The following is a 56,959-nucleotide window of genomic DNA, read 5'->3' on the forward strand; positions in this document are numbered from 1 at the left end:
ACGACGACGGCGACATCACCTGCGTGGAGGTGAGTGCCACCACCTCGACCTGCACGGGCACGCTGACCTTCGACCCGCAGGCGGCCACGGGCTTCGTGGACAACAACGCGGCGGCCACCTGGAACCTCCGCACGCTGGTCTCCGCCAATGACTTCGACTACATCCACCGGGACGCGGCCACCACGTTCAAGGTGCAGCGCGCCTCGAAGCTGACGGTCAACGCCTCCCCGGAGCCGGTGCGGAAGGGCAAGACCCTCACGGTCACCGGCAAGCTCTCCCGGGCCAACTGGGAGGACAACCTGTACCACGGCTACGCGAACCAGCCGGTGAAGCTGCAGTTCCGCAAGAAGGGCAGCAGCACCTACACCACGGTGAAGACGATCAGGACCAACTCGACGGGCGCCCTCAAGACGACCGTCACCGCCGCCACCGACGGCTACTTCCGCTACAGCTTCGCGGGCACGGCGACCACTCCGGCGGTCAGCGCGGCCGGGGACTACGTGGACGTCCAGTAGGCACCTGTGGCCATGTACTGAAAAGGGCTCCCGGCAGTGCGCCGGGAGCCCTTTGTGCCGTACGGGGGCCTGTCGGAACAGGTCAGAACGTGCCCAGCTTCACGATCGACAGCAGGGCGATCAGCTGGATCGCCGAGGCGCCCAGGGCCTTCGGCCAGGGCAGGTCGTGGGAGCGGCTGACCATCATCGTCAGCAGCGCGCCCGCCGCGACCCAGGTCGCCCAGCCCAGGGCCTGGACGAAGGTCGCGTTGCCGCCGAAGAACACGGCGAACACCAGACGCGGCGCGTCCGTCAGGGACATGATCAGCATGGAGAGGCCGACCGTGGGCTGCCAGGCGCCGTCACCGCCGAGCTGGCGGGCCAGGGTGTGGGTGACCACGCCCAGGATGAAGGACGACAGGACCAGTGCGACGGCCGTGATCAGGACGATGGGCACCGCGTTCGCCAGGGTGGCGTTGATCGCGTCCGAGCGGGCGCCGTCGAAGCCGAAGACCGCGAGCAGGCCGTAGAGGAAGGTCACGATGAGGGCCGGGCCCCACATCGTGTAGTCCCGCATCTGGAGGAAGGTCTGGGTGGGCGAGAGGACGATGCCCCTCAGCAGGTCCTTCCAGTGCAGGCGGGGGCCCGCGGGGGCCGCCGGGGCCGAGCCCGCGCGGTAGGTGCCGCCCTGGTTGTACGGGTCCTCGCCGACCGTGAACGCCTGGGTGTGGCCCGGGTTGTTGGCCGCGTACGGGTCCGGGTTGCCCTGCGGTGCGTAGGCGCCGCCGTCACCGAAGTACTCCGGCTCGCCGTACCCGCCGCCGTTGCCCTGCGGCCATGGGCCGCCGCCGTTCCCGTACTGCTGCTGCCCGGGGTGGGGCTGCGGCGCCGGGGGCCTGCCGTACGACGGGCGGCCGTGCGGCGCCTGCTGTCCGTACGGGGGTTGTTGCGGTCGCGTTTGCGGAGCGCCGTTGTTCCGGGCGCCGCGTCCGATCCTGAATCCAGCCACGCCTTCGAACGTACCTGGTCCCGGAGAGTGACGTGGCGGGCCCGGCGTCTGGGCCCGGCTTTGCTGCCGAGCTGTGACATCCCTTAAGGGGACGGTAAAGGAACCCCTAGGGAAGCCCTGCGGGGCGGCCGGTCCCGCCGCGCGGAAAGGAGCCGGGCCCGAGGGTGAGGGCCCGGCTCCGGTACGGGCGGGTCAGTCCGCGAAGTTGGCGCCGAAGGCCGGCGTTCCCGTCGTCGAGACGCCCGAGGTGCTCGGCGAGATCGCGCGCGAGCCGGTCGTGGTGATCACGGTGCCGTCGGAGGGCAGGTAGGTCACCGCGCCGTTGCCCGCGTTCTCGTACGAGCCCACGACCAGGTCGGCCTTGCCGTCGCCGGTGACGTCGTCCAGCTTGACGTCGAGGCCGAACTCGTCGTCGTCCTCGTCGTTGCCGGGCACGCCCGGGGTGCTCTGGGCGAAGGACTGGGCACCGGAGGTGGTGTTCAGGCCGGTCGAGGTGCCGTAGAGGACGGTGACCGCGCCGGTGTTGGCGGCGCTGCCGAAGTCCTCGCCGGCTACGCCGATCGCGAGGTCGAGGAAGCCGTCGCCGTTGATGTCGCCGAGGTCGAGCTCGGAGCCGAACCAGTCCTTGTTCTCGGCGCCTCCGGGGACGTTGCCGGTGTCCTGGGTGATGCCGGTGGAGTTGCCGGGACCGCCGCCGGAGCCGTAGGTGACCCAGACCTTGCCGCCCTTGCCGGAGTCCGGGATCGTCGTGCCGTCGCTGGTGGTGGTGTCCCAGTAGGCGCCGCTGACGATGTCGCCGTAGCCGTCGGCGTTGATGTCGCCGATCGCGGTGATCACACCGGGCTTGAGGGCCTGGGCGGAGGCGACGCTCAGGCCGCTCGCGGTGCCGGGAATGTAGTAGTTGCGGTTCCAGCCGTAGTCGGTCTGGGTCTCGTAGCCGTCGACGACCAGGTCCGTGCGCTGGTCGCCGTTGACGTCACCGGCGGTGAGGTTGAGCGGGCCGTTCGCGTCGCCGCCCGACTGGATGGGCGGCTTGATGGTGTAGCGGCCGCCCGGGGTGCCGGAGGTGGTGAAGCCGCCCTTGTAGACGTAGAGGGTGGAGGCGGAGCTGCCGACGGCCAGATCGGCCTTGCCGTCGCCGTCGAAGTCGCCGGCGGCGAGGTTCTTGCCCCAGTAGTCGTGGCTGGAGGGGGCCGGGTCGGCGATGCCGGTGCCCTTGCCGGTGATGCCCGAGGCCGAGCCCCACAGGATCACCAGGCCGCCGCCGTCGGTGTCGCTGCCGACGTCCTCGCCGGGCGAGCCGACCGCGAGGTCGTCGTAGCCGTCGCCGTTGAAGTCGGCGTACGCGGTCTCCGAGCCGAAGGCGTCGCCGGCCTCGGCGGTGCCGGGGTTGCCCGTGGTGTTCTGGCTGATCGTGGAGCGCTTGGCGGAGGAGACGCCGGTGGCGGTGCCGTAGAGGACGACCACCTGTCCGGCGGTCTTGTGCCCGCTGACGTAGGCGCCGGCGGCCGAGAAGGCCACGTCGCCGATCCCGTCGCCGTTGAAGTCGGCCTGCGGGACGTGGGTGGAGTCCGCGGCCGTGGCGTTCACGGCCGAGAACGTGAGCAGACCGCCCGTGAGAGCGACGGCGGTGGCCGTCGCGAGGGCGAGTCGCAGAGGCTTGTGCATGCGGGTCTTCTCCTGCGGCATGCGGGGATGCCTGGCGGGCATCCGCAGTCGGTGGGGTGCGCCGGCCCGTGTTCGCCGGGAGTTGTCCTCGCGTTCATGGGCCGGTCGGCGATCAGGAGACCCGCATCGGGCCGTAAGGGTTGTACGTGTGTTCGGTAAATTTTTGAGGCTGCTGTGATCGGTGTGGTTCGGGGGCTGAACGAGGGCGGTCAGTCGGCGAGTACGGCCCCGAAGTACCCGCGTGAGCCCAGGCCCAGGCCGCTCACGGTGAGCGTGGTCGAGCCCGTGCCCGTCGGGCCGGACGAGGTGCCGGGGAAGAAGTGCAGACGGCCGATCTCCGGTGCGGCGGCGACCAGTTCGGGGCGGCCGTCGCGGTTGTAGTCGCGCAGCAGCACCGAGGCGCCGAACCAGGAGTCGCTCTCGTCGGCCGGGCGCTGGAAGCCGGACGTCGTGTAGTCGATCTGGCGGGAGTTCGCGCCGGTGAGACCGGAGGCGCCGCCGCGCAGGACGGTGACGGCACCGGAGCGCCAGACCTCGCGGCCGAGCGTCTCGTTCGGGACGCCCACCGCGAGGTCCGGGTAGCCGTCGCCGTCGGTGTCGCCGGCCGAGACGTCGTAGCCGAAGTAGTCCCCGGACTCGCGGACGCCGGGCACGCCCGCGGTGTCCTGGCTGAGCGACTTCACGGCGCCGAAGCCGGTGGCGGTGCCCTTGAGGACGTGGACTGCGCCGCCCTTGCCGGACCGGGAGACACCGAGCGCCAGGTCGCCGTAGCCGTCCTTGTCGAAGTCGGCGATCACCGCGCTGGAACCGACGAGCTCGGAGGAGGCGGGCAGGCCGTACTTCTTGGGCGGCCTGACCGGGCCGCTCGTGCCGCCGCGGTAGAACCAGACGCGGTTGCTGTCGGTGTCCGCGTCGTAGCCGACGACCGCGAAGTCGGCCGTGCCGTCCTTGGTGACCTTGCCGGAGACGACCAGCTCGGGGTTGATGTCCTCGCCGTCGATCGGGTCGAGGTTGGTGGCGGTGCCGCGCGAGCCGGACTCGGTGAACGGGCCGCGCAGGTACCAGACGTACTCGTCCCCGGCCGCGACCACGTCCGGCTTGCCGTCGGCGTTGAAGTCGCCGACCGCGACGTCCTTGGCGAACAGGTCGTCGCCGCCCGGCGCGGTGTAGGAAGTCCCCTTCGTCAGGCCGGCCCCGGAGCCCCACAGCACGGTGAACATGCCGTAGCGGGAGCCCGCCTTCTCACCGGGTGCGGTGGCGATGACGTCCGCGTACCCGTCCTTGTTGAGATCGGCCGTGGTGACCTTCGCGCCGAAGAAGTCCCTGGCCTCCGCGGCGCCCTCGACGCCCGGGCTGTTCTGCGTGACGACCGTGCGCCTGGTGAGGTCCAGCCCCTTCGAGGTGCCCCACACGACGACGACCGCGCCCGCCTCCGACTTTCCGCCCACGGTGGCGGTGCGGTCGCCGAGGACGAGGTCGCGATAACCGTCGCCGTTGAAGTCGTCCGCGTACTTCGCGGCCGCGGCGCCGGCGGGGGCGGCCAGGGCGAGGGGGGTCAGACCGCCGGCGAGCAGGGCGGCGGCCAGGAGGGCGACGTGGGTACGGCGGCTCAAGGGGGCTCCAAGGGTCGTGGCGATCCCGGAATCGCATGGGGTCGCGATGAGGAGACTCCCGGCAAGGGCGCTGAGTTGTAGGGGAGTTCGGTGAACTTCCGGTGCCGCTGTGACGTCAGTTGTCCGCCAGGAACTCCGAGGTCGAGAAGGTGACCGTGGGCTTCGCCGTCACGAGCCCCTTCTTCACGCCGGGATGGACGGCGACGGTGTCCTTCGTCTCGCCCAGGTACGTCCGCAGCGCGAGGTCCGCCCGCCCGTCGCCGTCGAAGTCGCCCACCGCCAGGACCCCTGTCGTCCCCCGGGCCGATGGCTCCACGGTCACCGTGCCTGCCGTGGACAAGCCCGTCGTACGGCCTCGGAACACCCGGACCCCCGACCCGCTGGAGACGAGGTCGCTCAGGCCGTCGCCGTCGAAGTCGGCGGCGTCGAGCAGGGAGCCGGGGGAGTGGAGGACGGCGCGGGTGGCGGTCGGGAGGTCGTAGCGCAGCAACGTTTCGTCCAGGGTGCCGACCGCCGCGTCGAGGGCGGCGCCCCTGCCGAAGCGGCCGAGCGCGACATCGAGGCCCTCGGGCAGGACGGTGCCGGTGCGGGTGGGGCCGGCGGGACCGCCGAGGACGACGGACGCCTTGCTCTCGCCCTCCGCCGCACGGACCACCAGGTCGTCGTAGCCGTCGCGGTTGACGTCGGCCGCGGGGCCCGTGGGGACCTCGCCCGGTGACGGGACGGGGGCGCCGGCCGCGCGCGGGGTGCCCTTGCGGGTGAACGGGCCGCGCAGATAGCTCAGTTGCTCCCCGGACGCGTGCAGGACCAGGTCCTGGGCGCCGTCGCCGTCGAAGTCGCCGCACACCGGCTGGTCGGGCCAGTCGTTGCCGAAGCGGGCGGCGGCGGGGACGGTGAGCTTGACGGCGCGGGTCAGGCCGCCGGGGGCGCCGAAGAGGACCTGGAGGGGGACCGGGGGGCGGCCCTGGCCGTCGTAGGGCGGGTCGGTCGAGACGATCAGGTCGGTGAAGCCGTCCTTGTCGAGGTCGCAGCTCGCCTCCGCGTCGAAGACCGCGGGGAGCCGGCCTTTCGTACGGGCCGCGTACCTGGCGGGGCTGAGCAACTGCCGTGCCCCCGGGGTGAGTCCGCGCGCGCTGCCGTAGACGACGCCGATGCCCGCGTCGTCGGCGTGGCTGTGGGCCTTGACGAGCGTGTCGAGGACGAGGTCACGGTGGCCGTCGCCGTTGAAGTCGTCGGGGGTCCTGCTGCCCTTGCCGCGGGGTATCGGCAGCTTGGCCGGGGCGTCCGCGACCCGGACGGGGGTGGGGCGGGCGGCTCCGGCGTCCCCGCCGGGGCCGCAGGCGGCGAGCAGAAGGCTGCCGCAGAGGGCCGCCGCCGTACACATTCCGCCTCTGGGCACGCGCACCGTCCACCTCGTCAGCACCGTCGACAACGCCTCGGTAATGATGCACATGTTCGGGGTGGGGCGACAGTCGCGCGGAGCGGGTCGGGGTTCAAGATGGAGGCATGAGCGTAGTCAAGATCAATGTACTGACCGTGCCCGCCGAGCAGCGCGAGGTGCTGGAGAAGCGGTTCGCCTCGCGGGCCCACGCCGTGGAGAACTCGGACGGGTTCGAGTGGTTCGAGCTGCTGCGGCCGGTCGAGGGGACCGACCAGTACCTCGTGTACACGCGGTGGCGTGACGAGGCGTCCTTCCAGGCGTGGATGGAGGGGCCGATGAAGTCCGCCCACCAGGGCGGCGGCGAGGGGGCCGAGCGCCCGAAGCCGGCGGCCTCCGGCTCGACCCTGTGGTCCTTCGACGTCGTGCAGTCGGCGGGGCCCAAGGGGGCGTAGGCGTTCCGCTGTGGCAGACACGACGGCGCCCCCTGTCCTTGTGCGGACAGGGGGCGCCGTCGTGTCGCCTGGCGGACTACTTCACCGGCTCCGGCTCCGGAGCGGTTTCCGTCTCCTCCTCGCCGGCCGGGTCGACCGGGGTCTTGACGGACTCCAGGAGCAGCTGGGCGACGTCGACCACCTGGATCGACTCCTTCGCCTTGCCGTCGTTCTTCTTGCCGTTCACCGAGTCCGTGAGCATGACCAGGCAGAACGGGCAGGCCGTCGAGACGATGTCCGGGTTGAGCGAGAGAGCTTCGTCGACGCGCTCGTTGTTGATGCGCTTGCCGATCCGCTCCTCCATCCACATCCGCGCGCCACCGGCGCCGCAGCAGAAGCCGCGCTCCTTGTGGCGGTGCATCTCCTCGTTCCTGAGGCCCGGGACGTTGGCGATGATCTCGCGCGGGGGCGTGTAGATCTTGTTGTGGCGGCCCAGGTAGCAGGGGTCGTGGTAGGTGATGATGCCCTCGACCGGGGTGACCGGGACCAGCTTGCCCTCGTCGACGAGGTGCTGGAGCAGCTGGGTGTGGTGGATGACCTCGTAGTCGCCGCCGAGCTGCGGGTACTCGTTGCCGATGGTGTTGAGGCAGTGCGGGCAGGTGGCGACGATCTTCTTGGCCGACCTGGGCTTGGCGGACTCGGGGACCACCTTGCCGTCGTCGTCGAGCTCCTCGCCGAACGCCATGTTCAGGGCCATGACGTTCTCCATGCCGAGCTCCTGGAACAGGGGCTCGTTGCCCAGGCGGCGGGCGGAGTCGCCGGTGCACTTCTCGTCGCCGCCCATGATCGCGAACTTGACGCCCGCGATGTGGAGGAGTTCGGCGAAGGCCTTGGTGGTCTTCTTCGCGCGGTCTTCCAGGGAGCCCGCGCAGCCGACCCAGTACAGGTACTCGACCTCGGTGAGGTCCTCGATGTCCTGGCCGACGACCGGGACCTCGAACTCGACCTCCTTGAGCCACTCCAGGCGCTGCTTCTTGGCCAGGCCCCAGGGGTTGCCCTTCTTCTCCAGGTTCTTGAGCATCGTGCCCGCCTCGGACGGGAACGCGGACTCGATCATCACCTGGTAGCGGCGCATGTCGACGATGTGGTCGATGTGCTCGATGTCCACCGGGCACTGCTCGACGCAGGCGCCGCAGGTGGTGCAGGACCACAGGACGTCCGGGTCGATGACGCCGTTCTCCTCGGCGGTGCCGATCAGCGGGCGCTCGGCCTCCGCGAGCGCGGCGGCCGGGACGTCCTTGAGCTGCTCCTCGGAGGCCTTCTCCTCGCCCTCCATGCTCTTGCCGCCGCCGGCCAGCAGGTAGGGCGCCTTGGCGTGCGCGTGGTCGCGCAGCGACATGATCAGCAGCTTGGGGGAGAGGGGCTTGCCCGTGTTCCAGGCGGGGCACTGCGACTGGCAGCGGCCGCACTCGGTGCAGGTGGAGAAGTCCAGCAGGCCCTTCCAGGAGAACTGCTCGACCTGGGAGACGCCGAAGACGTCGTCGTCACCGGGGTCGGTGAAGTCGATCGGCTTGCCGCCCGAGGTCATCGGCTGCAGGGCGCCGAGCGCGGTGGAGCCGTCGGCGTTGCGCTTGAACCAGATGTTCGGGAAGGCCAGGAAGCGGTGCCAGGCCACACCCATGTTGGTGTTCAGCGAGACCACGATCATCCAGATGAACGAGGTGCTGATCTTGATCATCGCGACCAGGTAGACCAGGTTCTGCAGCGTGCTGACGCCCAGCCCCTTGAAGGCCACCACCAGCGGGTACGACGCGAAGTACGACGCCTCGTAGCCGTCCACGTGGTGGATCGCGCCCTCCAGGCCGCGCAGCACGTAGATGGCGAGACCGATGGTGAGGATGACGTACTCGACGAAGTACGCCTGGCCCGACTTGGAGCCCGCGAAGCGGGACTTGCGGCCGGGGCGGGAGGGCAGGTTCGACAGGCGGATCGCGATCAGTACGAGGATGCCGAGGACCGTCATCACGCCGATGAACTCGGTGTACATCTCCAGCGGCAGCCAGTCGCCGACGACCGGCAGCGTCCAGTCGGCCTGGAAGAGCTGCCCGAAGGCCTGCGCCAGGGTCGGCGGCAGGGTCAGGAAGCCGACCGCCACGAACCAGTGGGCGAAGCCCACGATGCCCCAGCGGTTCATCCGCGTGTGGCCGAGGAACTCCCTGACAAGAGTCACGCTGCGCGCGTACGGGTTGTCGGTCCGGGTGCCGACGGGCACCGGCTGGCCCAGTTTGAAGTACCGGACGAACTGACCGATGGCGCGGGCGAGCAGCGCAACGCCGACCACGGTCAGGACCAGCGACACGATGATCGCGGCGAGTTGCATTTGGGGGCTCCTCGGGACTGCGAGGGTCATTACTAAGCGGTAACTTATGTAGTCCGCTTGAGAGTACCCCCATCATCCGTCGCACTGTAGTCGGGCGTGCGGTGATCTGCGTCGCTGAGGGTTGCCTTAAGGGTCCGCGAACAGGCCTGCTGCCGGGCTTGTGACGATGCGATCGTGTTATTCATGCCAAATTGGTACATTTGCGCCTAACTTAGACCCGTGCTATACGGGATCGCCGCCGCCACCACCGCCCTGCTGCTCGCCGCCGTGCTCACCGCACTGCTGCGGGTGCCCGCGCTGCGCCTCGGGATCGTCGAGCGGAGACGGCAGCGGCAGCGGCCCGTGCCGCTGCTCGGCGGTACGGCCGTGGTGCTCGCCACCTGCGCGGTGGCGGTGGCCATGGACCGCACCGGCGTCGCGCCCCTGGGTGCCGGGGTGGGGCGGCTGCTGGTCGCGGGCGGTGCCGTCGCCCTGCTCGGGCTCGTCGCGGACATCGGGCGGGTCAAGGCGCGGGTCCTCGTGGCCGGTACGGCCGTGGCCGCGGCCGGTGTCGTGCCGTACGAGGAGACCGGGGTGCCGGTCGGGCTGCTCGCCGTCGCGTGGATCGTCTTCGTCGCCGTCGGGTTCAAGGCGCTCGACCATGCGGACGCGCTCGCGGGGACCGTCGGGGTGCTCACCGCCTTCGGGGTGGGGGCCTGTGCGGCGGCCGAGCTGATGGACGGGCTCGCGGTGCTGCTGAGCGTGCTGGCCGCCGCGCTGACCGGGTTCCTCATGCACAACTGGCCGCCCGCGCGCGTGGGGCTCGGCGCCTGCGGTTCGCTGTTCACGGGGTTCCTGCTCGCCGCGTCGGCGGTGTTCACCCGGGCGGGCTACGGGCTCGCCCCCAGTGCGGGAGTGCTGTTCTCGCTCACCGCCCTGGCGAGCGCCGACGTGCTCCTCGTGGTCCTGTCCCGGCGGCTGGCCGGGCGGCCGCTGCTGCGCGGCGGACCCGACCATGTCGCCCACCGGCTGCGGCGGTTGGGGCTGACCCCGCAGGGGGCGACCGTGCTGCCCGGAATCGGGGCCTTCGCCGGGGTGTTCGTCGGGGTGCTCATGCACATCGGGTGGACCGCGCTGTCCGCCGTCTACTGGGTGGGGGCGGTGGCGCTCGTCGTCGTCCTCATGCTCCTTCGGGTGCCTGTGTACGGGCTCCGACGGCCCGTGCCCACGCAAGCGACGCAGGTCAGCGGCCCGTTGCGTGTAAGGAACGGATAAGAGTTGAGTCGGGCCGACTCAGGTCTGTTGACCCATCGCCGGGTGTCGTGCACACTTGAGTCCGTTCCACTCAAGTCAGCTGGAGGAATTCACCATGGCACGTGCGGTCGGCATCGACCTGGGCACGACTAACTCCGTCGTCAGCGTTCTGGAGGGCGGCGAGCCCACCGTCATCACCAACGCCGAGGGTGCCAGGACCACGCCGTCCGTCGTCGCCTTCGCGAAGAACGGTGAGGTGCTCGTCGGCGAGGTCGCCAAGCGCCAGGCGGTCACGAACGTGGACCGGACCATCCGTTCCGTGAAGCGCCACATGGGCACGGACTGGAAGATCGAGCTCGACGGGAAGCCCTTCAACCCGCAGCAGATCTCCGCGTTCATCCTGCAGAAGCTGAAGCGGGACGCCGAGGCCTACCTGGGCGAGAAGGTGACCGACGCGGTCATCACCGTCCCGGCCTACTTCAACGACTCCGAGCGCCAGGCGACGAAGGAGGCCGGCGAGATCGCCGGTCTGAACGTCCTGCGCATCGTGAACGAGCCGACCGCGGCCGCGCTCGCGTACGGCCTCGACAAGGACGACCAGACGATCCTCGTCTTCGACCTCGGTGGCGGCACCTTCGACGTGTCCCTCCTGGAGATCGGTGACGGCGTCGTCGAGGTGAAGGCCACCAACGGCGACAACCACCTCGGTGGTGACGACTGGGACCAGCGCATCGTCGACTACCTGGTCAAGCAGTTCGCCGGCGGTCACGGCGTGGACCTCGGCAAGGACAAGATGGCCCTGCAGCGTCTGCGCGAGGCTGCCGAGAAGGCCAAGATCGAGCTGTCCTCGTCCACCGAGACCTCGATCAACCTGCCCTACATCACGGCGTCCGCCGAGGGCCCGCTGCACCTGGACGAGAAGCTCACCCGGGCCCAGTTCCAGCAGCTGACGGCCGACCTGCTGGAGCGCTGCAAGACGCCGTTCCACAACGTCATCAAGGACGCCGGCATCTCCATCAACGAGATCGACCACGTCGTCCTCGTCGGTGGCTCCACCCGTATGCCCGCCGTCGCCGAGCTCGTCCGCGAGCTGACCAGCGGCAAGGACGCCAACAAGGGCGTCAACCCGGACGAGGTCGTCGCCATCGGCGCCGCCCTGCAGGCCGGTGTCCTCAAGGGTGAGGTCAAGGACGTCCTGCTCCTCGACGTGACCCCGCTGTCCCTCGGCATCGAGACCAAGGGCGGCATCATGACGAAGCTCATCGAGCGGAACACGACGATCCCGACCAAGCGGTCCGAGATCTTCACCACCGCCGAGGACAACCAGCCCTCCGTGCAGATCCAGGTCTACCAGGGCGAGCGCGAGATCGCGGCGTACAACAAGAAGCTCGGGATGTTCGAGCTGACCGGTCTGCCGCCGGCCCCGCGCGGTGTCCCGCAGATCGAGGTCGCCTTCGACATCGACGCCAACGGCATCATGCACGTGACCGCGAAGGACCTGGGCACGGGCAAGGAGCAGAAGATGACCGTCACCGGCGGCTCCTCGCTGCCGAAGGACGAGGTCGACCGGATGCGCCAGGAGGCCGAGAAGTACGCGGAGGAGGACCACGCCCGCCGCGAGGCCGCCGAGACCCGCAACCAGGGCGAGCAGCTCGTCTACCAGACGGAGAAGTTCCTCAAGGACAACGAGGACAAGGTCCCCGGCGAGATCAAGACCGAGGTCGAGGCCTCCGTCGAGGAGCTGAAGACCGCGCTCAAGGGCGAGGACACCGCCGAGATCCGCACCGCCACCGAGAAGGTCGCGGCCGTCTCGCAGAAGCTGGGCCAGGCCATGTACGCCGACGCCCAGGCCTCGCAGGCCGCCGGCGGTGCCGCGGGCGCCGAGGCCCCGAAGGCCGACGACGACGTGGTGGACGCCGAGATCGTGGACGACGAGCGCAAGGACGGTGCCGCGTGACGGAGGAGACCCCGGGCTTCGACGAGAAGCCCGACGTCCCCTCCGGCGCCACCCCCGACGACGCCGAGCCGCAGGCCGCCTCCCCCTCCTCGGGGGAGGGGGCGGCCCCGGCCGGGGACGCAAGTGCACAGATCGCCGGTCTGACGGCCCAGCTGGACCAGGTGCGCAAGGCGCTCGAAGAGCGCACCACCGACCTCCAGCGGCTCCAGGCCGAGTTCCAGAACTACCGCCGCCGGGTCGAGCGGGACCGGATCACGGTCAAGGAGATCGCCGTCGCGAACCTCCTGACCGAGCTCCTGCCCGTGATCGACGACATCGGCCGCGCGCGGGACCACGGCGAACTCGTCGGCGGATTCAAGTCCGTCGCGGAGTCGCTGGAGACCGTGGCGGCGAAGATGGGACTGCAGGCGTTCGGCAAGGAGGGCGAGCCCTTCGACCCGACGATCCACGAGGCCCTGATGCACTCGTACGCGCCGGACGTCACGGAGACGACCTGCGTGGCGATTCTGCAGCCCGGGTATCGCATCGGCGAGCGCACCATCCGCCCCGCGCGGGTGGCCGTCGCCGAACCGCAGCCCGGCGCCCAGACCGTCAAGGCCGAAGAAGCGACCGAGGCGGCCGACGACAAGGAGAGCGGTGGCCCGGACGAGGGCTGAGCTTGAACCGATGAGAAAGGAGGGGCGTCGAGGATGAGCACCAAGGACTTCATCGAGAAGGACTACTACAAGGTCCTCGGCGTCCCCAAGGACGCCACCGAGGCCGAGATCAAGAAGGCCTACCGGAAGCTGGCCCGCGAGAACCACCCGGACGCCAACAAGGGCAACGCCAAGGCCGAGGAGCGCTTCAAGGAGATCTCCGAGGCCAACGACATACTCGGCGACCCCAAGAAGCGCAAGGAGTACGACGAGGCACGCGCCCTCTTCGGCAACGGCGCCCTCTTTGATAGGGGGGGTCGCCCCGGGCCGGGCGGCGCAGGCGGCTCCTTCAACTTCGACCTGGGCGACCTCTTCGGAGGCGGCGCCCAGGGCGGGGGTTCCGGAGGCTTCGGCGGCGGAATCGGTGACGTCTTCGGGGGCCTGTTCAACCGGGGCAGCTCCGGTACGACCCGGGTGCAGCCCAGGCGCGGCCAGGACATCGACACCGAGGTCAGCCTCAGCTTCACCGAGGCGATCGAGGGGGCGACGGTCCCGCTGCGCATGTCCTCGCAGGCGCCCTGCAAGGCCTGCTCGGGCACCGGCGACGCCAACGGCAACCCGCGGGTGTGCCCGACGTGCGTCGGCACCGGCCAGGTCGCGCGGGGTTCCGGCGGCGGCTTCTCGCTCACCGACCCCTGCCCGGACTGCAAGGGCCGCGGCCTGATCGCGGAGAACCCCTGCGAGGTCTGCAAGGGCTCGGGGCGTGCCAAGTCCTCGCGCACCATGCAGGTCCGCATCCCGGCCGGGGTGTCGGACGGCCAGCGCATCCGGCTGCGCGGCAAGGGCGCACCGGGCGAGCGCGGCGGCCCCGCGGGCGACCTGTACGTCACGGTGCATGTCGACGCGCACCCCGTGTTCGGCCGCAAGGACGACAATCTCACCGTCACCGTCCCCGTGACGTTCGCGGAGGCGGCGCTCGGCGGCGAGGTCAGGGTCCCCACCCTGGGCGGCCCGCCCGTCACCCTGAAGCTGCCGCCCGGCACGCCCAACGGCCGCACCATGCGCGCCCGCGGCAAGGGCGCGGTCCGCAAGGACGGCACCCGCGGCGACCTCCTGGTCACCGTCGAGGTGAGTGTCCCGGCGGACCTGACGGGGAAGGCTCGTGACGCACTCGAGGCGTATCGCGAGGCGACCGCGGGCGAGGACCCGCGGGCGGAGCTGTTCAAGGCCGCGAAGGGAGCATGACCAAGATGGACGGCCGTCGACGCAACCCGTACGAGCTGACCGAGGAAACCCCGGTCTACGTCATCTCGGTGGCGGCCCAGCTCTCCGGCCTGCACCCGCAGACCCTGCGCCAGTACGACCGCCTCGGCCTGGTCTCGCCCGACCGCACCCCCGGCCGCGGCCGCCGCTACTCGGCCCGTGACATCGAACTGCTGCGCACCGTCCAGCAGTTGTCGCAGGACGAGGGCATCAACCTGGCGGGCATCAAGCGCATCATCGAACTGGAGAACCAGGTCGCCGCGCTCCAGCAGCGGGTCGCCGAACTCCAGGCGGCGGTCGAGGGCGCCGCCGCGGCCATGCAGCAGCGCGAGGCGGCGGTGCACGCGTCGTACCGCCGCGATCTGGTCCCGTACCAGGAGGTCCAGCAGACCAGCGCGCTGGTGGTGTGGCGGCCGAAGGGGCGCCAGGACTGAGCAGATGAGAAGGGGCCCGGAGGTTCGCTGAGAACCTCCGGGCCCCTTCTCATGTCACGGTCCGGGCGGGCAGGGTCAGTTCTCCCAGATGCCGTACGCGGCCGACCGTGTGTCCGCCTCCGCGCCCGAGGCGTCCAGACGGATCACGCGGTAGTAGTACAGGCTCAGCGCGTCCTCGTGGACCGTGGTGTCCATGTAGAACGTGGCGTCGCCCGTCGTGCCCTCGGACAGGGTGACATAGGCGGACGTGGCCGGGTCCCAGCGCTCCACGCGGTAGGAGGCGTACTGGGAGCAGTCACCGAGGCCGTTGCTCTCGTTGCAGCCGACGTACAGCTCCGGGTAGTTGTCCCCACGGACCTCCGTGCCCGTCCAGCCCGGCGGCCGGGTGTCGGGCAGGGTGACCGTGATGTCGGCCGTGTGCCAGAAGTCCGGCCCCTCGTCCCAGAGGGCGTCCACGGCGGCCACCCGGTAGACGTGCGCCGCGCCGTCCGGCACGGTCGGGCAGAGGATCTCGGTCTCGGCGAGCGACTGCCCCCTCCAGCAGTTCCGCTTCCAGACGGTCTCGCCGGTCTCCGGGTCGGTGGTGCCCTGCCACACGTAGTACGTGAAGACGTCGTCGTCGGCGGGCGGGGTCCAGGACAGGCGTACGCCGAGCGGGACCTGTTCGGCGGTCAGGTTCTGCACCGGGTCAGGACGCTTGGTGTCCGGGGTCGTCTCGGTGGCCGCCGGACCGGGCCGGGAGGCGTGTCCGTACGGGTCGACGGTGACGACCCGGTACTCGTACCTCGTTTCGGAGGCGCCGGAGACGTCCTCGCAGCTGCCGCGCAGCACCTGGCGGCCGGCGTAGGACGGGGCGTCGTCGCTCGCCCACCACCAGCTCACCGAGGGAACCGTGCCGTCGGGCCCGCACCTGTCCACGACGGTCGTCTCGCCGGTCACCGGGTCGGTCCGCTCGATCCGGTAGGTGAGCAGCGGGGCGGTGTCGTGGGTCCACGGGTCGGCGCTCGCCCAGGAGACGTACACGCCCTTGGCGGAGCGGGTCGCGGTGGTCTGGTACGGGGCGATCGCCTCCGGCCGGTCCGCCATGCGCAGGGCGACCTCCACCGGTGCGGAGGCGTTGCCCTTGGCGTCCTGGGTGCGGACCGCGTACCGGTAGGAGTCGGCGGCGGCGAGCAGCTGGCGCGGCACGACATCGGTCACCGTGGTGGTGCCCGAGGCGCCGGGCAGCGCGTCGCGCCAGCCGCCGGACGCCGGGTCGTACTGGAGGAGTTCGTACCGCGCGGCCCCGTCGACGGCGGACCACACCAGGTGCGGGACGCCGGCGCGGTACTCGACCCGGGCGTCGGCGGCGGTCGCCGGCGGGGTCATGTCGAACGTGGTGAACGTGGTGGCCGCCGAGTACACGGACCAGTTCCCGACGGCGTCCCTGGCCCGGCCCCGATAGGTGACCTTGCTGCCGTCGGCGCGCTGACCGGTGTCGCAGGTCGCGCCCTTGGTGCCGGTGTAGACGGTGGACCAGGCATGGGTGGCCGGGTCGAGCCGCTGGAGCTCGTACAGCGCGATGTCGGCCGCGTTCTGCGCGGTGGTGACCAGCTCCGGGCCCGCGTAGGGCTGGTCGGCCGGGCAGACGTCCATCTCGACGAACGGCGCGGCGGGCGGCGTCTTGTCGACGGTGGTGACGGGCTGGTCGGCGCTGCCGGTGGAGGTGTTGCCTGCCTTGTCGTAGGCGCGGACCTCGTAGGAGTACGTCGCGCCGGTCGGGGGCGGGGCGTCGGTGTACGAGGTGCCCGTGGTCGTGGTCAGCCGTGTCCAGGTGCTGCTGCCCTTGAGCCGGCGGTAGACCTTGTACCCGGCGAGGTCCATCTCCTTGTTCTTCGCCCAGGAGACCTTGGCCTTGCGGGTCGTGGTGTCGTACGACACCGACGCCCCGGTCGGGGTGAGGGGCCTCACCTTGTCGACGTCGGCGGAGGTGCGCGGCTTGTAGGCGAAGGAGACGTTCGCCGTGCCCGTCCAGTTGACGTAGTCGACGCGCAGGGTGTGCCGGCCGGAGGGAATCGTGATGTCGACGGTCTTCTTCACCGTCGTGGACACGTTCTTCCAGAGGTCGACCTTGCGTACGCCGTCCAGGTAGACGCGGATGCCGTCCTGGGCGGCGACCGGCAGGGCGAAGGGGCCGCCCGAGCCGAAGTCCCTCGTCACCGTCCAGCGGACGCCGAAGTTGTCCCTCGGCAGACCGGAGGCCGGGGCGCCGGTCCCCCAGTTCTGGTCGATCGCCCCGTCGCAGTCCGTCTTCTTCGGGGTGCCGGAGAACGACGTGTTCGCGAAGAACTGCCGCGTGTAGACGGGCGAGGCGCAGGTGGTCGCGGCGGTGGCCGGAGCGGCCGTCGCGGAGAGCAGACCGGCCGCGGTGGCGAGCACGACGGCGGTCGTGGCCGCGGCGGTCGTGGGTCTGGCTGGGTTCATTCGGTCCTCTGGTCGGGATGGGAACGGCTGATGCAGGCTGCCGTGATCACGACTCGTGAGGAATCACGTTGGTTGTACGGATCTTTGCCTGCCGATTGCCTGCGGTTGCATGGAGAGTCCGTAAAGAACCTTTGGAGGCGTTTCCGTCAGGTCTTTACACGGTCGGCGGAGTGTTGCGTTGCGCACTCGTTAAGTAGTTGCGCTTGACGCCTGGGGGCCGCTCCGCGTTGTCTTTTCAGTCACCTGGGTCGCACGTTGCGCCCGCGTCCGGAAGACACCAGAAGTGAGCTCCTCCATGCGTTCCACGCGTCGTACCGCCCTCGTTGTGGCAGCGTCCACGATGACTCTGTCGCTCTCCGCCTGCGGCGTGCTGAACGTGTCGGGGGACAGCAGCTCGGCGAGTCCCACGAAGGGCAACGACGTCACCGTCGGGCTGCTGCTGCCGGAGACGGCCAACACGCGGTACGAGGACTTCGACTACCCCATCATCAAGAAGCAGGTCGCCTCGCTCACCAAGCAGCTGGGCAAGGTCGACTACCAGAACGCCGGGCAGAACGCGGCCAAGCAGGCGGCCCAGATGCAGAAGATGATCGACAACAAGGTCGACATCATCCTGCTGGACGCCGTGGACTCGCACGCCATCGCCGGTGAGGTGAAGAAGGCGAAGGACGCCGGTATCCCGGTCATCGCCTACGACCGGCTGGCCGAGGGCCCGATCGACGCGTACATCTCCTTCGACAACGAACTCGTGGGCGAGGTCCAGGGCCGCACCCTGCTGGAGGCGCTGGGCAGCGGGGTCGACACGTCCGACAAGATCGTCATGATGAACGGCTCGCCCACCGACCCGAACGCCAAGCAGTTCAAGGCGGGCGCCCTGTCCGAGCTCAACGGCAAGGTGACGATCGCCAAGTCGTACGACACCACGGACTGGGACCCGAAGAACGCCCAGGCCAACATGAAGGCGGCCATCGAGGCGATGGGCAAGAACAACATCGCCGCCGTCTACTCCGCCAACGACGGCATGGCCGGCGGCATCGTCAAGGCCCTGGAGGACGCCGGTGTCACCAAGCTGCCGCCGCTCACCGGGCAGGACGCGGAACTCGCGGCCGTGCAGCGGATCGTCTCGGGCGAGCAGTACATGAGCGTGTACAAGTCGTACCCGCAGGAGGCCGCGGCGGCCGCGCAGATGGCGGTGGCCAAGGTGCAGGGCAAGGAGATCGAGTTCGACGCCCTCACCCAGGACACCGTCGACAGCCCCACCGACAAGGGCATCCCCGCGCAGCTCGTCACCGTGACCGCGCTGACGAGGAAGAACATCAAGTCGACGGTCGTCGCGGACGGCATCTACAAGGTCTCCCAGATCTGCACGTCGAAGTTCGCCTCGGAGTGCGCGGCCATCGGCCTCAAGTAGCCAGGGGCGGGCGGTACTCGAAAGGGCCGGGGCGGCTGCGCCCCGGCCCTTTGCCGTGAGTGGTGGTCACCCCACCCGCGTGAACACCACCGACACGTCCGGCGGGCCGCCCGCCACGCCCCGGTAGATGCCCTTGTGCGGGGTGACGTCGTCGTAGTCGCGGCCGCGGGCCACCACGACATGGGACTCGTCGGCACGGGTGCGGTTGGTGGGGTCGTAACCGCACCAGTCGCCCGCCCAGTACTCGATCCAGGCGTGGCTCTGCCCGGCGACGGGCCGGTGGAGCTCGGCCTCGCGCTCCGGGTGGAGATAGCCGGAGACGTAACGGGCGGGCAGGCCCACGCCCCGCAGCAGCGCGACGGTGAGATGGGTGATGTCCTGGCAGACGCCCGCACCCTGCTCCCAGGCCTCCGCGGGCGAGGTGTTCACGCTGGTGGCGCCGGGCAGGTACGACACCCGGTCGGCGACCAGGGCGGAGACCGCGACCGCCGTCTCGTGCGGATCGAGGCCGGCCGCCGCCTTCCGGGCCTTCTTCACCAGCTTCGCCGGGACCGTCGTACGGCCGGTGGGGCTCGCGAACTCCAACAGACGCGAGTTCGCGATGCGTTCGGCCACCTCGGCCCAGGTGGGCGCGGGCGGCAGCGCCTCCGGCGGGGACGTCTCGACCAGGCTGGAGGCGGTGATGGTGAGGTCGCCGTGCGGGTCCATCAGGTCGAAGCCGGTGACCTGGGTGCCCCAGTAGTCCCAGTACGACCAGGTGGAGGCCGTGGGGTTGACGGTGACCCGCGCGTCCAGGGTGGTCTGGCCCGGGAGCGTCAGCGGGGTCATGCGGACCTCGTTGTGCGAGGAGGCCGCGGGCTGGGCGTAGGAGACCCGGGTGGTGTGCTCGATACGGAGGCGGCGTGCGCGTTCGGCGGTCATCTCACGCTCCTTCCTGGGCCCACTCGATGGGCCCCTGGTACGGGAAGAACCGCTCGGCCACCGCGTCCGCGGACGCCATGCAGGCCTGCTGCAGGTCGCCGAGGAGCACGGGCAGCTGGTTCTCCAGAGCGTGCGTGTCCAGATACTCGAGACGGGTGCGCAGCCGCCCGATGGGGCGGCGCGCGGGGTCCTGGCGGGGGCGGCCGAGCGCGGTGAGGCACTCCTCCGCCGTGGTCAGCGCGTGCAGCGCCGAGCGCGGGAAGTCCCGGTCCAGGAGCAGGAATTCGGCCACCCGCGGGGTGTCGCCGAAACCGCCGTACACCCGGGCATACGCCTCATCGGCCCCCGAAGCGCTCAGCAGCGTCGGCCAGTCGGGCGCGTGCGCGGCGTCAAGGACACGCACCGACAGCAGCCGTACGGTCATGTCCACCCGTTCCAGGCTGCGCCCCAGGACCACGAACCGCCAGCTGTCGTCCCGGCTCATGGTCGAGTCGGCGAGCCCGAAGAAGAGCGCGGCCCGGCGGCGCACCAGCTCCAGATAGGCGTACGGGCCGGTACGGCGGGCCGCCATCCGCTGGTCGGCCAGCGCGTGCCAGGTGGAGTTGAGGCACTCCCACATCTCGGAGGAGATGGCCTCACGGGCGCTGCGCGCGTTCAGCCGGGCGGCGCCCAGCGCCCCCTCGATGGAGCCCGTCGAGTGGGCGTCGAAGGCCAGCTGGTCCAGGACCTGCTGCATGTCGCAGGGCCCTGCTCCCGCGTCCATGCCGAGGATCGCGTACAGCGACCGGCAGGCCGCGTCCTCGTCGCGCCAGGGGTCCTCCAGCAGGCGGTGCAGATACGCGTCGAGGATGCGGCCCGTGGCGTCGGCGCGCTCGACATAGCGCCCGGTCCAGGTCAGGGCCTCGGCTATCCGGGACAGGATCACGTCGTTCACTGCTGCTGGGCCCCTTCCTGTACGACGGCGTGGGAGCCGTCGGGTCCGAGCCGGCGCGGGGCGACGGAGGGGAGCACGGCGGCCGGTTCGGGCGCCGGCTGCTCGGCGGGGCCCTCCGCGATCACCCAGGTGTCCTTGGAGCCGCCGCCCTGGCTGGAGTTGACGATCAGGTTGCCCTCCTGGAGGGCGACACGGGTCAGCCCGCCGGGCAGCACCCAGACATCGTTGCCGTCGTTCACGGCGAACGGCCTGAGGTCGATGTGACGGGGCGCCAGGCGCTCGCCCGCGAGGGTGGGGGAGGTGGACAGGGCGACGGGCCGCTGGGCGATGAAGCCGCGCGGGTCGGCGATGACGGCTTTGCGAGTGCGTTCGATGGTGTCCTTGTCGGACTTGGGGCCGATCACGATGCCCTGCCCTCCGGCGCCGTCGACGGGCTTGATGACCAGCTGGTCGATCTGGTCGAGGACCGCTTCCAACTGCCCGGGCTCATCGGGCCGGTAGGACTCGACATTGGGGAGAATCGGTTCTTCGGAGAGGTAGTAGCGGATCAGGTCAGGGACATAGGTGTAGAGCAGCTTGTCGTCGGCGATCCCGTTGCCCACGGCGTTCGCGAGTGTGACGTTGCCCGCCATGGCGGCGCCCATGATGCCGGGGCAGCCGATCACCGAGTCGGGGCGGAAGTGGAGCGGGTCGAGGAAGTCGTCGTCCAGGCGCCGGTATACGACATGGACGGGCACCTCGCCGCGCGTGGTGCGCATCCACACGCGGTTGTTCCGGCAGACCAGGTCGTGCCCCTCGACCAGCTGCACGCCCATCAGCCGGGCGAGCAGGGCGTGTTCGAAGTAGGCGGCGTTGCTGGGGCCCGGCGTGAGGACCACGACCCGCGGGTCCTGCACCCCGCCGGGAGCGGCGGCCCGCAGCGCGGCGAGCAGCTTCTGCGCGTACCCGTCGACCGGCACCACGTGCTGTTCCGCGAACAGGGACGGGAAGATCCGGGTCATCGCCCGGCGGTTCTCGATGACGTAACTGACCCCGCTGGGCACCCGTACGTTGTCCTCCAGCACCCGGAAGTCCCCGGCCTCGTCGCGCACGAGATCGATGCCCGCGACGTGGATGCGGACACCGCCCGGTGGCTCGACGCCCTGGGCCGCCCGGTGGAAGTGCGGGGAGTTGAGCAGCAGCCGCCAGGGCACCACGCCGTCCTCGAAGGCGCGGCAGTGCCCGTAGGCGTCGGCGAGATAGGCCTCAAGGGCCCTGACTCTCTGGCTCACCCCGCGTTGTATGAGATCCCATTCGAGGGCGTCGAGGATGCGGGGCACCAGGTCGAGCGGCCAGGGCCGCTCCTCGCCCGCGAAGGCGTAGGTCACGCCGCGGTCCGTGAACGCCCGGGCCATCTGGTCGGCCCGGAACCGGAGTTCGCTCGGCTCGATGGGCTGTAGTGCCGCCAGCACCGGCTCGTAGGCGGTCCTGACCTCACCCGGCCGCTCAAACATCTCGTCCCACGCGTCGGCCAACGCGTATGCGTCAAATATGTCCGCCATGAGGGGACGTTAGAGGCGGGGTGTAACGGGGTGATCACTGGCTCATTTCCGGGAGCTTGCGCGGCTCTTCGCGGGTTGTCGCCGGCCTGCCGCGCCGGTTTTCCGCGGCCGCGTCGTGGTTGCCCGCGCCCGTGCGGCGAAGCGGCAAACCGACACGGCCCATCCCCTTACGGGGCGCTCGGTTCGGGCCGAGCCGTGTTGCGGAGCTGGTCCGGGCCGCGCATAGTTGCGCTGCGACAGACGGTGGAACCGGGGGTGGGATGGGCGATGGCCGGGCACGGGACGGATGAGCATCCGCACGGTGCCGACCGGCTGTGCGACGCCGGGGACCGCGTGTACTCCCGGGCCGTACGGCGGGGCCGGGTGGCGCGCCGGGACGCCGAACCGGTGCCGTGCCTGCTGGAGCTGGCCCTGCTGCACCCGGACCCCGACGACATGGACTGGCTGGTCCCGACGTCTCCGCAGGAGGTCATGACCAGACTGCTGCGCGGGGTGTACGACGAGGTCAGCGCGAGCCAGCGGCGGGTGGGCGCGGCGGTCTCCGCCGTCGAGCGGTACGCGGGCCTGGGCCCCGCCACGCAGGCGGGCCCGGGCGCCGGGGAGGGCGCGGCGATCCGCGTCCTCGACGGGCTCTCCCGCATCCAGGACGCCATGGACAAGGCGACGGAGGCCTGCACCACGGAGGTCCTCACCGTCCAGCCCGGCGGCATCCGCCCCGAGCACGAACTCACCGAGGGCCTGCACCGGGCGCTCGCGCTGCGCGGGCGGGGCGTGCGGATGCGCGACCTGTACACCCATGTGGCCCGGCACGGGCAGGGCCTGCTCAACTACCTTGAGCTGATGGGCGGTTCGGTCGAGGCCCGCACCCTCGACGAGGTCATCGACCGGCTGATCCTCTTCGACCGCACGGTGGCGTTCATCCCGGCGAACGCGGACCGCACCCTGGCGCTGGAGCTGCGCCACCCGGCGCTGGTCGAGTACCTGGTCACGGTCTTCGACCGGCTGTGGCGCCTGGCGATCCCGCTGACCGCGCCGCTGCCCGACACCGGCATCGAGGGCATCTCACACCGGGAGCGGTCCATCGCGGCGCTCCTCGCGGAGGGCCACCAGGACGCGGTGATCGCGGAGCGGCTCGGCATAAGCGTGCGCACCTGCCGTGCCCATATCGCGCGGCTCTCCGAGACTCTGGGCGCGGCCAGCCGCACCCAACTCGGCGTCCGTATCGCCCAGGTGGGCCTCGACGGGCCCCGCCACCCGGCGGACGCCGCCCCCTCCGTCACCCTTCCTGGTCAAGAATCCCCGACTGTCCGATGAGATAGCCGAGCTGCGCCCGGCTCTGGCTGCCCAGGGTGGCGGCCAGTTTGGCGATGTGGACGCGGGCGGTGCGGATGTTCATGCCGAGGCGGTCGGCGATGACGGCGTCGGTGAGGCCTTCGACGAGGAGGGCGGCGATGGCGCGTTGGCGGGGGGTGACGCCGTTCAGGGTGGGGTGGCGGACAGCCTCAGGGTGCATGGGCGTGGCGAGGCGCCAGAGGCGGTCGAAAACCGTGCCGAGGAAAGCGACGATGACGGGGTGGCGCAATTCCAGAGCCAGCGCACGGTCCTCGCTGGCGGGGATGAAGGCCGTGGTGCGGTCGACGACGATGAGGCGGTCCGTGACTTCGTCGAGTGTGCGGGCCTCCACATCGCCGTCCAGCTGCTCGTACCGGGCCATGATGGTGGGCGAGTGGCGGAGGGTGTGCTGGTAGAGGGTGCGGATACGGCCGCCGCGGTCGAGGAGGGCCTGGTCGCGGGCCAGCGCCTCGGCATTCATCTTGGGCGGTCGGTGACCGTGAGGCTGAATGGTCAGCAACTCGCCGGAGTCGGCCATGGCTTCGTCTATGGCCCGCCCGATGCGGCCGTACCCACTGAGGACGGTGACGGTAGGGGCTTCGGCCGCTCTCGTATAGCGACCGCCGATCCGCAGGAGCGGCTCGAACGTGTCGGCCAGCCGCTGTTCGCGGCGCCGCTCCAGGGCGATACGTTCCCCCGTGGTCCGCAGCAACCGGTGGAGCGCCACGGCGGGTGCGACCGGCTCCAGCCTGTTCAGGTCGGCCACAGCAGGGTGCAGGAGGCCGAAGTCGACCAGGCAGGGGACGGCTTCGGCGTCGGTGCCGGTGACGTGGCCTTCACGTAGGGCGCGTTCGTACAACTCAGTGCCTGCCGGGCACAGGTCCTCGGGTCCGTGTTCCGGATGCCTCGCCGGGGGCACCGCACTTCCTTTCGCTCGGGTCACTTCTCGGGGTTCAGGATTCCTGACTGTGCTATCAGGAAGCCGAGTTGGGCCCGACTGCCGCTGCCCAGGGCCGTGGCCAGCTTGGCTATGTGGGCGCGGCAGGTGCGGACGTTCATGCCCAGGCGGCGGGCGATCGCCTCGTCGACGTGGCCTTCCACGAGCAGCTTGGCTATGGAGTGCTGGATGTCGGTGATGCCGCCGGCCGCGGGCTCGTAGGGGGCGCCCGCGCTCAGCGGGACGGACCGGCCCCACATGAACTCGAAGACTCTGACCAGGTAGCGGATCAGGCCGGGATGGCGGAGCTCCAGGGCGACCTGCTGGTCGTCGCGGGCGGGGATGAAGGCGACGGTCTCGTCGCAGACGATGAGGCGTTCCACCACCTCGTCGATGGTGCGGTACTCCACCTTGCCGTTGGAGAGCTGGGCCACGTAGGCCAGCTTCTCCGGGCTGTAGCGGGCCGTGTGCTGGTACAGCGTCCGGATTCGCACGCCGCGTTCGATCAGCGGCTTGTCTCGTTCCAGCCCCTGCATGAGGCTGCGCTCGGAGAAGCGGTCGTCGCTCGGCTGGATGGTGAGCATCTCGCTCTGGCACTGGGCGGTGGCCAGGTTGAGTGCCGCGTTGATCCGCTTTCCCCCCTCCAGCACGGTGATCGAGTTGTCGGTCACCGCGGCCTGGGTGCTGAGCGCCAAGAACGGCTCGAATGCGTGCGCGAGCTCGATGGACAGCCGGCGGCGCTCTGTGATCTCGCGCTCGATGGGGTGCAGCCGCTCGGCCAGGGCGGCGAACGGCGGCACGGGCCGCAGCCAGTCCGCATCGTCCGGGTCGGGGTGGAGAAGGGCGAACTCCATCAGGCAGGGGGCGGACTCCACCTCTGCTCGGGCGATCCGTCCCATGCGCAGGGCGTTCGCATAAAGTCGGCCACCCTCCTCACAGATTTCGGTCACCGCATGGGGATGCGCCGCCTTAGTCTGATTTGCCACGAAATCTCCACCCCCCAGGGTCCTGAACATGCAGGAACATGATGCATCGATCCTGTGGCCATGACGTGTTCGAATGAGCCATCGTCTTATCCGACGGGGGAAGAGGAGACTTTCAAGTGAGGACGAAGCCGACTATGCGGAACAGAATGCTTCGCTCGGTGCTTGTTGCCGCCCTCTCCGCCGTCGTGGGACTCGGAGTACTGGGCGGTACCTCCCACGTGAGGGAGAACACTCGAGCGGACTCCCATTGGCCGGCGGCCGCCCAGTCCGTCACGCTTGCGGACTCCCATTGGCCGGCGGTAGTCGAGTCCAGCACTGAAGACAGCGCCGGGAGCTGACGACGTGACTATCCCACCGGACGACCGCTCCTTCCGCCGCGAAATGGCCACGGCCTACCGCTCCGGCTGGCACTTCATCGACCTTGTCACCGCGATCCCCCACGCCGGTGACTCGCTGATGGTGACCGTCTTCGGTGAGCCGGTCGTCGTCACGCGGGACGAGGACGAGGACGTACGGGCGTACCGGTGTCTGCGACGGCCTCGGGGGGCGCCGCAGCCAGTGCGATGTGCCATTCGGTACGGAATGATCTTTGTGAATCTCGACCAACGAGACCACCGGCTGGTGGAACCGGAAACCCCCGATGTTCGGACCATCTCAGCCACCCCCCGCAGTGCCTGACGCGAATCCCCCGTCGTAACAGTTCGCTCAGGCGCTTCCCCCCGCAGCGGCGTCACCGTGACCTGAACACGGTGACGCCGCTGCAGTTTTGCGGGACATTTCCGGGTATCGGCAGAGTGGGCCGCCGATGAGCACTGGCCGAAAACGGTCCCTGCCGTCACGGCGGCCACAGCCGTCATACCAGGCCCATCGCCCGCGTCAGCTCGATCTCGATCACCACACGTGACGGGTTCGGGCCGGGCGTGCGCCGGTAGCGCTCCGCGTACCGCCGCACCGCCTCCGCGACCCGCTCCGGCTCGGCCCTTACGACGGCCAGGCCCTCCAGCGTCGCCCAGCGCCGGCCGTCCACCTGGCACACCGCGACCCGGGCACCCCCGTCGCCGGCGGCCAGCACGTTCAGCACCTTGGCGCTCGTCCGGTTCGTGATCACCCGGGCCAGACCGGCGCCCGGATCGTAGGTGACCCCGACCGGCACCACGTGCGGGCTGCCGTCCGGGCGCGGGGTGGTCAGCGTGCACAGGTGCCTTTCCCGCCAGAAGTCGAGGTACGCGGCGTCGGGGGCACCCGGGTCCTGCGCATAGGTCGCCATGGCCCCGGAACTTAGCCTCCGTACCCTCCCCGACGCCTCCTTGAGTGGAATAGACTCAACTTTGTGTACGCTGACCGAGTCAGTACTGGACTTGTGGCGGACGGCTGACCTCAGGAGGAGAACGCGACAGTGGACGCCGAGCTGACCAACCGGAGCCGGGACGCCCTCAGGGCGGCCGAGCAGCGGGCCCTGACCGAGGGGCACGCCGACCTGACCCCGGCACACCTGCTCCTGGCCCTGCTCCAGGGTCAGGACAACGAGAACATCACCGACCTGCTGGCCGCCGTCGACGCCGACCAGGCGGCCGTACGGGCCGGCGCGGAGAAGATCCTCGCCGGGCTGCCCAGCGTGACCGGCTCGACCGTCGCGCCGCCGCAGGCCAACCGCGAGCTGCTCGCCGTGATCGCGGACGCCGCCGAGCGCGCCCGGGACCTCGGCGACGAGTACCTCTCCACCGAGCACCTGCTCATCGGCATCGCCGCCAGGGGCGGCGCCGCCGGTGACGTACTGTCCGGGCAGGGGGCCGGTGCGAAGAAGCTGCAGGAGGCCTTCCAGCAGGCGAGGGGAGGACGTCGGGTGACCACAGCCGACCCGGAGGGCCAGTACAAGGCCCTGGAGAAGTTCGGCACGGACTTCACGGCCGCGGCACGCGAGGGCCGGCTCGACCCGGTGATCGGCCGGGACCAGGAGATCCGCCGTGTCGTGCAGGTGCTGTCCCGCCGTACCAAGAACAACCCGGTCCTCATCGGCGAGCCCGGCGTCGGCAAGACCGCCGTCGTCGAAGGACTCGCCCAGCGGATCGTCAAGGGCGACGTACCGGAGTCCCTCAAGGACAAGCGGCTCGTCGCGCTGGACCTCGGCGCGATGGTCGCGGGCGCGAAGTACCGTGGCGAGTTCGAGGAGCGCCTGAAGACCGTCCTCGCGGAGATCAAGGACTCCGACGGCCAGATCATCACCTTCATCGACGAGCTGCACACCGTCGTCGGCGCGGGCGCCGGCGGCGACTCCGCCATGGACGCCGGCAACATGCTGAAGCCGATGCTCGCGCGCGGCGAGCTGCGCATGGTCGGCGCGACGACCCTCGACGAGTACCGCGAGCGCATCGAGAAGGACCCCGCCCTGGAGCGCCGCTTCCAGCAGGTCCTGGTCGCCGAGCCCACGGTCGAGGACACCATCGCGATCCTGCGCGGACTCAAGGGCCGCTACGAGGCCCACCACAAGGTCCAGATCGCCGACAGCGCACTCGTCGCCGCCGCCACCCTCTCCGACCGCTACATCACCTCCCGCTTCCTTCCCGACAAGGCCATCGACCTCGTCGACGAGGCGGCCTCCCGCCTGCGCATGGAGATCGACTCCTCCCCCGTCGAGATCGACGAACTCCAGCGCGCCGTGGACCGGTTGAAGATGGAGGAGCTGGCGCTGGAGAAGGAGACCGACCCGGCCTCCCGCGAACGCCTGGAGCGGCTGCGCCGCGACCTCGCCGACAAGGAGGAGGAGCTGCGCGGCCTGACCGCCCGCTGGGAGAAGGAGAAGCAGTCCCTCAACCGCGTCGGCGAGCTGAAGGAGAAGCTCGACGAACTGCGCGGACAGGCCGAACGGGCCCAGCGCGACGGCGACTTCGACACCGCCTCCAAGCTCCTCTACGGCGAGATCCCCACCCTGGAAAGGGACCTGGAGGCCGCCTCGGAGGCCGAGGAGGAGGCGTCCAAGGACACCATGGTCAAGGAAGAGGTCGGCTCCGACGACATCGCGGACGTCGTCGCCGCCTGGACCGGCATCCCCGCCGGCCGCCTCCTGGAGGGCGAGACGCAGAAGCTCCTGCGCATGGAGGAGGAGCTGGGCAAGCGCCTGATCGGCCAGCAGGAGGCCGTACAGGCGGTCTCCGACGCCGTCCGCCGCACCCGCGCGGGCATCGCCGACCCCGACCGCCCGACCGGCTCCTTCCTCTTCCTCGGCCCGACGGGCGTGGGCAAGACCGAACTCGCCAAGGCACTCGCCGACTTCCTCTTCGACGACGAGCGGGCGATGGTCCGCATCGACATGTCGGAGTACGGCGAGAAGCACAGCGTGGCCCGCCTGGTCGGCGCCCCGCCCGGCTATGTCGGCTACGAGGAGGGCGGCCAGCTGACGGAGGCCGTCCGCCGCCGCCCGTACTCCGTGGTCCTGCTGGACGAGGTCGAGAAGGCCCACCCCGAGGTCTTCGACGTCCTCCTCCAGGTCCTGGACGACGGCCGCCTGACCGACGGCCAGGGCCGCACGGTCGACTTCCGCAACACGATCCTGGTCCTCACCTCCAACCTGGGCAGCCAGTTCCTGGTCGACCCCCTGTCCGGCGAGGAGGAGAAGAAGGAACAGGTCCTGGAGGTGGTCCGCACCTCCTTCAAGCCGGAGTTCCTCAACCGCCTCGACGACCTGGTGGTCTTCTCGGCGCTGACCAAGCCCGAGCTGGAGCGCATCGCCAAGCTCCAGATCGACCGTCTGGCCAAGCGCCTGGCGGAGCGGCGTCTCACCCTGGAGATCACCGACGAGGCGCTGGACTGGCTCGCCACGGAGGGCCTGGACCCGGCCTACGGCGCCCGCCCCCTGCGCCGCCTGGTCCAGACCGCCATCGGCGACCGCCTCGCCAAGGAGATCCTCTCCGGCGAGGTCAAGGACGGCGACACGGTCCGGGTGGACGCCTTCGGGGAGGGACTGATCGTGGGGCCCGCGACCGGCAAGACGCTGTGACCGGCCAGGTGCCGCCGCACGGGCCCGCCGCCTTCCGGTGGCGGGCCCGCCGCATGTCATACCTCGGTCATGGCGAGGTACACGGTGACGAAGAACCAGACGGCGAACACCAGGCATCCCAGCCACAGGACCCACAGCAACCAGCGCAACGCTCTCGGTAGACGCACGGAGGGATCATCGCACCGGCTTGCCACCCCCCTCCCCGCATGGGGGAGGATGGCGGCATCCGTACGAAGGGAAAATCACGGTGAGCATCGACCCGTCCTCGATTCCGAACTTCGGGGGCCAGCCCGAGCCGCAGCCCCAAGGACCGGCGGGCCCCGTCGTCCCGGATCAGGACCTCGTGAAGCAGCTCCTCGACCAGATGGAGCTCAAGTATGTCGTCGACGACGAGGGTGACCTCGCGGCGCCGTGGGAGCAGTTCCGTACGTACTTCATGTTCCGCGGTGAGGGCGACCAGCAGGTCTTCTCGGTGCGGACGTTCTACGACCGGCCCCACCAGATCGACGAGAAGCCGCAGCTGCTCGAGTCGATCGACGACTGGAACCGCCGCACCCTGTGGCCCAAGGTCTACAGCCACACTCACGACGACGGCACCGTCCGGCTGATCGGCGAGGCGCAGATGCTGATCGGCACCGGCGTCAGCCTGGAGCACTTCGTGTCGTCCACGGTCAGCTGGGTGCGGGCCGCCATCGAGTTCGACAAGTGGCTCGTCGAGCAGCTCGGTCTCGAAGAGGAGATCAACGAGGCGGACGAGAAGCCCGGGGACGACGAGGAGTAGTCCTCCCGCCCGCTTCCACAGAGCGACAGCTCTACAGGGGCATCTGGGCGATCACGACCAGATACGCCCCGTATACGAACGAGAGCCCGGCCAGGGCGGCGACCACCACGGTCGCGTGCCACGGCCGGGCTCTCGCCGTGCGCACGAGGGCCTGGGCGAGGGGCAGCAGGAGCGGGAAGGCGGGGAGCAGAAAGCGTGGCTTCGACTCGAAGAAGCCGGAGCCGCCGAGGGCGATCAGCAGCAGCACACCGCTGTGGACGAGGAGCGGGAGCGGGGCGCGGTCGGCGAGGAGAAGGGCGTACAGCACGACGCCCGCCGCCACGATCACCATCGTCATCGGGAAGACGAACCGGTCCCCGTGCAGCAGCAGGTGCTTGACGAACCGGAGCGAGCCCCGCCCGAAGTCGAACCGGGAGCCCCACTGCCGCTGCACCGCGAAGTACCCGCCGAGCAGATTCCTCTCGTGCCGCCCGACCCACAGGATGTACGCCGTCCATCCGGTCGGGGCGAGCGCGGCGCCCGTCCACAGCCTGTGGGAAACCTTGCGGCGCTCACGAAGGCACCGCCACACCTCGCAGGCCGCCGCCGCGAGCACCGCGGCGGCGACCGCGAACCCGTTGGGCCGGGCCAGCCCCGCGAGCGCCGCCAGCGACCCCGCCCACACCCAGCGCCCGGTGAGCACCGCGTACAGCGACCAGGCGGCGAACGCGGTCAGCAGGGGCTCGGTGTACGCCATGGACAGCACGACGGAATGCGGCAGCAGCGCCCACAGCAGCACCAGTGCGAACGCGACGGCCCGGCCGTGCAGCCGGGCGCCGATCGCGTAGATCCCGCAGGCGGCCACGGCGGCCGCGGCCCAGGACACCACCAGCCCGGACGCGCCCCCGCCCAGCGGGCTCACGGCGCGCACGGCCCGCACCAGTGCCGGGTAGAGCGGGAAGAACGCCATGTCGCTGAACATGACACCCGTCCGGAGGTGCTGGATGCGGCCGTACCCGTGGGATGCGATGCCCAGGTACCACACGGAGTCCCAGGACCGCCCGAGCAGCCCGAGGGCGTCCCGGCCGGTCGTCGCCCGGGCCACCAGGGCGAGCGTGGCGACACCGAGCAGCCGTACGGCGAGGAACAGACCGAGCGCGGTGGCCATGGCTGCCACCCGGGTCGCATGGACACGACCCTGGGCGGCAGGCTCCGCGACGGCGGAACGAGTGAGGGTGCTGGCGTGGGTCACACCGGCACAGTGCAGCGTGAACGGGGAGCGCGCGAGCGCTGGGCGTCCGGCCGGGTATGGTCTCGCGACCCTCGGCGTGGCGGCGTGACAGGCCCCGGATCAGCCCGCCAGTGCCTTGAGCCGCTTCACCGCCTCCTCCAGCACCGCCGTCTGCTTGCAGAACGCGAACCGCACGAACGGTGCGCCCGCCTCCCGGTGGTCGTAGAACACGGCGTTCGGGATGGCGACGACCCCGGCGCGCTCCGGGAGGGCGCGGCAGAAGGCGAAGCCGTCGCCCTCTTCGGACAGCACGGTGCCGAGGGGGCGGATGTCGGTGGTGACGAAGTAGGTGCCGGCCGGCTGGAAGACCTTGAAGCCCGCGTCCGCGAGGCCCGCCGCCAGCAGGTCCCGCTTGGCGAGCATGTCCTCGCGGAAGGCGGTGAAGTAGCTGTCGGGGAGCGCCAGCGCCTCGGCGACGGCGTACTGGAAGGGCCCGGAGGAGACGTAGGTCAGGAACTGCTTCGCGGAGCGGACCGCCGAGACCAGTCCCGGGGCCGCCGTCACCCAGCCCACCTTCCAGCCGGTGAAGGAGAAGGTCTTGCCGGCCGAGCCGATGGTGACCGTCCGGTCGCGCATGCCCGGGAAGGTGGCGAGCGGCAGGTGCTCGGCCTCGTCGAAGACCAGGTGCTCGTAGACCTCGTCCGTGACGACGAGCAGATCGCGCTCGGCGGCCAGCTCGGCGATCGCGGTGAGCTCCGCACGGGTGAGGACCGTGCCGGTGGGGTTGTGCGGGGTGTTGACGAGCAGCAGGCGGGTGCGGTCGGTGACGGCGGCGCGCAGTTCGTCGAGGTCGAGGCGGAAGGAATCCTCATGCGGACGCAGAGTGACCGGCACGCGGGTCCCGCCCGCCATGGCGATGCAGGCCGCGTACGAGTCGTAGTACGGCTCCAGGGCGATCACCTCGTCGCCGGGCTCCAGCAGGGCGAGGAGGGTGGCGGCGATGGCCTCGGTGGCGCCGGCGGTGACCAGGACCTCGGTGTCGGGGTCGTACGCCAGCCCGTAGCGGCGCTCCTGGTGTGCGGCGATCGCCGTGCGCAGCTCGGGGATGCCGGGGCCCGGCGGGTACTGGTTGCCGCGCCCGTCGCGCAGTGCCCGTACGGCGGCCTCGCGGATCTCCTCGGGGCCGTCCGTGTCGGGGAAGCCCTGGCCCAGGTTGATGGAGCCGGTCTGCACGGCCAGGGCCGACATCTCGGCGAAGATCGTCGTCCCGAACTCGGCGAGGCGGCGGTTGAGGAGGGGTCGGGTGCTGGAGGTCATGCCGGTCATCCTGCGCTCAGGCTGCGGAGTTCCTCAACTCACCGCTTCCACGACTGGTACCGGGCGATCGCCTTCCGCAGTTCGATCCGCTCGGCCTGCGGCAGCTCGGTACCCTGCGTGAACTCCATGACATGCTCGGCGACCACGCGCAGCTTGGTGTTGGTGCGCTGCGACACGTCGCGCAGAACCCGCCAGGCTTCCTCCGGCGCCATCCGTCCGAAGACGACGACGGCGCCGATGGCCTGGTCGACGATGGCGTGCGAGGTGACCGCCTGCTCCAGCTGGGCGCACTCCGCTTCGAGGCGCTCGTGTTCCATGGCCAGATCGGTGGCGGACAGGAACTTCAGGGGCTGCGATCGGGAGACCGCAAAGAAGGCCATGGGTGGCTCACCCTTCGCGAGAGGGGCGGGGACTGGGCTCTGAGTCCTGCTGCCCCGGGAAGGGCCCTGTACACGCACCCTGTGAAGTTCCTCGACTCCGCTTCGCGGTTGAACGACTGTGGCGGCGCAGCGGGTGGCTCGGCCTCGCACCGCTGCCGTCTGTCAGTACCCCGAGGTAGTGTCCGCCTGCGCGCGGCCGGCTTCCGAGGTGTCCAGCTCTGTAGTGCAGCTGCATCCCTGGTTCTGTCCGGGGGCGGCCCGGGGCAGCCCGGGACCCAACCGACGGCCAGGCTCCGCCGATGGCCAAGAGTGCCCTGCCAGCGCCGGCCGCGCGCACGCCTTCCGACTGTGGTGGTGGGGTCTGGGGCTGGACGGAAACTGAGACGGGGCCGCCGTCTCAGACGTTCTCCTCTGCCAGGTGTCGCTCATCTGTCCTGGGCGAGGCGTCGTCCGCGAGCGGGGTGGTGTCCTTGGCCGGCGGCGCTTTGATGGCCATGGGCTGGTTGATGTCGAGGAAGGTGATGGTCAGGTCGAGCCGTCCGTCTCCGGTGCCGGAAAGCATGTCGTTGTGCTCGGCCCGCATACGGAACTGTTTGGGGCGGCCGTCGCCGTCTATCCACAGGTCCATGGTGAGCGGGTCGGAGACTTCCAACTGCATGAACTGATCGAGGCGCCCTCCGATCAGCCCCTTGCTGTTGACCGTCCCCTCGTAGTGCGTGGTCTTGGCGCCGTCGACCGTCTCGGTCGCGATCAGACGCAGATCTTTGGACCCGGTCAGAAGCGTTGCCTGTCCCGTGGGGTTTACCTGCAGCTGACTGGGCAGTACGCCGTAGGACTGGTTTTCCCCTCCGCCGCGCCCCCATATGGCCGGCGCAGCGCTGAGCCAAGTCCTGCCTTTCAGCGTCTCGGGACGCACTGCACTCCCGCCGACGTACATCACCTTGCCGACGAACCGGATCTCCAACTGGCCTCGCCTGCCCCGGCCGTTCCCACCCTGGGCGGCCGCAGACGTCATCTTCATACTCATGGCCAGCGGTTGCGTGTTCATGGAGGCCTCGGCCTCCAGACGGCCTTTCCCCGGCACGGTCCCGCTGATCCGATAGCGAAGCGACGTGATGTCCTTGGCGTTCTTCTCCGCCCTCGCCACGGCCGCCGCAGGAGTCACTTCAGGTCGGCCTGCCCCCGCTGAATCACTCGTGGCGCCCCCTCCGCAGGCAACTGATCCCCCTGCGAGCAGTACGGCCACGAACGCCACGCTTGTCACTCTGCGTGGTACGGAAAGGAGGACGGACATTCCCACACCTTCAAGATGGATGGCAGATCCACGGCAAGGTCGTGAGCGTAGCTCGGGGTGCGTCCTGAGATCTGCTGGAGTCTCGTGAGGTCAGCGCGTTGGACGCGCTCACACTACGTTCGCCGGTCGTGCGCGTGGCCAGACTCTCAGCCCGGGGTTCCGGCTCCCCTGGCCGAAGCCATCGCCGCCCAGCTCTGAAAGCGGGCCCCGGCGGGAGGCCTTACCGCTTCCGCAACAGTCGCCGGGTGCCGATAGCCGTCGAAATGATCAGTACCTCAAGGCAGCACATGGTGATCACGGTGGTCCAGGACTCGCCCACCCACCACCTTCCCCCCACAGCCGCAAGCCCGAGTACCAACGCGGACGAACCGAAGGCGGCCAGCCGCCGCACCCCTGGTGACATGCCGCTCATCTACGCACGTCCGCGCGCCGCAGGCAAGCGAACAAGGAAACCTGCTGTGCCGCCGACCACGACAGCCGTGCCGCCGCCGAACTGGCTGCCCGCACTCCTCGCTGCCCCGTCCGCTGAAAGGACCCAGAAGACCGTGACCGTCAGCCTGCCGCTCGTGTTCGTCCTCGCCCTCTTCGCCTGGGGAGCGGTGAAGTTCCTCGGCGTCTACCCCGACAACCCGACCCCGCGCACACCCACGCCCCGACCGACCCGGCACTCGCATCGCGCTCACTCCCGTCGGTCCCGATCGACAAGAACACCGTCGCGGTCGTGCTCGTCGGCGGAGTCGTCCGCACCGCGCTCCTGGCCGCCGTCGCTGCCCTGACCTGCCCTTCTATGCAGGTCAGGGGCCGTCTGCGCGTCAGAACCCTCTGAAGTTCCTCAACTCTGCTTTGACCGCCGAGGCCGCCGGGCATCCCCCGTTCACGCAAGAGGCGAGGCACCCACGGGGGGCTGCTTCGGGGGATATCGAAAGGACGGTGGCGCCATGGTCATCGGCTTCATCGTGGTGGCGGTCGTGATCGCGTTCGTGGCGATCGTCGCGAAGGCAGCGGGCAAGGGCGGGGCGAAGTCGTTCGGCGGGGGGAGCCGGAGCGGCTCGCACAGCGGGGACAGCACCGGGAGCAGCAGCTGGTGGGCCGGCGGGGGAGACGGCGGCTCTTCGGGCGGTCATCACTCCGGGGGGCACCACTCCTGCGGGGGCGGTCACTCCTCCTGTGGCGGGTCGTCCTGTGGCGGGGGGTCGTCCTGCGGTGGCGGTGGTGGATGCGGCGGAGGCAGCTGACACGGGGCAGCCGAGCTCCACGGGGCAACCGCATACTCGCCTGTCACACCCGTCGAGCACCCGCCGGAGCCCACGCCCCGGCGGGTGCTCCTGTGCTCCGGCGTACGCCATGGCCGCCGTGGCGCACGCCGTGGTTGAACAGTTGAGCAGTGGAGCCCTCTGAGGGATGGAAACCCCACGAAGATGGGTAAAAACGCTGTGACGGCGCCACCGTTCATGATTCCCTCTAAAACACCGGTGCGGTCCTCGGATGTCCTGCTGAGACCTTCCTGACCTGCCTGATCTCCCGACTGGGCCGACCGGGCCGTCCGGGCCGATCCCCCGGTGTCGCCCGGTGTGCCGGACCCCCACGCCTTCCTCCTTACCTTTCTTTGTGTGCCAGCGGAGAGCCGACCCATGCTCACGACCCTGAACACCTCATACACCGACACGCGCGCGGCCGACCTCGCCTGGGCCCTCGGGCGTGAGCCGCTTCCCGCCCTGGCCACGCTCGACCTCGAACTGGCCGGGTCCAAGCTCCAGTTGAGACTTCTCGGCGCGTCCCACCAGGTGCTCCTGGAGGAACAGCGGGGCACTTGTTCGGAGACGGTGGCCTGCATGCCGGGCAGCAGCACACCGCTGCCGCTGGGCGTCGCCAAGCGGATGGGCGACTGGGAGTACGAGTTCGCGGCCCGCGTGGAGGTCCTGTCACCGGGGTCGTTCGCGGGGCGCGCGCAGGAGTTGCTCGCGCTGGTCTCCGACCATCCGCACGGACTTGCGGGCGTCTTCCCCGGCAGCCCGCACGCCTTCACCGCGCTGCTGGCCCAGTGGCACGAGGGTCAGGTCCACTGGCGGACCTGGCACGCGTACCCGCAGGACGGGCAGCTGGTGGCGACGCGGACGCGGGTGGGCGCCCGGGTTCCGGCACCGCAGATCAGTCCGCTGGGCGCCTGACCCGATCACGCGGTCTCAAACACGCGCTGTGGAACTGTCCGGCGGTTCCACACGTGTGGGTGACGAAGCGTGAAGTTGCAGTGACGTAACGTCGCAGTTGTGATCGAACCGCACGCGCCGGCGCCACCCGGCTCCCCGCCCCCCTGGGCGGGCCCGGCGCGGCTGCCCGTCCAGCCGAGCACCGGCCGGTTCCTGGTGCTCGCATGCGTCTTCGTATGCGCGGCCTGCGGACTCGTGTACGAGCTCGAACTCGTCGCCCTGGCCTCGTACTTGATCGGCGACTCGGTCACCCAGGCCTCGGTCGTCCTGTCGGTCATGGTGTTCGCGATGGGCATCGGCTCGCTCGCCGCGAAGCGCCTGCGCTGGCGGGCCGCGGCCGCCTTCGGCGCGATCGAGGCGACGCTCGCGCTCGTCGGCGGCTGCAGCGCGATGGCCCTGTACGCGGTGTTCGCGTGGACCGGCGACTGGGGCGGCCTGTGGGCGAGCGGGCCGCGCTGGCTGCTCGTCGCGTTCTCCCTCACCATCGGCCTGCTGATCGGCGCCGAGGTCCCTCTCCTCATGGAGCTGATCCAGCGCATCCGGCGGCAGGACGCGGGCGGCGCGGTGGCCGACCTGTTCGCCGCGGACTACGTCGGCGCGCTGGTCGGCGGTCTCGCCTTCCCGTTCCTCCTGCTGCCCCTGCTGGGCCAGTTGACCGGCGTGCTGATCACCGGCGCGGTCAACGCGGTCGCGGGCGGCACCCTCGTCCTCGGCCTGTTCCGCCGCGACCTCACCCGCCGTACCCGCTGGCTGCTGCTGATCGCCAACCTCGCCGTGCTCGGCCTCCTCGCGGCCGCCGCCGTCCTGGTCGACGACTTCGAACAGGCGGCCCGGCACGCGGTGTACGGCCACGACGTACGCGTGGCGCTGCAGACCGGCACCCAGGAGATCGTCCTCACCGGCGGCACCGGCGGCCGCCCCCTCGCCCTCTTCCTCGACGGCCGCCTCAGGGTGGGCGGCGACGAACTCCGGTACCACGAAGCCCTGGTGCACCCCGCGATGAACGGCCCGCACGCGCGCGTGCTGATCCTCGGCGGCGGTGACGGCCTCGCCGCCCGCGAAGTGCTGCGCCACGCGGGCGTGCGGCGGGTGGACGTCGTCGAACTCGACGCCGGAGTCGTCCGGTTGGCCCGCCGCGACCCGGCCCTGTCGAAGCTGAACCGTCACGCCTACGACGACCCGCGGGTGCGCGTGACGACCGACGACGCCTTCCGCTGGCTGCGCACGGCGCCCACCTCGACGTACGACGTGGTGATCTCCGACCTCCCCGACCCGGGCATCACGGCCAGCACCAAGCTGTACTCCCAGGAGTTCTACGGCCTCACCCGGCGCGCCCTCGCACCCGGTGGCCGCCTGGTGGTGCACGCCGGGCCGTTCGCCACCCGCCCGCGGGTGTTCTGGACCGTCGTCGCGACCCTGCGCGCCGCCGGCCTGCACACCACCCCCTACCGGGTGGGCGGCCGCGACTCCGGCTTCGCCGCGGGCCCCGACCGCACGGCCGACGCATCCCGCGCGGCACGCGACTGGGGGTTCGTCCTGGCGTCCGCTCGTACGGCCCCGCCCCTCGGCCTCGACCCGCACGCCCCGCGACCGCGGACCCTGGCCCCGGCGTCCCTGGCGGCGGACGGCAGGGCGGCGACCCACGCCGGGATCACGGACCTGCCGCCGTCGACGCTGGTCCACCCCCGCTACTGAGGTGGTGGTCGTGGCCTACGAGACGGGCTGGTGACGCCTGGCAGTACGGCTTGGCGCCAGCCGGCATTTTTCAGCCCGAGTAGAGGAGTTCGAGGACGAGGCCGTTCAGGCCGAAGCACCCGTCCCGAAGAAGGCAGCCCCCAGCAGGCCCGACACCGACGCGCGGTCACTTTCGACCAACAGGGGTGCATGACCCGGCCATCTAGGTAGGCTCGGCCGACATGGAGCATGAGGTGTTCGTTCCGGTTCCGGCCGCACGGCTGAAAGAAACCCTCGCCGACCCCGCGCAGGTGGCCCGGGCGGTTCCCGGCCTCCAGCAGGACGCGGGCGCCGAGCCGGTCACCGGACGGCTGAAAATGCGCGTCGGCAGCCACTCCGTCACCTACCGCGGCACCGTCCGCATCACCGCGCAGGACGACGGCTCGTACGCCGCCGAGGGCGACGCCGCCGAGACCCGGGGCACCGGCTCGGTCAAGCTGGCCCTCACCCTCCGCGTCGAGGAGGCCGACGGCGGCTCCCGGCTGACCTTCGAGGGCACGGCCTCCGCCGACGGCCGCCTCACCGAACTGCCGGCCGAGCAGGTCGCGTCGGCCGCGACCCGCCTGCTGAACCGTTTCGCGGAGAGCCTGGCGGCGGGCGCGGGAACCGAGGGCACTCTGGAGCAGCCCGAGACGCCCCAGGAACCCGAGGAGGCAGAGGAGCCCGAGCCCCTCGTCACCCAGGAGTTCGAGCCCAAGGCGACCAGCGACTTCGAGACGACCCCGGACGCGGACGACCCGCCCGCCCCCGCCGCCGAGCCCACGGAGCACACCTCCGTCCACGACACCGAGGTCCCCCCGCCGGCCCTCGACCCGCTCGCCGAGGACACGGACGACACCGACGACGTGGTCGAGGGCGCGCCCCCCGCCGAAGCGGCCCACGCCCGCCGCACGATGATCGGCCGCAGCGCGGAGGAGGTCGACCACGCCCCGCCCCGCGGCCGCTACGCCCCGGTCCCCGCCCCGCAGACGGTCTCGGCCGGCTCCTCCCTGCGCTGGGCGGCCCCCGCGGCGGCCCTCGTCGTCGCGTCCGCGATCGTCGTGGGCCGGCTGTTGCGCAAGCGTCACTGACGGCGGTCTTGATCGCCCCAGTAGGGTCGTCCCGTGAGTAACGAAGACATCACGCTGACCGCGGGCGACGCGGAGGTGACCGTGCAGCCGGGCAACGGCGGCCGGGTCGGAGGACTGCGCGTCGGCGGCACGGAACTGCTCCGCCAGGGCGAACGTTTCGGCTGCTTCCCGATGGTCCCCTGGTGCGGGCGGATCCGCGAGGGCCGCTTCCGGGACGGCGCCACCGTCCACCAGATGCCGCTCAACTCCCCGCCGCACGCCATCCACGGCACGGTCCGCGACGGCGCCTGGCACACCGCGCGCGTGAACGCCGACGAGGCCGTCCTCACGTACGACCTGGTCGAGCCCTGGCCCTACGCCGGCCGGGTCACCCAGCAGTTCGCGCTCACGCCCGACGCCCTGACCCTGACGATGTCCGTCGAGACGATCGACTCCTCCTTCCCGGCCCAGATCGGCTGGCACCCGTGGTTCAACCGGAACCTCGGCGGCAAGGACGTACAACTGGACTTCACCCCTGCCTGGCAGGAGGAGCGCGGCGACGACCACCTGCCCACCGGCAGCCGCGTCGACCCCCGCCCCGGCCCCTGGGACGACTGCTTCGGCATGCCCGGCGGAGTCGACGTCACCCTCACCTGGCCCGGGCAGCTGGAGCTGAAGGTCACCAGCCGCGAGGAGTGGGTCGTCGTCTACGACGAGCAGGAGGAGGCGGTGTGCGTGGAACCCCAGACCGGCCCGCCCAACGGCCTGAACACCCTGCCCCGCCTGGTCACCCCGCTGGAGCCGCTCGAGGCCTCGACCACCTGGACTTGGCACCGCCTTTAAGCTGGGCGGCATGACGGACGTACGTGGCGAGCTGCTGCAGCAGATCAAGGACAAGGCCGTGGTGCACGGCAAGGTGACCCTCTCCTCGGGTCTGGAGGCCGACTACTACGTCGACCTGCGCCGCATCACCCTTGACGGTGAAGCCGCCCCCCTGGTCGGGCAGGTGCTCCTGGACCTGACCGCGGACCTCGACTTCGACGCGGTGGGCGGTCTGACCATGGGCGCCGACCCGGTCGCGGCGGCCGTCCTGCACGCGGCCGCCGCCCGCGGCAAGCGCGTCGACGCGTTCGTCGTGCGCAAGGCGGCCAAGGCGCACGGGCTGCAGCGGCGGGTCGAGGGGCCGGAGATCAAGGGCCGCCGGGTGCTGGTCGTCGAGGACACCTCCACCACCGGCGGCTCCCCGCTGACCGCCGTCGAGGCGGTGCGTGAGGCGGGCGCGGAGGTCGTCGCCGTCGCCACGATCGTCGATCGCGCGACCGGTGCCGCCGAGAAGATCCAGGAGGGTGCCGGAGTGCCCTACCTCTACGCCTACTCCAAGGACGAACTCGGACTCGACTGAGCTACTCCCGGGTACCCCGACCGCGTTGTCCACAAGCCGGACACGGCGGGCAAAGCATCAGGCCAAGTCTGGAAAGATGGGCGCGACGACGACGTCAGCCCCCAAGGTCTAGGTCAGGGCCGTAGTACGCAGCACGCCAACCCGCACATACCAAGGAGCGGACAGATGCCCATCGCAACTCCCGAGGTCTACAACGAGATGCTGGACCGGGCGAAGGCAGGCAAGTTCGCCTACCCGGCGATCAACGTGACCTCGACCCAGACCCTGCACGCGGCCCTGCGCGGTTTCGCGGAGGCGGAGAGCGACGGCATCATCCAGATCTCGACGGGTGGCGCCGAGTTCCTGGGTGGTCAGTACAGCAAGGAGATGGTGACCGGCGCGGTCGCCCTCGCCGAGTTCGCGCACATCGTGGCCGAGAAGTACCCGGTCACCGTCGCCCTGCACACGGACCACTGCCCCAAGGACAAGCTCGACGGGTACGTACGTCCGCTGCTCGCCATCTCCGAGGAGCGCGTGAAGGCCGGCGGCAACCCGCTCTTCCAGTCGCACATGTGGGACGGCTCCGCGGAGACCCTCGCCGACAACCTGGCCATCGCCCAGGAGCTCCTGGAGCGCGCCCGCGCCGCGAAGATCATCCTTGAGGTCGAGATCACCCCGACCGGCGGCGAGGAGGACGGCGTCTCGCACGAGATCAACGACTCCCTGTACACGACGGTCGACGACGCGATCCGTACGGCGGAGGCCCTCGGCCTGGGCGAGAAGGGGCGCTACCTGCTGGCCGCCTCCTTCGGCAACGTCCACGGTGTGTACAAGCCGGGCAACGTCGTCCTCCGTCCCGACCTGCTGAAGGAGCTGAACGACGGCGTGGCGGCCAAGTTCGGCAAGCCGGCCGGGTCCCAGCCCTTCGACTTCGTCTTCCACGGCGGCTCCGGCTCCACGGAGGAGGAGATCCGCACCGCGCTGGAGAACGGCGTGGTCAAGATGAACATCGACACGGACACCCAGTACGCCTTCACGCGTCCCGTCGCCGACCACATGTTCCGCAACTACGACGGCGTCCTGAAGGTCGACGGCGAGGTCGGCTCCAAGAAGACCTACGACCCGCGCACCTGGGGCAAGCTGGCCGAGGCGAGCATGGCCGCCCGTGTCGTCGAGGCCACGCAGAACCTGCGCTCGGCCGGCACGAAGATCAAGTAACCCCGGGGAACCTCTCGGGAACTCAGGAGCCCGGCGTCTGTGCCACGACGCCGGGCTCGGCGTATACCTGGGGGCATGCCCGACGTCCGGATCGCCACCCCGCAGGGCAAGTGGATCCTGCTGACCACCGTGCTCGGCTCCAGCATGGCCATGCTGGACTCGACCGTCGTCAATGTCGCCCTGCCGCGTATCGGCCGCGACCTGGACGCGAACCTCGCCGCCCTCCAGTGGACGGTCAACGCGTACATGCTCACCCTGGCCGGGCTGATCCTGCTCGGCGGTTCCCTAGGTGACCACTACGGCCGCCGCAAGATCTTCGTGATCGGGGTGGTGTGGTTCGCGTCGGCCTCCCTGCTGTGCGGCCTCGCGCCGAACGCGGGCGTGCTCGTCGCGGCCCGCGCGTTGCAGGGGGTCGGCGGGGCGCTCCTCACCCCCGGTTCCCTCGCGCTGATCCAGGCGTCCTTCCACCCCGACGACCGGGGCCGGGCGGTGGGCCTGTGGTCCGGCTTCGGCGGGATCGGCGCGGCGGTCGGCCCGTTCCTGGGCGGCTGGCTGGTGGACGGCCCCGGCTGGCGCTGGGTCTTTCTCCTCAACGTCCCGCTGGCGCTGCTGTGCGCCCCCATCGCCGTACGCCACGTCCCCGAGTCGGCCGACGGGCGCACGCACGGCCGCTTCGACGTGCTCGGCGCGGTCCTCGGCGCCCTCGCGCTCGCCCTGGTGACGTACGCCCTGATCGAGGCCCGGCAGGGCTCCCTCGTGGTCGCCGTCACCGCGGTGGCCGGGCTGGCCGCGGGCGTGGCCTTCGTCCAGGTCGAGAAGCGGCGCCCGGACCCGATGATGCCGCTGGACATCTTCACGTCCCGCGAGTTCACGGCCGTCAACCTGGTCACACTCTGCGTCTACGCTGCCTTCGGCGGATTCTTCTTCCTCACCGCCCTCCAGCTCCAGGTCGCGGTTGGCTGGTCCCCCGTCGCCGCCGGTACGGCCCTGCTTCCGACCACCGTCCTGATGCTGCTGTTCTCCGCCCGCTCGGGCGCCCTCGCCGACCGCATCGGGCCGCGCATCCCGCTCACCGTCGGACCGCTCCTGTGCGCGGCCGGCATGCTGCTCATGCTGAGGGTCGGGCCGGGCGCCTCGTACGTGCTCGACGTCCTGCCCGCCGTGCTGGTCCTCGGCGCCGGCATGGTCACCCTGGTGGCACCGCTGACGGCCACCGTCCTCGCCTCCGTGGACACCGCGCGGGCGGGCCTGGCCAGCGGCATCAACAACGCGGCGGCCCGCGCGGCCGGCCTGATCGCGGTGGCCGCCCTGCCGCTGCTCGCCGGGATGGGCCCGGACGCGTACCTCTCCCCGAGCGCCTTCGACGACGCCTTCCACCGGGCGATGCTGATCTGCGCGGGCGTCCTGGTGCTCGGCGCGGTCGTCGCCTTCGCGACGGTACGTCCCCTGCCGCCGGGATGCCGTCGGCCCGAGTGCCGCACCCACGGCTCCGTCACGGCGCCGCCGCTGGAAGGGGAGCGGGCGAGGAAGCGGATCGCATGAAGCGCTGGTCAGGGCATTTCAGCCCGTCCGGCCTTTGAGGACGAGGCCCCTCAAGGGCCGACAGCGGGGGTCTGGGGGCGGCAGCCCCCAGCAGGGGCGACACTGGTTCACATGTCGATTCACGAAAACCTCCTCGGGGGCCCGCCCCCGACCCACCTCCCCGACGACCCCGCGCCCCGCGAGCTCCTGGCAAACGGCACCGCCCCCGCGGACGTCGCCGCCAAGTACCCCACGTCCTCGCTGGCCTGGGCCCAGCTGGCCGACGACGCGTTCGAGCGGGGCAGTGTCGTGGAGTCGTACGCCTACGCCCGGACCGGCTACCACCGCGGCCTGGACGCCCTGCGCCGCAGCGGCTGGAAGGGGCACGGCCCGGTGCCCTGGGAGCACGAGCCGAACCGCGGCTTCCTGCGCGCCCTGCACGCCCTCGCCCGCGCCGCCGGCTCCATCGGCGAGCAGGAGGAGTACGAGCGCTGCACCCAGTTCCTGAAGGACTCCTCGCCGACGGCGGCCCAGACCCTCGGCTAGCGGTCCGCCGCTGTTTCCTCTCGGGCCCGCCCGGTGCGATCGGGCGGGCCTTGCGCTGCGCTGAGCGGTGGTCCGCGGAGGGGGCCGTCCGGTCAGTAGTAGCGGCTCATGATGTCGGTGGCCCAGTCCGGCTGGCTGGTGGTGCCCTGGGGGCCGAACTCGCTCATGTAGGGCTTGATGTCGAGGACGGGGGTGCCGTCGACGGCGTCGAGGCCCTGGACGTGCAGGTCGAGCCCGTCGGTGCGCACCAGGCGGCAGCGGGAGACGCCGAGGCGGTTGGGGCGGTTCTTGCCGCGCTGCGCGAAGATGCCGACCATCGGCCAGTCGGTGTTGCCGCGCGGATGGCGGGCACCGGTCTCGATCTTCGCCACGGGCACGCGGTCGAAGTGGTAGACGATCTCCAGGTGGGAGAAGGCGTCCAGACCCGCCAGCGCGTCCGCGTCGAACTGCTCGCCGTCCAGGCGGATGACGGCCTCGACCTTCCCCCAGTCGTCGTCACGGACCTCCGCACGTCCGCCGACCACCCGGCCCACCGGGACGGAGACCACCTCGGACGAGGTGCTCTTCTCAGACATCTGCCGTGCCTTTCGTCGAAGTTCGACAACGGGTTCTGTGCGGCGCCCGAGCGTAGTCCAGGTCATCCGGCGGCTCGACGGGCCGGTGACCAGGCGGGCCTTGCGTTCCGGGCGGACCATCGAAGAAGATGCCCGGCGGGGACCGGGGCCCCCGTGTCGGTAACGGCAGGGGCGGACCGCTACCCGGAGCAACAACAGGAGACAGCGATGTCCCACCAGGCTCAGCCCCACGAGGCTTCGGAGCCCGAGACCCCGCATCTCGACTTCGCAGGCACGACGCCCTATGAGGACTACGTCAGGGCGGACGTGCTCACCCACCTCCAGCACACCCTCTCCGACGACCCCGGAGAGATGGTCTTCCTGGTCACGACCCAGGTGATGGAGCTGTGGTTCACGGTGATCGTCCACGAGTGGGAGACCGCGGCGCACGCCCTGCGCTCCGACGACGTGCCGACCGCCATCGCCGCGCTGAAGCGTTCGGTACGGGAGCTGGAGGCGCTGAACGCCTCCTGGAAGCCGCTCGGCCAGCTGACCCCGACGCAGTTCAACTCGTACCGGAGCGCGCTGGGCGAGGGTTCCGGCTTCCAGTCGGCGATGTACCGCCGGATGGAGTTCCTGCTCGGCGAGAAGTCCGCGTCCATGCTGGTCCCGCACCGCGGCGCACCCCGCGTCCACGCCGAACTGGAGAAGGCCCTCGCCGAGCCGAGCCTCTACGACGAGGTGCTGCGGCTGATGGCGCGGCGCGGATGCGCGATCCCCGCTTCCGTGCTGCGCCGCGACGTCTCACGGCGGTACGAGCCGTCGGAGGCCGTCGAGGCCGCCTGGACCGCCGTCTACGCGGGCGACGAGAACACCGAACTCGCCCGCCTCGGCGAGGCGCTGACCGACGTCGCCGAACTGGTGTGGCGATGGCGCAATGACCACCTGGTCGCCACCCGCCGCGCGATGGGCTCCAAGCCCGGCACGGGCGGCTCGGCGGGCGTCGCCTGGCTGGAGAAGCGCGCGCAGAAGAACGTGTTCCCCGAGCTGTGGACGGCGAGGTCTCATGTCTGAGCTGACGGCACGCGCACAGGAACTCGACGCCGCCGACGAACTGGCCGGTACGCGCAAGCAGTTCGTGCTGGACGAGGTGGTCTACCTGGACGGGAACTCGCTCGGCGCCCTGCCGGCCGCGGTCCCGGGGCGGGTGGACGACGTCGTCCGCAGGCAGTGGGGTGAGCTCCGCATACGGTCCTGGGACGAGAGCGGCTGGTGGACGGCGCCCGAGCGGATCGGCGACCGGATCGCCCCGCTGGTCGGGGCGGCGGCCGGGCAGATCGTCGTGGGCGACTCGACAAGTGTCAATGTTTTCAAGGCACTTGTGGCAGCGGTACGGCTGGTGTCCGGGACGGGCCGGGACGAGATCCTGGTGGACGCGACGACCTTCCCCACCGACGGCTACATCGCCGAGTCGGCGGCCCGCATGACCGGATGCACGCTGCGTCCGGTGGCCCCGGCGGAGGTGCCGGACGCGCTGTCCGGTCGTACGGCCGCCGTCCTGCTGAACCATGTCGACTACCGCACGGGCCGCCTGCACGACCTGCCCTCGCTGACCGCCGCCGTGCACGAGGCGGGCGCGGTGGCCGTCTGGGACCTGTGCCACAGCGCGGGCGCGCTGCCGGTCGGGCTCGACGAGCACGGCGTCGACCTGGCGGTCGGCTGCACCTACAAGTACCTCAACGGCGGCCCGGGCTCCCCGGCGTACCTGTACGTCCGCCGGGACCTCCAGGACCGCTTCGACTCGCCGCTCCCCGGCTGGAACTCCCATGCGGAGCCGTTCGGGATGCGGCCCGGGTACGAACCGGCGTCCGGTGCCCTGCGCGGCCGGGTCGGCACGCCGGACATCCTGTCCATGCTCGCCCTGGAGGCGGCACTGGAGGTCTGGGACGGTGTCCCGATCGAGGCGGTGCGGACCAAGTCCCTGGCGCTGACGGACTTCTTCCTGGAGTGCGTCTCGGCGTACGTCCCCGAGGGGCGGGTGGAGTCACTGACCCCCCTCGCCCACCGGGAGCGCGGCAGCCAGGTGGCGCTGCGCTGCGACGACGCCGGGGACGTGATGAAACGGCTGATCGAGCGCGGGGTGGTCGGGGACTTTCGGCGACCGGACGTCCTGCGGTTCGGGTTCACACCGCTGTACGTCGGGTTCGGGGACGTGGAGCGCGCGGCGCGGGTGCTGGCGGAGACGCTCGGCGAACTCGCGGGATAGACCCAGGGGGTTGGTGCCGGGCGGTCCGCGGTGGCTTCGGTGGCCGCGGAACTGCCCGGCCCGCGGTCTACAGAACCGTTTCCCCTCACCGAGCGTGACATCCCCGTGTCGGCCCACGTCATCGGCCTGATACCGTCCCCGCCAACGGCCGGTTTTCCACCCTGGTCCGCCACGTCAATAACGTTACGTCGCTGAGAGGTTGGAGCATGCCGGACGACGCCGCAGCTGCCCGGGCCGCCGCCGAAGAGGAGTCGGCGTTCTCGCACCCGGCGGTCGATCCCGACTCCACCGCCGCGTACGGTGACCACCCCGACCAGCTGATCGATTTCTACGCCCCGCGCACCGAGGTGGTGCCCGGCGCCCTCGCCCCGCTGATCGTCGTGCTGCACGGCGGCGCGTGGCGGGCGCCGTACGACCGCCTGCACATCTCCCCGTTCGCGGACTTCCTGGCCCGGCGGGGTTTCGCGGTGGCCAGTGTCGAGTACCGGCGGGGGAGCGCGGTCCCGGCCCAGGGCGTCGGCCCTGTCGCGGGCCGCTGGCCGGAGACCTTCGACGACGTCGCGGCCGCGCTGGACGCGCTGCCCGCTCTCGTACGCGAGACCCTTCCGGAGGCCGACCCGCGCCGCATGGTGGTCACCGGGCACTCGGCCGGCGGTCACCTCGCCCTGTGGGGGGCGGCCCGCCATCTGCTGCCCGCCGACGCCCCTTGGCGCATCGACCGCCCCGCACCGCTGCGCGGGGTCGTCGCCCTGGCCCCGATCGCCGACTTCGAGGTCGCCGAGAAACTGGACGTGTGCGGGGGTGCTTCGCGTCAACTGCTGGGCGGCGACGAGAAGTTCGCCGAACGCCGTCCGTACGCCGACCCCTCGCTCCTGCTCCCGACGGGCATCGCGACCACCCTGGTGCAGGGCCGCACGGACCGCACCGTCCCGCAGGCGGTCGCCGAGTCGTACGCCGACGCGGCGGCGAAGGCCGGCGAGGTCGTGGGCCTCACACTCCTGGAGGAGGTCGGCCACTTCCCCCTCATCGACCCGGCGGCGGACGCCTGCGCGGTCGTCGCGGAGGAAATCGCCCAACTGGCCTGGTGAGGCGTCCGTGAGCGGGCCCCTTTCATACCCGTAATACCTGAGAGCTACGCCGCAGGACAGCTCCCTGGCGTGACGCGGACGACACGTGACGCTCCGTAACTTCCCTTCCAGACAAGCCCGATGGCCGGGCGAACTGGAGGGGGACGACCATGGGGCTGAAGACGGACGCGCGGGTGGCGGTGGGGCACGCAACCGGCAGCCGCGACAGCTGCGGCCAATCGTGCAGCGGCACCCGGCATGCACCGGCGAGCGACGCCCCGTCACCCCAGCCCAAACGCCGCCGCACCCAAAGGTGGCGCCGGGCCGCCCTCGCAGCCCTCATCACCGCCGCCATAGTCGCCCCACTCTCGGGCGCAGCCCGACCGGAGATCCCCGCCCCACCCCCGGCAACCCCCGCCCCCCTCACGCCCACCACCCTCGACGCCGCCTACAGAGCCAACCGCACCAACGCCGCCCAAGCCGCCCGTATGGCCGCAGCCCACGGCGACCACGAGCGCGCCGCGGCAGACCGAGCCATGGCCGCCCCCACCCGCCACCTCCTCGCCTACGACGGCCGAGGCGAGGGCCAGGCCACGGAGGTCTTCGGCGACCTCGCCCACGCCACCCGCATCGCCGTCCTGATCCCGGGCTCGGACACCTCCCTCGACACCTACGACCGCTTCCGCGCGACGGCAGTCGCCCTGCACGACCGCCTCGTCCAGGAGGCCCCGCAAGGCACCACCGCCGTCGTCGCCTGGCTCGGCTACACAACCCCCGGCACGGTCAGCACCACGGTCCTCACCACGGACCGCGCCGACCAAGCAGCCCCGCACCTGCGCGAGTTCATCGCCGAACTGCGCCACATAGCAGGCCGGAAGGCCGGCATCTCCCTCCTCTGCCACTCCTACGGCACGGTCGTCTGCGCCCGCTCCGCCCCCGGCCTCGACGTGCAGGACATCGCCTTCCTCGGCAGCCCCGGCACCGGCGCGGACACGGCGGCGGCCCTGCACACAAGGGCCCGCATATGGGCGGCCCGCGGCGCCGACGACTGGGTCGAGGAGGTCCCGCACGTGAGGGCGGACCTGTTCGGCTGGACCGTCGGCTTCGGCACGGATCCCGTGTCCCCGGCCTTCGGCGCCCGCGTCTTCGCGGCGGGCCCCGGCGGCCACAGCGACTACTTCAGGCCGGGCTCGGTCTCCCTGGCCAACCTCACCCGCATCGTCCTGGACGACACCAAGGAGGTGACCCGTGCGTGAGTCGAGCGTGCGCCACGCGTGGGACGGCATACGACACGGCGGAGCGATACGGAGCGCCGCAGGACAGGACGCTGTACGAGAGGGCGTCGTACGAGACAGCGCCGCCCGGGAGCGAGAGGGCGCCGTACGACAGGGCGCCCTGCGGAGGGCCGCCGGCCGGATCGACGCCGCCACCCCCGCCGACCGCGACCGCGCGGTGGACGCCCTGCGCGCCTTCGCGATCCTCGGTGTGGTCCTCGGCCACTGGCTGGTCACGGCCCTGGTGGCGGACGGCGGCTCCCTGCACGCCTCCAGCCCCCTCCAGCACCTGCCGTGGTTGGCCCCGATCTCCTGGGTCTTCCAGACCCTGGCCGTGTTCTTCCTGGTGGGCGGCCATGTGGCGACCCGTGGTTACTCGGCGTCCCGCGCCAAGGGCACCCCGTACCGGCAGTGGCTGACCGCCCGTCTGTCGCGGCTGTTCCAGCCGGTGGCCGCCGTACTGGTCCTCTGGACGATCGCCGCGACGGCCCTGTTCGTCTCGGGCGCGCAACCCGACACGATCCACACCCTGGTCAAACTCGCCCTCTCTCCCCTCTGGTTCCTGCTGGTCCTCGCGGCGCTGACCGCGGCGACCCCGCTCCTGACCCGGCTCAACCCCCTGTGGCCGCTGGCCGTCGTCCTCCATGTGGACCTTCTCCGTTTCGGCCTCGGCGCCCCGCAGGGCCTCGGCTGGGTGAACCTGGCGGCCGGCTGGCTGGTGCCGTACACCCTGGGCGCGGCCTGGACGCGCGGCGAACTGGACCGCGCCCGCGCGGGCTGGATCCTGTTCGCCGGTGGTGCGGTGGCGACGGCCCTGCTGGTCGCCTTCGCGGGCTACCCCGCCTCGATGGTCGGCGTCCCGGGGCAGACCATCTCGAACCTCAATCCGCCGACCCTGGCCGCGGTCACCTTCGGCCTGGCCCAGTGCGGCCTGGCCCTGCTCCTGCGCGACCGGCTGCGTCGCACGATGCGCCGGCCCCTGGCCTGGGCCGCGGTGGCCTTTGTGAACCTCTCCGCGATGACGATCTTCCTCTGGCACCAGACGGCCATGATGGCGACCACGGCCACCGCCCTCCCGGCAGGCCGGCTGCCCGGCCTGCACACCACCCCCGACGGCCTCGACTGGGTGGCGTTCCGCCTGGCCTGGCTCCCCGTGTTCGCCCTCGCGCTCACGGTCTGCTGGGCGGCCTTCCACTCCTACGAGCACCGGGGCCCGCGCGGCAGAAGCACCGGCTCCTCCCGGGTGGTCCGTCGCCACCCAGGCCCGGACGGGGCGGGGACGAGGGTCGCCCATCGTGCCTGAGCCGCCCGGCGACACGGCCCGCCCGCCCCTTCGGGGCGCTGCCGGACCGCGGCCGACTTCGCCTGATCCGCTTAGGGTTGCGGCGTGACGGAAACGGGGATCCAGCGGCGGTTCGGCGGCCGCGTCCTGCGCTGGTTGCGCGGGCTCCGGGACGACCTGTGGACGGCCCGCGCGGATCCGTTGCCCGCCTTCGGGCGGCTGCGGCGGTTTCCGCACGGCGTGCTGTGTGTCACCGCGTTCTGGATCACGTTCGGCGGTGTCGCGCAGCTCACGGACAACGGACATCTGGGCTTCGGCTACGGCTTCCTGATCGCGCTCGCGCAGGGCGGCGCGGTGGCGCTGGCGCTGTGGCGGCCGATCCCGGCCTGGTGGCTGTCGACGACGGGTTCGGTCCTCGGGGCCGTTGCGGTGCACTTCAGCCTGACCGGCGGCGCGGCGCACGACTTCACCTGGCCCTGGACCGCGGCCGGGATCATCGCCCAGCTGCTGGTGCTGCTGCTGCTCGCCCTGCGCGTGCGTACCCGTGTGTCCGTGGAGGCGCTGGCCCTGACGGTGCTAGCCACCCTGGTCCTGCAGGGTGTGTGGGAGGCGCCGCACCCGGTGTCCGACGGCCCCCAGCAGTCGACGGGCCCGCTCGCGATCGCCCTGTCCGCGCTCGCCGTCCTGCTCGGCATCGCGCTGCGCAGCCGCCGCGAGACACGCGCGGAGGTCGGACGGCTGACCACCCTCACCGCCGAGGAGCGGGCCCGGCGCACCCTCCTGGAGGAGCGCAACCGCATCGCGCGCGAACTGCACGACGTGGTCGCCCACCACATGTCCGTCATCTCCATCCAGGCCCAGGTCGCCCCGCATCTCGTCGAGAACCCGCCCGACGAGCTCAGGGAGAACCTCGAGGGCATACGGAACAACGCGCTGGAGGCGCTGACCGAACTGCGCCGGGTGCTGGGCGTGCTGCGCTCGGAGGACCCCGGCACGGACGCACCGGCCGACGGCGGCAACGACCCGCACAGCCCGCAGCCCACCCTGGACCGGCTCGACGCGCTCGTCGAGAACACCCGGGCCGCCGGTCTGGCCGTGACCACACGGACCACGGGGGAGCGGCGCCCGCTGCCCTCGGGCGTGGAGCTGTCGGCGTACCGGATCGTGCAGGAGGCGCTCAGCAACGTGCTGCGCCACGCGCCCGGCGCGAGCGCGAGTGTCGAAGTCGCCTACGTCCCCTACGGGTTGCGCGTGGAAGTCGTCAACTCCCGTCCACTGCATGAGGCTCCGGCGTCACCGGGCGCGGGGCACGGTCTGCTGGGTATGCGGGAACGGGCGGCGATGCTCGGCGGCGACCTGTCCGCACGCCCCCGGCCGAACGGCGGCTACCAGGTCTCCGCCTTCCTGCCGGTCGACCCGCGCGCCGACGGCCCGGACCTGCCCGACGCCCCCGCCACCGACCCGAAGGACGACACCGCATGACGAGCAGCAACAGCCCCATCCGGGTAGTGATCGCCGACGACCAGCAGATGGTCCGGCAGGGCTTCACCGTGCTGCTCAACACCAAGCCGGACATCGAGGTGATCGGCCAGGCGGTCGACGGCCTCGACGCCGTGGCCAAGGTCGCCGAACTCGCCCCGGACGTCGTCCTCATGGACATCCGCATGCCCGAGATGGGCGGCATCGAGGCCACCCGCCGCATCACCGACGCGACACCGCACATCAGGGTGCTGGTGCTCACCACCTTCGACCTCGACGAGTACGTGTACGAGGCGCTGCGCGCGGGCGCGTCCGGGTTCCTCCTCAAGGACGCGTCGGCGGACCAACTGGCCGAGGCGGTACGGGTGGTGGCGGCCGGCGACGCGCTGCTCGCGCCCGGTATCACCCGGCGGCTGATCGCTCAGTTCTCCCGCCTGGACGACAGGCCCCGCGCCCCGCTGAAGGAGCGCGTCGGCGATCTGACCGAGCGCGAGACGGAGGTCCTCGCACTGATCGCGCAGGGCCTGTCGAACGCGGAGATCGCCCAGCGCCTGGTCGTCGCCGAGCAGACCGTGAAGACCCACGTCGGCCGCATCCTGGTGAAGCTGGGCCTCCGGGACCGCACGCAGGCGGCGGTGTTCGCATACGAGTCGGGGCTGGTACGGCCGTCCGGCTACTGACCCCCGTAGTACCTGCTCGTAGTACCTGAGGGGGACGCCGAAGGACCCTCCTCACTGGTGACGACCGCGGCTCCCGCCACGGCCTACCGTTTTCAACGTGACCGAGACGCCCCAGACGCAGCCGACACCACCGGAGCCCACCAGGCAGATGGAGCCTCCGGACAGTGCGTACGAGCCGTACAAGCCGAGCAGCCCGGAGTTCCGGGCGGCCGTGGACGCCCTGCGCGGAATGCGCCAGGACCTGTTTCACGACGCCTTCGCCTACCGTCCGCTGCCGCGCCTGAGCGCCCACGCCCCGCTCGTCCGCCACCTGCGCGGCCGCATGCGGGAGTACGCGACCTGGACTCCGCACGCGGTGATCACGGCGTTCGGCCTGCTGGCCATGCTCATCGCCGCGAACAGCGCGGTGATCGGCGCCGGGGAGAACTTCGTCCTCGGCCTGCTGGCCCTGGTCCCGGTCCTGCTGACGTTGGTCCGGCCGGTCGGCGCGTTCTGGGCGTCGATGGCCGCGACCCCGGTCGCCGCGGTGGTCGGCGCGAGCTGGGACAGTGAGTGGCCGTGGCTGCCCGGCTCCTTCGCCTGCCACCTGTTCGTGCTCACGATCGTGGCGATACGGACCCGGCCGCGCACGGCGGCGTGGATGTGGGCGCTCACCGGGGTCTACGGAGTGGTGGTCACCACCTTCTTCAGCTGGGGGCCGCACTCCGGCTTCGACGCCAACACCGCTCAGCTGCTGTCCTTCTCCGCCCTGATCCTCCTCGCGGTCTCCGTCTGGCACATCCGCCGCGAGGCCCGCCAGGAGGTGACCGCCCAGCAGACGGTGACCGCGCACGAGCGTTCCCGGCGCACCCTGCTGGAGGAGCGCACGACGATCGCCCGCGAGCTGCACGACGTGGTCGCCCACCACATGTCGGTGGTCGCCATCCAGGCGGAGGCGGCCCCCTACCGGGTCGAGAACCCGCCCCCGGAACTGGAGAAGGCGTTCGCCACGATCCGGGAGAACGCGGTGGCGGCGCTCACCGAACTGCGCCGCGTACTGGGCGTGGTCCGCGCCGAGGACTACGAGGCCCCGGACGCCCCGCAGCCCACCCTCGCCGACCTGGACGCCCTGCTCGCCAATGTGCGGGAGACGGGCCTGAGCGTGGACAGGACGACGACCGGAGCGATACGGGAACTCCCGCCGGGCGTCGAGCTGTCGGCGTACCGCATAGTGCAGGAGGCGCTGAGCAACACCCTGCGCCATGCACCGGGCGCCGCTGCCAAGGTGGAGGTCTCGTACGTCCTCGGCGGCCTGGGCCTGCGCATCGTGAACGGCCCGCCACCGAACCCCTCCCTGGTCAAGCCCTCACCGGGCGCCGGCCACGGCATCACCGGCATGCGGGAACGCGTCACCATGCTGAGCGGTGAGATGACGGCGGCCCGGACGGACGAGGGAGGCTATGAGGTGACGGTGTTCCTGCCGGTCGCCACGGCAAGCGAAGGTGACGCATGACCATCCGTGTCCTGATCGCGGACGATCAGATGATGGTGCGCGAGGGCTTCTCGGTCCTGCTCAACGCGATGCCGGACATCGAGGTGGTCGGCGAGGCGGTGAACGGCCGCGAGGCGGTCGACCGCGTCCGCGACCTCGCCCCCGACGTGGTCCTGATGGACATCCGCATGCCGGAGCTGAACGGCATCGAAGCGACGAGGGAGATCGTCGCCGCCAACAGCACGGCGAAGGTCTTGGTCCTGACGACCTTCGACCTCGACGAGTACGTCTACCAGGCCCTGCGCGCAGGAGCCTCGGGCTTCCTCCTGAAGGACGCCTCGGCCCGCCAACTCGCCGACGGCGTAAGGGTGGTGGCTTCCGGCGAGGCCCTGCTCGCCCCCTCGGTGACGAAGCGCCTGATCACGGAGTTCTCCAAACTCTCGGAGTCCCCCCGCGCCATGCACTCCGCCCACCAGGCCTACGGCGACCTCACGGAACGCGAGACGGAGGTCCTGGTCCTCATCGCCCAGGGCCTGTCGAACGCGGAGATCGCCGAACGCCTGGTGGTGGCCGAGTCGACGATCAAGACCCACGTCAGCAGGATCCTGGTGAAGCTCGGGCTGCGGGACCGGACCCAGGCGGCGGTGTTCGCTTATGAGGCGCGGCTGGTGACGCCGGGGTAGGGACGGCAGCCGAACCCCGACCGGATTGCTCGACCTATCGTTTATCGATAATATCGAAAAACGATAGGTCGTCTCGGACGGGGGAACCGTGAGCATGAGTTCATTGCAGGGCAGGCGTGGCGGGCGTCTGCTGGAAGTGGTCCTCGGGGTGGCGCTGGCCCTGGCGGGGCTTTTCGGGGTACTCCTCCCGCTCCTCGGAGTGACAGGGCCCATCGACCCCATGGACACACGTGACGTGCGGATCGACGCCGTCACCCGGGTGCCGGCCGCAGTGACGGGCGGACCAGTGACGCTCCGCGGCACTCACCGGGCGGAGGTCGCCCTGACCCATCCCGATGTCCAGCAGCGGATACTGCTGGCTCTGCCGGACATCTTCTACGGCGCGCTGCTGATCGTGGTCCTCGCGTTCCTGCTCCGCATGGCCCGTACGCTGCGCGAAGCCGACGTCTTCGTACCGGAGAACGCCCGGCGGCTTCAGGTGATCGCGGCGGCGATCGTGGCCATGGGCGTACTCGGCCCCGCGGTGGACGCGATCACCACCCATCTCCTGATCAGCGGCACGGCCGTCAGCCCCGCGGTGCCCTTCGCCTACACCGTCTCCGCCGCGCCCCTGTTCCTGGGCCTGCTGGTGGCGGCGCTGGCCGAGGTCTTCCGGCAGGGCACGCGGCTGCGCGAGGACACCGAGGGGCTCGTCTGATGCCACCGGAGGACGACCACCGCATCGAGGTTCATCTCGACCGACTGCTCGCGGAGCGGGGCATGACTCTGTCCGAACTGGCGGCGCGGGTCGGTGTGACGGTGGTCAACCTCTCGGTTCTGAAGAACGACCGGGCCAAGGCCATCCGCTTCTCCACGCTCGGTGCGATCTGCCGGGAACTGGGGTGCCAGCCCGGTGATCTGTTGAGCTTCCGGGGCGACTGAGCCGCGGGCTGTGTGCGGCCGTTCGTGCCGTAGCCCATGGTGAGGGCAGCACGGAGTTCGCCGATCGTGTGCATGGGCGGGAGGTGGCTCATGCCTCACCGCGCTCATCAACCACCTGAAGGGCCGTCCCTCAGGGGGCAGCGACCCTCGCTGAACGGAGGCCGCCTGTAGGGTCGAGCAGATGCCCGAGCTGAAACGGCTGCAGGCCGGTCATGCCCCGGCGGTCCTGGCCTTCGAGCTGGCGAACCGCGCCTACTTCGCCGCCTCGATCACCGACCGCGGCGACGACTACTTCGAGCACTTCACCGAGGGCTACGACGCCTTGCTGGCGGAGCAGGAGGCGGGTATCTGCGCCTTCCATGTGCTCGTCGCGGAGGACGGTTCGGTGCTCGGCCGGTTCAACCTGGTCGACATCGAGGACCACAGTGCCGAGCTCGGCTACCGGGTCGCGCAGCATGTCGCCGGACGTGGTGTGGCGACCGCGACCGTCCAGGAGCTGTGCCGGCTGGCGGCGGACCGGTACGGGCTGCGCACCCTGCGCGCGGCAACGGCCCACCGGAACGTGGCGTCCCAGAAGGTGCTGACCAAGGCCGGGTTCGTGCCGGTGGGCCCGGCCGACCCGGCCCACGTGGGCGGCAAGCCGGGCACCTGGTACCGGCGCGACCTCGTGCCCGAGGACTGACATCCCTGGTCAGGCAGGGGGATGCCGGGCTAGCGTCCGTCCATGACCGCCTTCGACCCGTGGGACCCGGAGTTCCTGGCCGACCCCTACCCCGCCTATGCCGAGCTGCGCGCCAAGGGCCGCGTGCACCACTACGAGCCCACGAACCAGTGGCTCGTCCCGCACCACGCCGACGTCTCCGCGCTGCTGCGCGACCGGCGCCTCGGGCGGACGTACCAGCACCGGTTCACGCACGAGGATTTCGGGCGTACGGCACCCCCGGCCGAACACGAGCCGTTCCACACGCTCAACGACCACGGGATGCTGGACCTGGAGCCCCCGGACCACACCCGCATCCGGCGGCTGGTCTCGAAGGCGTTCACGCCACGGACGGTCGAGCAGCTCAAGCCGTACGTCAGCAACCTCGCCGGGGAGCTCGTGGACCGCCTCGTGGAGAAAGGTGGCGGGGACCTGCTCAGCGATGTCGCCGAGCCGCTGCCGGTCGCCGTCATCGCCGAGATGCTGGGGATCCCCGAGGCCGACCGTGCGCCCCTGCGCCCCTGGTCGGCCGACATCTGCGGGATGTACGAGCTGAACCCCTCCGAGGACACGGCTCGCAGGGCCGTACAGGCCTCGGTCGAGTTCTCCGACTACCTCCGCGAGCTGATCGCCGAGCGTCGCCGGACCCCCGGCGACGACCTCATCTCCGGGCTCATCGCCGCCCACGACGAGGGCGACCGCCTCACCGAGCAGGAGATGATCTCCACCGCCGTCCTGCTCCTCAACGCGGGCCACGAGGCGACCGTCAACGCCACGGTGAACGGCTGGTACGCCCTCTTCCGGAATCCGGATCAGCTGGCCGCCCTGCGCGCGGACCACTCCCTCGTCCCCACCGCCGTGGAAGAGCTCATGCGCTACGACACCCCGCTCCAGCTCTTCGAGCGGTGGGTGCTGGACGAGATCGAG

General features: G+C 70.9%; 50 protein-coding genes and 1 pseudogene (2 of these 51 cut by a window edge). 34 read left to right on the forward strand and 17 right to left on the reverse strand.

Features of this window, described 5'->3' with window-relative positions; all coding sequences use genetic code 11:
- On the forward strand, positions 1-515 hold the 3' portion of the coding sequence (locus ACWC1K_RS00910) for a calcium-binding protein (protein ID WP_450827627.1). Its footprint begins 271 nt before the window's first position; the window shows 515 of its 786 coding nt (coding positions 272-786); its start codon lies beyond the left edge, outside the window; it ends in the stop codon at positions 513-515.
- A gap of 82 nt (positions 516-597) precedes the next feature.
- Here ACWC1K_RS00910 and ACWC1K_RS00915 read toward each other — a convergent pair whose 3' ends face one another.
- From ACWC1K_RS00915 to ACWC1K_RS00930, 4 genes are all read right to left on the reverse strand, one after another.
- Positions 598-1,503, reverse strand: a complete 906-nt coding sequence (locus ACWC1K_RS00915) for a Yip1 family protein (protein ID WP_450827631.1) — start codon at positions 1,501-1,503, stop codon at positions 598-600.
- Positions 1,504-1,695: 192 nt separating this feature from the next.
- Positions 1,696-3,171: an FG-GAP and VCBS repeat-containing protein gene (locus ACWC1K_RS00920; RefSeq protein ID WP_450827633.1), complete on the reverse strand. Its 1,476-nt coding sequence runs from the start codon at positions 3,169-3,171 to the stop codon at positions 1,696-1,698.
- Positions 3,172-3,380: 209 nt separating this feature from the next.
- Positions 3,381-4,784, reverse strand: coding sequence for an FG-GAP and VCBS repeat-containing protein (locus tag ACWC1K_RS00925; protein ID WP_450827635.1), 1,404 nt, complete (start codon positions 4,782-4,784; stop codon positions 3,381-3,383).
- 115 nt (positions 4,785-4,899) lie between these two features.
- Positions 4,900-6,168 (reverse strand): FG-GAP repeat domain-containing protein, encoded by a 1,269-nt coding sequence (locus ACWC1K_RS00930; protein WP_450828072.1) that lies wholly within the window; start codon positions 6,166-6,168, stop codon positions 4,900-4,902.
- Positions 6,169-6,290: 122 nt separating this feature from the next.
- Here ACWC1K_RS00930 and ACWC1K_RS00935 point away from each other — a divergent pair, with 122 nt between their 5' ends.
- Entirely contained in the window at positions 6,291-6,617 is a 327-nt protein-coding gene (locus tag ACWC1K_RS00935) for an antibiotic biosynthesis monooxygenase family protein (RefSeq protein WP_351472651.1), read from the forward strand.
- Positions 6,618-6,693: 76 nt separating this feature from the next.
- On the opposite strand, the gene ACWC1K_RS00940 is transcribed toward ACWC1K_RS00935, so the two are convergent.
- Positions 6,694-8,976: a (Fe-S)-binding protein gene (locus tag ACWC1K_RS00940; RefSeq protein WP_450827637.1), complete on the reverse strand. Its 2,283-nt coding sequence runs from the start codon at positions 8,974-8,976 to the stop codon at positions 6,694-6,696.
- Between the two features lie 219 nt (positions 8,977-9,195).
- On the opposite strand from ACWC1K_RS00940, the gene ACWC1K_RS00945 reads away from it, so the two are divergent.
- The 5 genes from ACWC1K_RS00945 to ACWC1K_RS00965 all read left to right on the forward strand — a co-directional run bounded on the left by ACWC1K_RS00945 (position 9,196) and on the right by ACWC1K_RS00965 (position 14,498).
- A complete protein-coding gene (locus tag ACWC1K_RS00945; RefSeq protein WP_450827639.1) occupies positions 9,196-10,230 on the forward strand; it encodes an MraY family glycosyltransferase in 1,035 nt (344 codons plus the stop codon).
- A 94-nt stretch (positions 10,231-10,324) separates the two neighbouring features.
- Positions 10,325-12,166: a molecular chaperone DnaK gene (gene dnaK, locus ACWC1K_RS00950; RefSeq protein WP_450827641.1), complete on the forward strand. Its 1,842-nt coding sequence runs from the start codon at positions 10,325-10,327 to the stop codon at positions 12,164-12,166.
- The gene (grpE, locus tag ACWC1K_RS00955; protein ID WP_450827643.1) at positions 12,163-12,822 is read left to right on the forward strand and encodes a nucleotide exchange factor GrpE; all 660 of its coding nucleotides are present in this window, start codon (positions 12,163-12,165) and stop codon (positions 12,820-12,822) included. The genes dnaK and grpE overlap by 4 nt, the downstream gene beginning before the upstream one ends.
- 33 nt (positions 12,823-12,855) lie before the next feature.
- Positions 12,856-14,046: a molecular chaperone DnaJ gene (gene dnaJ / locus ACWC1K_RS00960; RefSeq protein WP_450827645.1), complete on the forward strand. Its 1,191-nt coding sequence runs from the start codon at positions 12,856-12,858 to the stop codon at positions 14,044-14,046.
- Positions 14,047-14,051: 5 nt separating this feature from the next.
- Positions 14,052-14,498 carry a heat shock protein transcriptional repressor HspR gene (locus tag ACWC1K_RS00965; RefSeq protein ID WP_450698929.1) on the forward strand — a complete coding sequence of 149 codons (447 nt, stop codon included), beginning with the start codon at positions 14,052-14,054 and terminating at the stop codon, positions 14,496-14,498.
- Positions 14,499-14,573: 75 nt separating this feature from the next.
- On the opposite strand, the gene ACWC1K_RS00970 is transcribed toward ACWC1K_RS00965, so the two are convergent.
- Positions 14,574-16,961, reverse strand: a complete 2,388-nt coding sequence (locus ACWC1K_RS00970) for a PA14 domain-containing protein (RefSeq protein WP_450827647.1) — start codon at positions 16,959-16,961, stop codon at positions 14,574-14,576.
- Between the two features lie 295 nt (positions 16,962-17,256).
- Between ACWC1K_RS00970 and ACWC1K_RS00975 the strand changes: the two genes are divergently transcribed.
- On the forward strand, positions 17,257-18,372 hold the full coding sequence (locus tag ACWC1K_RS00975; protein ID WP_450827649.1) for a sugar ABC transporter substrate-binding protein: 1,116 nt from the start codon (positions 17,257-17,259) through the stop codon (positions 18,370-18,372).
- A gap of 66 nt (positions 18,373-18,438) precedes the next feature.
- Here ACWC1K_RS00975 and ACWC1K_RS00980 read toward each other — a convergent pair whose 3' ends face one another.
- From ACWC1K_RS00980 to ACWC1K_RS00990, 3 genes are read right to left on the reverse strand one after another with little or no spacing between them, the layout of a single operon-like run.
- Positions 18,439-19,293: a transglutaminase family protein gene (locus tag ACWC1K_RS00980; RefSeq protein WP_450827651.1), complete on the reverse strand. Its 855-nt coding sequence runs from the start codon at positions 19,291-19,293 to the stop codon at positions 18,439-18,441.
- 1 nt (position 19,294) lies between these two features.
- Positions 19,295-20,227, reverse strand: a complete 933-nt coding sequence (locus tag ACWC1K_RS00985; RefSeq protein ID WP_450827653.1) for an alpha-E domain-containing protein — start codon at positions 20,225-20,227, stop codon at positions 19,295-19,297.
- A complete protein-coding gene (locus tag ACWC1K_RS00990; RefSeq protein WP_450827655.1) occupies positions 20,224-21,768 on the reverse strand; it encodes a circularly permuted type 2 ATP-grasp protein in 1,545 nt (514 codons plus the stop codon). Before ACWC1K_RS00990 ends, ACWC1K_RS00985 begins: the two co-directional genes overlap by 4 nt.
- 267 nt (positions 21,769-22,035) lie before the next feature.
- Between ACWC1K_RS00990 and ACWC1K_RS00995 the strand changes: the two genes are divergently transcribed.
- Positions 22,036-23,082: a helix-turn-helix transcriptional regulator gene (locus ACWC1K_RS00995; RefSeq protein WP_450827657.1), complete on the forward strand. Its 1,047-nt coding sequence runs from the start codon at positions 22,036-22,038 to the stop codon at positions 23,080-23,082.
- On the opposite strand, the gene ACWC1K_RS01000 is transcribed toward ACWC1K_RS00995, so the two are convergent.
- Both ACWC1K_RS01000 and ACWC1K_RS01005 read right to left on the reverse strand, forming a co-directional pair.
- Positions 23,045-24,019, reverse strand: coding sequence for a LuxR C-terminal-related transcriptional regulator (locus ACWC1K_RS01000; protein ID WP_450827659.1), 975 nt, complete (start codon positions 24,017-24,019; stop codon positions 23,045-23,047). The genes ACWC1K_RS00995 and ACWC1K_RS01000 overlap by 38 nt on opposite strands.
- Before the next feature lie 20 nt (positions 24,020-24,039).
- Positions 24,040-25,053 carry a helix-turn-helix transcriptional regulator gene (locus ACWC1K_RS01005; RefSeq protein ID WP_450827661.1) on the reverse strand — a complete coding sequence of 338 codons (1,014 nt, stop codon included), beginning with the start codon at positions 25,051-25,053 and terminating at the stop codon, positions 24,040-24,042.
- A 351-nt stretch (positions 25,054-25,404) separates the two neighbouring features.
- Here ACWC1K_RS01005 and ACWC1K_RS01010 point away from each other — a divergent pair, with 351 nt between their 5' ends.
- Positions 25,405-25,701: a Rieske (2Fe-2S) protein gene (locus ACWC1K_RS01010; RefSeq protein WP_051833874.1), complete on the forward strand. Its 297-nt coding sequence runs from the start codon at positions 25,405-25,407 to the stop codon at positions 25,699-25,701.
- Positions 25,702-25,876: 175 nt separating this feature from the next.
- On the opposite strand, the gene ACWC1K_RS01015 is transcribed toward ACWC1K_RS01010, so the two are convergent.
- Positions 25,877-26,290, reverse strand: a complete 414-nt coding sequence (locus tag ACWC1K_RS01015; RefSeq protein ID WP_450827663.1) for a pyridoxamine 5'-phosphate oxidase family protein — start codon at positions 26,288-26,290, stop codon at positions 25,877-25,879.
- A gap of 129 nt (positions 26,291-26,419) precedes the next feature.
- Here ACWC1K_RS01015 and clpB point away from each other — a divergent pair, with 129 nt between their 5' ends.
- Positions 26,420-29,017, forward strand: a complete 2,598-nt coding sequence (gene clpB / locus ACWC1K_RS01020) for an ATP-dependent chaperone ClpB (protein WP_450827665.1) — start codon at positions 26,420-26,422, stop codon at positions 29,015-29,017.
- Between the two features lie 247 nt (positions 29,018-29,264).
- Complete coding sequence (locus tag ACWC1K_RS01025; RefSeq protein WP_344406035.1) at positions 29,265-29,798, forward strand: YbjN domain-containing protein; 534 nt, start codon at positions 29,265-29,267, stop codon at positions 29,796-29,798.
- A 31-nt stretch (positions 29,799-29,829) separates the two neighbouring features.
- Here ACWC1K_RS01025 and ACWC1K_RS01030 read toward each other — a convergent pair whose 3' ends face one another.
- The 4 genes from ACWC1K_RS01030 to ACWC1K_RS01045 all read right to left on the reverse strand — a co-directional run bounded on the left by ACWC1K_RS01030 (position 29,830) and on the right by ACWC1K_RS01045 (position 33,852).
- A complete protein-coding gene (locus ACWC1K_RS01030; protein ID WP_450827667.1) occupies positions 29,830-31,029 on the reverse strand; it encodes a mannosyltransferase family protein in 1,200 nt (399 codons plus the stop codon).
- A 99-nt stretch (positions 31,030-31,128) separates the two neighbouring features.
- Complete coding sequence (locus ACWC1K_RS01035; RefSeq protein ID WP_450827669.1) at positions 31,129-32,334, reverse strand: pyridoxal phosphate-dependent aminotransferase; 1,206 nt, start codon at positions 32,332-32,334, stop codon at positions 31,129-31,131.
- A 29-nt stretch (positions 32,335-32,363) separates the two neighbouring features.
- Positions 32,364-32,705 (reverse strand): ANTAR domain-containing protein, encoded by a 342-nt coding sequence (locus ACWC1K_RS01040; RefSeq protein WP_450827671.1) that lies wholly within the window; start codon positions 32,703-32,705, stop codon positions 32,364-32,366.
- A 397-nt stretch (positions 32,706-33,102) separates the two neighbouring features.
- A complete protein-coding gene (locus tag ACWC1K_RS01045; RefSeq protein WP_450827673.1) occupies positions 33,103-33,852 on the reverse strand; it encodes a hypothetical protein in 750 nt (249 codons plus the stop codon).
- A gap of 574 nt (positions 33,853-34,426) precedes the next feature.
- Here ACWC1K_RS01045 and ACWC1K_RS01050 point away from each other — a divergent pair.
- The 9 genes and pseudogenes from ACWC1K_RS01050 to ACWC1K_RS01090 form a co-directional block, all read left to right on the forward strand.
- Positions 34,427-34,528: pseudogene (locus ACWC1K_RS01050) on the forward strand (mobile element transfer protein); the annotation flags it as partial.
- A gap of 1,102 nt (positions 34,529-35,630) precedes the next feature.
- A complete protein-coding gene (locus tag ACWC1K_RS01055; RefSeq protein ID WP_450827675.1) occupies positions 35,631-36,167 on the forward strand; it encodes a DUF2617 family protein in 537 nt (178 codons plus the stop codon).
- A gap of 99 nt (positions 36,168-36,266) precedes the next feature.
- Complete coding sequence (locus ACWC1K_RS01060) at positions 36,267-37,901, forward strand: polyamine aminopropyltransferase (protein ID WP_450827677.1); 1,635 nt, start codon at positions 36,267-36,269, stop codon at positions 37,899-37,901.
- Positions 37,902-38,122: 221 nt separating this feature from the next.
- Positions 38,123-39,010 (forward strand): SRPBCC domain-containing protein, encoded by an 888-nt coding sequence (locus ACWC1K_RS01065; RefSeq protein WP_450827679.1) that lies wholly within the window; start codon positions 38,123-38,125, stop codon positions 39,008-39,010.
- 33 nt (positions 39,011-39,043) lie between these two features.
- The gene (locus ACWC1K_RS01070) at positions 39,044-39,832 is read left to right on the forward strand and encodes an aldose epimerase family protein (protein ID WP_450827681.1); all 789 of its coding nucleotides are present in this window, start codon (positions 39,044-39,046) and stop codon (positions 39,830-39,832) included.
- 10 nt (positions 39,833-39,842) lie between these two features.
- Positions 39,843-40,391, forward strand: a complete 549-nt coding sequence (gene pyrE, locus ACWC1K_RS01075; RefSeq protein WP_351472563.1) for an orotate phosphoribosyltransferase — start codon at positions 39,843-39,845, stop codon at positions 40,389-40,391.
- Between the two features lie 165 nt (positions 40,392-40,556).
- Complete coding sequence (gene fbaA, locus ACWC1K_RS01080) at positions 40,557-41,588, forward strand: class II fructose-bisphosphate aldolase (protein ID WP_450827683.1); 1,032 nt, start codon at positions 40,557-40,559, stop codon at positions 41,586-41,588.
- Positions 41,589-41,663: 75 nt separating this feature from the next.
- Positions 41,664-43,130, forward strand: a complete 1,467-nt coding sequence (locus ACWC1K_RS01085; RefSeq protein ID WP_450827685.1) for an MFS transporter — start codon at positions 41,664-41,666, stop codon at positions 43,128-43,130.
- Positions 43,131-43,241: 111 nt separating this feature from the next.
- On the forward strand, positions 43,242-43,655 hold the full coding sequence (locus tag ACWC1K_RS01090) for a DUF3151 domain-containing protein (RefSeq protein WP_030942162.1): 414 nt from the start codon (positions 43,242-43,244) through the stop codon (positions 43,653-43,655).
- Positions 43,656-43,747: 92 nt separating this feature from the next.
- Here ACWC1K_RS01090 and ACWC1K_RS01095 read toward each other — a convergent pair whose 3' ends face one another.
- Positions 43,748-44,230 (reverse strand): SAM-dependent methyltransferase, encoded by a 483-nt coding sequence (locus ACWC1K_RS01095; protein ID WP_450827687.1) that lies wholly within the window; start codon positions 44,228-44,230, stop codon positions 43,748-43,750.
- A 207-nt stretch (positions 44,231-44,437) separates the two neighbouring features.
- Here ACWC1K_RS01095 and ACWC1K_RS01100 point away from each other — a divergent pair, with 207 nt between their 5' ends.
- From ACWC1K_RS01100 to ACWC1K_RS01160, 13 genes are all read left to right on the forward strand, one after another.
- On the forward strand, positions 44,438-45,283 hold the full coding sequence (locus tag ACWC1K_RS01100; protein WP_450827689.1) for a tryptophan 2,3-dioxygenase family protein: 846 nt from the start codon (positions 44,438-44,440) through the stop codon (positions 45,281-45,283).
- Positions 45,276-46,475: a kynureninase gene (gene kynU / locus ACWC1K_RS01105; RefSeq protein WP_450827691.1), complete on the forward strand. Its 1,200-nt coding sequence runs from the start codon at positions 45,276-45,278 to the stop codon at positions 46,473-46,475. The genes ACWC1K_RS01100 and kynU overlap by 8 nt, the downstream gene beginning before the upstream one ends.
- Positions 46,476-46,681: 206 nt before the next feature.
- Positions 46,682-47,563 (forward strand): alpha/beta hydrolase family protein, encoded by an 882-nt coding sequence (locus ACWC1K_RS01110; protein ID WP_450827693.1) that lies wholly within the window; start codon positions 46,682-46,684, stop codon positions 47,561-47,563.
- Positions 47,564-47,712: 149 nt separating this feature from the next.
- Positions 47,713-48,798, forward strand: a complete 1,086-nt coding sequence (locus ACWC1K_RS01115; RefSeq protein ID WP_450827695.1) for an alpha/beta hydrolase — start codon at positions 47,713-47,715, stop codon at positions 48,796-48,798.
- A 139-nt stretch (positions 48,799-48,937) separates the two neighbouring features.
- The gene (locus ACWC1K_RS01120) at positions 48,938-50,119 is read left to right on the forward strand and encodes an acyltransferase family protein (RefSeq protein ID WP_450828074.1); all 1,182 of its coding nucleotides are present in this window, start codon (positions 48,938-48,940) and stop codon (positions 50,117-50,119) included.
- An 84-nt stretch (positions 50,120-50,203) separates the two neighbouring features.
- The gene (locus tag ACWC1K_RS01125; protein WP_450827697.1) at positions 50,204-51,580 is read left to right on the forward strand and encodes a sensor histidine kinase; all 1,377 of its coding nucleotides are present in this window, start codon (positions 50,204-50,206) and stop codon (positions 51,578-51,580) included.
- On the forward strand, positions 51,577-52,257 hold the full coding sequence (locus ACWC1K_RS01130; RefSeq protein WP_450827699.1) for a response regulator: 681 nt from the start codon (positions 51,577-51,579) through the stop codon (positions 52,255-52,257). Before ACWC1K_RS01125 ends, ACWC1K_RS01130 begins: the two co-directional genes overlap by 4 nt.
- A 97-nt stretch (positions 52,258-52,354) precedes the next feature.
- Positions 52,355-53,749 (forward strand): sensor histidine kinase, encoded by a 1,395-nt coding sequence (locus ACWC1K_RS01135; protein ID WP_450827701.1) that lies wholly within the window; start codon positions 52,355-52,357, stop codon positions 53,747-53,749.
- The gene (locus ACWC1K_RS01140) at positions 53,746-54,411 is read left to right on the forward strand and encodes a response regulator transcription factor (RefSeq protein WP_266958005.1); all 666 of its coding nucleotides are present in this window, start codon (positions 53,746-53,748) and stop codon (positions 54,409-54,411) included. Before ACWC1K_RS01135 ends, ACWC1K_RS01140 begins: the two co-directional genes overlap by 4 nt.
- Positions 54,412-54,505: 94 nt before the next feature.
- On the forward strand, positions 54,506-55,108 hold the full coding sequence (locus ACWC1K_RS01145; protein ID WP_450827703.1) for a DUF2975 domain-containing protein: 603 nt from the start codon (positions 54,506-54,508) through the stop codon (positions 55,106-55,108).
- On the forward strand, positions 55,108-55,332 hold the full coding sequence (locus ACWC1K_RS01150; RefSeq protein WP_450827705.1) for a helix-turn-helix domain-containing protein: 225 nt from the start codon (positions 55,108-55,110) through the stop codon (positions 55,330-55,332). The genes ACWC1K_RS01145 and ACWC1K_RS01150 overlap by 1 nt, the downstream gene beginning before the upstream one ends.
- A 181-nt stretch (positions 55,333-55,513) precedes the next feature.
- The gene (locus ACWC1K_RS01155; protein ID WP_450827707.1) at positions 55,514-56,014 is read left to right on the forward strand and encodes a GNAT family N-acetyltransferase; all 501 of its coding nucleotides are present in this window, start codon (positions 55,514-55,516) and stop codon (positions 56,012-56,014) included.
- 42 nt (positions 56,015-56,056) lie between these two features.
- Positions 56,057-56,959 carry the 5' portion of a cytochrome P450 gene (locus ACWC1K_RS01160; RefSeq protein WP_450827709.1) on the forward strand. 303 nt of this gene lie beyond the right edge of the window, so 903 of the gene's 1,206 nt are visible here — the first part of the coding sequence; it begins with the start codon at positions 56,057-56,059; its stop codon lies off the right edge, out of view.

The sequence above is a fragment of the Streptomyces sp. NPDC001492 genome (assembly GCF_053597275.1).

Excerpts from the sequence above, each read along its gene's own strand:
- ACWC1K_RS00920 (WP_450827633.1), bottom strand. The coding sequence starts at position 3,171 with ATGCACAAGCCTCTGCGACTCGCCCTCGCGACGGCCACCGCCGTCGCT.
- ACWC1K_RS00930 (WP_450828072.1), bottom strand. The coding sequence starts at position 6,168 with ATGTGTACGGCGGCGGCCCTCTGCGGCAGCCTTCTGCTCGCCGCCTGC.
- ACWC1K_RS00935 (WP_351472651.1), top strand. The coding sequence starts at position 6,291 with ATGAGCGTAGTCAAGATCAATGTACTGACCGTGCCCGCCGAGCAGCGC.
- ACWC1K_RS00940 (WP_450827637.1), bottom strand. The coding sequence starts at position 8,976 with ATGCAACTCGCCGCGATCATCGTGTCGCTGGTCCTGACCGTGGTCGGC.
- dnaK (WP_450827641.1), top strand. The coding sequence starts at position 10,325 with ATGGCACGTGCGGTCGGCATCGACCTGGGCACGACTAACTCCGTCGTC.
- dnaJ (WP_450827645.1), top strand. The coding sequence starts at position 12,856 with ATGAGCACCAAGGACTTCATCGAGAAGGACTACTACAAGGTCCTCGGC.
- ACWC1K_RS00965 (WP_450698929.1), top strand. The coding sequence starts at position 14,052 with ATGGACGGCCGTCGACGCAACCCGTACGAGCTGACCGAGGAAACCCCG.
- ACWC1K_RS00970 (WP_450827647.1), bottom strand. The coding sequence starts at position 16,961 with ATGAACCCAGCCAGACCCACGACCGCCGCGGCCACGACCGCCGTCGTG.
- ACWC1K_RS00975 (WP_450827649.1), top strand. The coding sequence starts at position 17,257 with ATGCGTTCCACGCGTCGTACCGCCCTCGTTGTGGCAGCGTCCACGATG.
- ACWC1K_RS00980 (WP_450827651.1), bottom strand. The coding sequence starts at position 19,293 with ATGACCGCCGAACGCGCACGCCGCCTCCGTATCGAGCACACCACCCGG.
- ACWC1K_RS00990 (WP_450827655.1), bottom strand. The coding sequence starts at position 21,768 with ATGGCGGACATATTTGACGCATACGCGTTGGCCGACGCGTGGGACGAG.
- ACWC1K_RS00995 (WP_450827657.1), top strand. The coding sequence starts at position 22,036 with ATGGCCGGGCACGGGACGGATGAGCATCCGCACGGTGCCGACCGGCTG.
- ACWC1K_RS01005 (WP_450827661.1), bottom strand. The coding sequence starts at position 25,053 with ATGTTCAGGACCCTGGGGGGTGGAGATTTCGTGGCAAATCAGACTAAG.
- ACWC1K_RS01010 (WP_051833874.1), top strand. The coding sequence starts at position 25,405 with ATGGCCACGGCCTACCGCTCCGGCTGGCACTTCATCGACCTTGTCACC.
- ACWC1K_RS01015 (WP_450827663.1), bottom strand. The coding sequence starts at position 26,290 with ATGGCGACCTATGCGCAGGACCCGGGTGCCCCCGACGCCGCGTACCTC.
- ACWC1K_RS01035 (WP_450827669.1), bottom strand. The coding sequence starts at position 32,334 with ATGACCGGCATGACCTCCAGCACCCGACCCCTCCTCAACCGCCGCCTC.
- ACWC1K_RS01040 (WP_450827671.1), bottom strand. The coding sequence starts at position 32,705 with ATGGCCTTCTTTGCGGTCTCCCGATCGCAGCCCCTGAAGTTCCTGTCC.
- ACWC1K_RS01055 (WP_450827675.1), top strand. The coding sequence starts at position 35,631 with ATGCTCACGACCCTGAACACCTCATACACCGACACGCGCGCGGCCGAC.
- ACWC1K_RS01065 (WP_450827679.1), top strand. The coding sequence starts at position 38,123 with ATGGAGCATGAGGTGTTCGTTCCGGTTCCGGCCGCACGGCTGAAAGAA.
- pyrE (WP_351472563.1), top strand. The coding sequence starts at position 39,843 with ATGACGGACGTACGTGGCGAGCTGCTGCAGCAGATCAAGGACAAGGCC.
- fbaA (WP_450827683.1), top strand. The coding sequence starts at position 40,557 with ATGCCCATCGCAACTCCCGAGGTCTACAACGAGATGCTGGACCGGGCG.
- ACWC1K_RS01085 (WP_450827685.1), top strand. The coding sequence starts at position 41,664 with ATGCCCGACGTCCGGATCGCCACCCCGCAGGGCAAGTGGATCCTGCTG.
- ACWC1K_RS01090 (WP_030942162.1), top strand. The coding sequence starts at position 43,242 with ATGTCGATTCACGAAAACCTCCTCGGGGGCCCGCCCCCGACCCACCTC.
- ACWC1K_RS01095 (WP_450827687.1), bottom strand. The coding sequence starts at position 44,230 with ATGTCTGAGAAGAGCACCTCGTCCGAGGTGGTCTCCGTCCCGGTGGGC.
- ACWC1K_RS01100 (WP_450827689.1), top strand. The coding sequence starts at position 44,438 with ATGTCCCACCAGGCTCAGCCCCACGAGGCTTCGGAGCCCGAGACCCCG.
- kynU (WP_450827691.1), top strand. The coding sequence starts at position 45,276 with ATGTCTGAGCTGACGGCACGCGCACAGGAACTCGACGCCGCCGACGAA.
- ACWC1K_RS01110 (WP_450827693.1), top strand. The coding sequence starts at position 46,682 with ATGCCGGACGACGCCGCAGCTGCCCGGGCCGCCGCCGAAGAGGAGTCG.
- ACWC1K_RS01115 (WP_450827695.1), top strand. The coding sequence starts at position 47,713 with ATGGGGCTGAAGACGGACGCGCGGGTGGCGGTGGGGCACGCAACCGGC.
- ACWC1K_RS01130 (WP_450827699.1), top strand. The coding sequence starts at position 51,577 with ATGACGAGCAGCAACAGCCCCATCCGGGTAGTGATCGCCGACGACCAG.
- ACWC1K_RS01140 (WP_266958005.1), top strand. The coding sequence starts at position 53,746 with ATGACCATCCGTGTCCTGATCGCGGACGATCAGATGATGGTGCGCGAG.
- ACWC1K_RS01145 (WP_450827703.1), top strand. The coding sequence starts at position 54,506 with ATGAGTTCATTGCAGGGCAGGCGTGGCGGGCGTCTGCTGGAAGTGGTC.
- ACWC1K_RS01150 (WP_450827705.1), top strand. The coding sequence starts at position 55,108 with ATGCCACCGGAGGACGACCACCGCATCGAGGTTCATCTCGACCGACTG.
- ACWC1K_RS01155 (WP_450827707.1), top strand. The coding sequence starts at position 55,514 with ATGCCCGAGCTGAAACGGCTGCAGGCCGGTCATGCCCCGGCGGTCCTG.